Origin of the sequence: Polynucleobacter difficilis (assembly GCF_003065365.1) — a bacterium.
Taxonomy (GTDB): Bacteria; Pseudomonadota; Gammaproteobacteria; order Burkholderiales; family Burkholderiaceae; genus Polynucleobacter; species Polynucleobacter difficilis.
Window position 1 is genome coordinate 1,602,571 of the sequence record NZ_CP023276.1, and the last position, 57,137, is coordinate 1,659,707.

General features: G+C 50.8%; 54 protein-coding genes (2 of these 54 only partly in view). 28 read left to right on the top strand and 26 right to left on the bottom strand.

Translation table 11 applies throughout. The features are described from left to right. The 3 genes in view from AOC34_RS08170 to AOC34_RS08180 are tightly spaced (at most 31 nt apart) and all read left to right on the top strand, a layout consistent with a single transcriptional unit that may run on beyond the window. Positions 1-8 carry the final stretch of a carbon-nitrogen hydrolase family protein gene (locus tag AOC34_RS08170; RefSeq protein ID WP_108469599.1) on the top strand. Its footprint begins 1,036 nt before the window's first position, so the window shows 8 of its 1,044 coding nt (coding positions 1,037-1,044); the start codon falls outside the window, past its left edge; it ends in the stop codon at positions 6-8. A gap of 6 nt (positions 9-14) precedes the next feature. After that, positions 15-650 carry a glutathione S-transferase family protein gene (locus AOC34_RS08175; RefSeq protein ID WP_108469600.1) on the top strand — a complete coding sequence of 212 codons (636 nt, stop codon included), beginning with the start codon at positions 15-17 and terminating at the stop codon, positions 648-650. Between the two features lie 31 nt (positions 651-681). Further along, a complete protein-coding gene (locus AOC34_RS08180) occupies positions 682-1,986 on the top strand; it encodes a malonyl-CoA decarboxylase domain-containing protein (protein ID WP_108469601.1) in 1,305 nt (434 codons plus the stop codon). A gap of 5 nt (positions 1,987-1,991) precedes the next feature. Here AOC34_RS08180 and AOC34_RS08185 read toward each other — a convergent pair whose 3' ends face one another. After that, entirely contained in the window at positions 1,992-2,918 is a 927-nt protein-coding gene (locus AOC34_RS08185) for a LysR family transcriptional regulator (protein WP_108469602.1), read from the bottom strand. A gap of 223 nt (positions 2,919-3,141) precedes the next feature. Between AOC34_RS08185 and AOC34_RS08190 the strand changes: the two genes are divergently transcribed. Continuing rightward, on the top strand, positions 3,142-3,837 hold the full coding sequence (locus AOC34_RS08190; RefSeq protein WP_108469603.1) for a DJ-1/PfpI family protein: 696 nt from the start codon (positions 3,142-3,144) through the stop codon (positions 3,835-3,837). A gap of 88 nt (positions 3,838-3,925) precedes the next feature. On the opposite strand, the gene AOC34_RS10410 is transcribed toward AOC34_RS08190, so the two are convergent. From AOC34_RS10410 to rpsU, 6 genes are all read right to left on the bottom strand, one after another. Continuing rightward, positions 3,926-4,060, bottom strand: coding sequence for a zinc-ribbon domain-containing protein (locus tag AOC34_RS10410; protein WP_456107125.1), 135 nt, complete (start codon positions 4,058-4,060; stop codon positions 3,926-3,928). A gap of 207 nt (positions 4,061-4,267) precedes the next feature. Beyond that, the gene (locus AOC34_RS10405; protein ID WP_108469604.1) at positions 4,268-4,528 is read right to left on the bottom strand and encodes a zinc-ribbon domain-containing protein; all 261 of its coding nucleotides are present in this window, start codon (positions 4,526-4,528) and stop codon (positions 4,268-4,270) included. A 677-nt stretch (positions 4,529-5,205) separates the two neighbouring features. Continuing rightward, positions 5,206-7,836, bottom strand: coding sequence for an RNA polymerase sigma factor RpoD (gene rpoD / locus AOC34_RS08200; protein WP_234408085.1), 2,631 nt, complete (start codon positions 7,834-7,836; stop codon positions 5,206-5,208). A gap of 230 nt (positions 7,837-8,066) precedes the next feature. Further along, the gene (gene dnaG / locus AOC34_RS08205) at positions 8,067-9,995 is read right to left on the bottom strand and encodes a DNA primase (RefSeq protein ID WP_108470127.1); all 1,929 of its coding nucleotides are present in this window, start codon (positions 9,993-9,995) and stop codon (positions 8,067-8,069) included. A 25-nt stretch (positions 9,996-10,020) separates the two neighbouring features. Further along, a complete protein-coding gene (locus tag AOC34_RS08210) occupies positions 10,021-10,467 on the bottom strand; it encodes a GatB/YqeY domain-containing protein (protein ID WP_108469605.1) in 447 nt (148 codons plus the stop codon). Positions 10,468-10,602: 135 nt separating this feature from the next. Beyond that, positions 10,603-10,815, bottom strand: a complete 213-nt coding sequence (gene rpsU, locus AOC34_RS08215; RefSeq protein WP_011903537.1) for a 30S ribosomal protein S21 — start codon at positions 10,813-10,815, stop codon at positions 10,603-10,605. A gap of 73 nt (positions 10,816-10,888) precedes the next feature. Between rpsU and tsaD the strand changes: the two genes are divergently transcribed. Next, positions 10,889-11,941: a tRNA (adenosine(37)-N6)-threonylcarbamoyltransferase complex transferase subunit TsaD gene (tsaD, locus tag AOC34_RS08220; protein WP_108469606.1), complete on the top strand. Its 1,053-nt coding sequence runs from the start codon at positions 10,889-10,891 to the stop codon at positions 11,939-11,941. Here tsaD and dxs read toward each other — a convergent pair. The 3 genes from dxs to xseB are packed head-to-tail and all read right to left on the bottom strand — an operon-like array spanning position 11,927 to position 14,958. Further along, positions 11,927-13,816, bottom strand: a complete 1,890-nt coding sequence (gene dxs / locus AOC34_RS08225) for a 1-deoxy-D-xylulose-5-phosphate synthase (protein ID WP_108469607.1) — start codon at positions 13,814-13,816, stop codon at positions 11,927-11,929. The two genes, tsaD and dxs, sit on opposite strands and share 15 nt — an antisense overlap. A 19-nt stretch (positions 13,817-13,835) precedes the next feature. Next, the gene (locus tag AOC34_RS08230; RefSeq protein ID WP_108469608.1) at positions 13,836-14,720 is read right to left on the bottom strand and encodes a polyprenyl synthetase family protein; all 885 of its coding nucleotides are present in this window, start codon (positions 14,718-14,720) and stop codon (positions 13,836-13,838) included. A gap of 4 nt (positions 14,721-14,724) precedes the next feature. Beyond that, entirely contained in the window at positions 14,725-14,958 is a 234-nt protein-coding gene (gene xseB, locus AOC34_RS08235) for an exodeoxyribonuclease VII small subunit (RefSeq protein WP_108469609.1), read from the bottom strand. A 203-nt stretch (positions 14,959-15,161) separates the two neighbouring features. Between xseB and AOC34_RS08240 the strand changes: the two genes are divergently transcribed. After that, positions 15,162-16,259, top strand: a complete 1,098-nt coding sequence (locus tag AOC34_RS08240; RefSeq protein WP_108469610.1) for an aromatic ring-hydroxylating oxygenase subunit alpha — start codon at positions 15,162-15,164, stop codon at positions 16,257-16,259. A 64-nt stretch (positions 16,260-16,323) separates the two neighbouring features. Then, positions 16,324-17,166: a sulfurtransferase gene (locus tag AOC34_RS08245; RefSeq protein ID WP_108469611.1), complete on the top strand. Its 843-nt coding sequence runs from the start codon at positions 16,324-16,326 to the stop codon at positions 17,164-17,166. Between the two features lie 23 nt (positions 17,167-17,189). Here AOC34_RS08245 and AOC34_RS08250 read toward each other — a convergent pair whose 3' ends face one another. From AOC34_RS08250 to polA, 3 genes are read right to left on the bottom strand one after another with little or no spacing between them, the layout of a single operon-like run. Next, on the bottom strand, positions 17,190-17,963 hold the full coding sequence (locus tag AOC34_RS08250; protein ID WP_108469612.1) for a ZIP family metal transporter: 774 nt from the start codon (positions 17,961-17,963) through the stop codon (positions 17,190-17,192). Further along, on the bottom strand, positions 17,960-18,823 hold the full coding sequence (locus tag AOC34_RS08255) for a dienelactone hydrolase family protein (protein ID WP_234408086.1): 864 nt from the start codon (positions 18,821-18,823) through the stop codon (positions 17,960-17,962). Before AOC34_RS08255 ends, AOC34_RS08250 begins: the two co-directional genes overlap by 4 nt. A 23-nt stretch (positions 18,824-18,846) precedes the next feature. Next, the gene (gene polA, locus AOC34_RS08260) at positions 18,847-21,681 is read right to left on the bottom strand and encodes a DNA polymerase I (protein ID WP_108469614.1); all 2,835 of its coding nucleotides are present in this window, start codon (positions 21,679-21,681) and stop codon (positions 18,847-18,849) included. Positions 21,682-21,777: 96 nt separating this feature from the next. Here polA and AOC34_RS08265 point away from each other — a divergent pair, with 96 nt between their 5' ends. Genes AOC34_RS08265 through AOC34_RS08275 form a run of 3 tightly spaced genes read left to right on the top strand, consistent with a single transcriptional unit; the run spans position 21,778 to position 23,969 of the window. Beyond that, positions 21,778-22,161: a hypothetical protein gene (locus AOC34_RS08265; protein WP_108469615.1), complete on the top strand. Its 384-nt coding sequence runs from the start codon at positions 21,778-21,780 to the stop codon at positions 22,159-22,161. A 12-nt stretch (positions 22,162-22,173) separates the two neighbouring features. Further along, the gene (locus AOC34_RS08270) at positions 22,174-23,154 is read left to right on the top strand and encodes a homoserine kinase (RefSeq protein ID WP_108469616.1); all 981 of its coding nucleotides are present in this window, start codon (positions 22,174-22,176) and stop codon (positions 23,152-23,154) included. Between the two features lie 23 nt (positions 23,155-23,177). Beyond that, positions 23,178-23,969, top strand: a complete 792-nt coding sequence (locus AOC34_RS08275; RefSeq protein WP_108469617.1) for a BPSS1780 family membrane protein — start codon at positions 23,178-23,180, stop codon at positions 23,967-23,969. Positions 23,970-23,975: 6 nt separating this feature from the next. Here AOC34_RS08275 and AOC34_RS08280 read toward each other — a convergent pair whose 3' ends face one another. Then, positions 23,976-26,327 carry a UvrD-helicase domain-containing protein gene (locus tag AOC34_RS08280; protein WP_108469618.1) on the bottom strand — a complete coding sequence of 784 codons (2,352 nt, stop codon included), beginning with the start codon at positions 26,325-26,327 and terminating at the stop codon, positions 23,976-23,978. Between the two features lie 24 nt (positions 26,328-26,351). On the opposite strand from AOC34_RS08280, the gene AOC34_RS08285 reads away from it, so the two are divergent. Together AOC34_RS08285 and galU are read left to right on the top strand one after the other, a co-directional pair. Beyond that, positions 26,352-29,267, top strand: a complete 2,916-nt coding sequence (locus AOC34_RS08285) for a valine--tRNA ligase (protein WP_108469619.1) — start codon at positions 26,352-26,354, stop codon at positions 29,265-29,267. 58 nt (positions 29,268-29,325) lie between these two features. Continuing rightward, a complete protein-coding gene (galU, locus tag AOC34_RS08290) occupies positions 29,326-30,207 on the top strand; it encodes a UTP--glucose-1-phosphate uridylyltransferase GalU (RefSeq protein WP_108469620.1) in 882 nt (293 codons plus the stop codon). 10 nt (positions 30,208-30,217) lie between these two features. On the opposite strand, the gene AOC34_RS08295 is transcribed toward galU, so the two are convergent. Both AOC34_RS08295 and alaS read right to left on the bottom strand, forming a co-directional pair. Continuing rightward, positions 30,218-30,463, bottom strand: a complete 246-nt coding sequence (locus tag AOC34_RS08295; protein WP_108469621.1) for a sulfurtransferase TusA family protein — start codon at positions 30,461-30,463, stop codon at positions 30,218-30,220. Positions 30,464-30,478: 15 nt separating this feature from the next. Further along, on the bottom strand, positions 30,479-33,112 hold the full coding sequence (alaS, locus tag AOC34_RS08300; RefSeq protein WP_108469622.1) for an alanine--tRNA ligase: 2,634 nt from the start codon (positions 33,110-33,112) through the stop codon (positions 30,479-30,481). Between the two features lie 126 nt (positions 33,113-33,238). Here alaS and AOC34_RS08305 point away from each other — a divergent pair, with 126 nt between their 5' ends. From AOC34_RS08305 to AOC34_RS08315, 3 genes are all read left to right on the top strand, one after another. Beyond that, complete coding sequence (locus AOC34_RS08305) at positions 33,239-33,697, top strand: tripartite tricarboxylate transporter TctB family protein (protein ID WP_108469623.1); 459 nt, start codon at positions 33,239-33,241, stop codon at positions 33,695-33,697. A gap of 18 nt (positions 33,698-33,715) precedes the next feature. Next, entirely contained in the window at positions 33,716-35,218 is a 1,503-nt protein-coding gene (locus AOC34_RS08310; RefSeq protein ID WP_108469624.1) for a tripartite tricarboxylate transporter permease, read from the top strand. Between the two features lie 91 nt (positions 35,219-35,309). After that, positions 35,310-37,091 carry a glutamine--tRNA ligase/YqeY domain fusion protein gene (locus tag AOC34_RS08315; protein ID WP_108469625.1) on the top strand — a complete coding sequence of 594 codons (1,782 nt, stop codon included), beginning with the start codon at positions 35,310-35,312 and terminating at the stop codon, positions 37,089-37,091. On the opposite strand, the gene AOC34_RS08320 is transcribed toward AOC34_RS08315, so the two are convergent. Further along, the gene (locus AOC34_RS08320) at positions 37,054-37,992 is read right to left on the bottom strand and encodes an NAD-dependent epimerase/dehydratase family protein (RefSeq protein ID WP_108469626.1); all 939 of its coding nucleotides are present in this window, start codon (positions 37,990-37,992) and stop codon (positions 37,054-37,056) included. The two genes, AOC34_RS08315 and AOC34_RS08320, sit on opposite strands and share 38 nt — an antisense overlap. A 30-nt stretch (positions 37,993-38,022) precedes the next feature. Here AOC34_RS08320 and AOC34_RS08325 point away from each other — a divergent pair, with 30 nt between their 5' ends. Further along, positions 38,023-39,078, top strand: a complete 1,056-nt coding sequence (locus tag AOC34_RS08325) for a CDP-6-deoxy-delta-3,4-glucoseen reductase (protein WP_407675560.1) — start codon at positions 38,023-38,025, stop codon at positions 39,076-39,078. Between the two features lie 47 nt (positions 39,079-39,125). Continuing rightward, positions 39,126-40,346, top strand: a complete 1,221-nt coding sequence (locus AOC34_RS08330; RefSeq protein ID WP_108469627.1) for an acetylornithine transaminase — start codon at positions 39,126-39,128, stop codon at positions 40,344-40,346. A gap of 5 nt (positions 40,347-40,351) precedes the next feature. Here AOC34_RS08330 and ispH read toward each other — a convergent pair whose 3' ends face one another. Beyond that, positions 40,352-41,293, bottom strand: coding sequence for a 4-hydroxy-3-methylbut-2-enyl diphosphate reductase (ispH, locus tag AOC34_RS08335; RefSeq protein WP_108469628.1), 942 nt, complete (start codon positions 41,291-41,293; stop codon positions 40,352-40,354). Positions 41,294-41,299: 6 nt separating this feature from the next. Further along, positions 41,300-41,746: an FKBP-type peptidyl-prolyl cis-trans isomerase gene (locus AOC34_RS08340; RefSeq protein ID WP_108469629.1), complete on the bottom strand. Its 447-nt coding sequence runs from the start codon at positions 41,744-41,746 to the stop codon at positions 41,300-41,302. Here AOC34_RS08340 and radC point away from each other — a divergent pair. From radC to rpmG, 3 genes are all read left to right on the top strand, one after another. Further along, complete coding sequence (radC, locus tag AOC34_RS08345) at positions 41,726-42,472, top strand: RadC family protein (protein WP_234408087.1); 747 nt, start codon at positions 41,726-41,728, stop codon at positions 42,470-42,472. The genes AOC34_RS08340 and radC overlap by 21 nt on opposite strands. Before the next feature lie 130 nt (positions 42,473-42,602). Continuing rightward, positions 42,603-42,836 carry a 50S ribosomal protein L28 gene (gene rpmB / locus AOC34_RS08350; protein ID WP_108469630.1) on the top strand — a complete coding sequence of 78 codons (234 nt, stop codon included), beginning with the start codon at positions 42,603-42,605 and terminating at the stop codon, positions 42,834-42,836. A gap of 12 nt (positions 42,837-42,848) precedes the next feature. After that, positions 42,849-43,016, top strand: coding sequence for a 50S ribosomal protein L33 (rpmG, locus tag AOC34_RS08355; RefSeq protein ID WP_108469631.1), 168 nt, complete (start codon positions 42,849-42,851; stop codon positions 43,014-43,016). A gap of 68 nt (positions 43,017-43,084) precedes the next feature. On the opposite strand, the gene AOC34_RS08360 is transcribed toward rpmG, so the two are convergent. The 3 genes from AOC34_RS08360 to purN form a co-directional block, all read right to left on the bottom strand. Then, a complete protein-coding gene (locus AOC34_RS08360; RefSeq protein ID WP_108470130.1) occupies positions 43,085-44,263 on the bottom strand; it encodes a DesA family fatty acid desaturase in 1,179 nt (392 codons plus the stop codon). A gap of 61 nt (positions 44,264-44,324) precedes the next feature. Further along, positions 44,325-45,800 carry an RsmB/NOP family class I SAM-dependent RNA methyltransferase gene (locus tag AOC34_RS08365; protein ID WP_108470131.1) on the bottom strand — a complete coding sequence of 492 codons (1,476 nt, stop codon included), beginning with the start codon at positions 45,798-45,800 and terminating at the stop codon, positions 44,325-44,327. After that, positions 45,793-46,425: a phosphoribosylglycinamide formyltransferase gene (gene purN, locus AOC34_RS08370; protein WP_108469632.1), complete on the bottom strand. Its 633-nt coding sequence runs from the start codon at positions 46,423-46,425 to the stop codon at positions 45,793-45,795. The genes AOC34_RS08365 and purN overlap by 8 nt, the downstream gene beginning before the upstream one ends. 38 nt (positions 46,426-46,463) lie before the next feature. Here purN and AOC34_RS08375 point away from each other — a divergent pair, with 38 nt between their 5' ends. Genes AOC34_RS08375 through AOC34_RS08400 form a run of 6 tightly spaced genes read left to right on the top strand, consistent with a single transcriptional unit; the run spans position 46,464 to position 52,819 of the window. Further along, positions 46,464-47,414 (top strand): bifunctional riboflavin kinase/FAD synthetase, encoded by a 951-nt coding sequence (locus AOC34_RS08375; RefSeq protein ID WP_108469633.1) that lies wholly within the window; start codon positions 46,464-46,466, stop codon positions 47,412-47,414. Then, on the top strand, positions 47,389-50,268 hold the full coding sequence (gene ileS / locus AOC34_RS08380; RefSeq protein ID WP_407675577.1) for an isoleucine--tRNA ligase: 2,880 nt from the start codon (positions 47,389-47,391) through the stop codon (positions 50,266-50,268). The genes AOC34_RS08375 and ileS overlap by 26 nt, the downstream gene beginning before the upstream one ends. 15 nt (positions 50,269-50,283) lie before the next feature. After that, a complete protein-coding gene (lspA, locus tag AOC34_RS08385; RefSeq protein ID WP_199908287.1) occupies positions 50,284-50,790 on the top strand; it encodes a signal peptidase II in 507 nt (168 codons plus the stop codon). A gap of 37 nt (positions 50,791-50,827) precedes the next feature. Then, the gene (coaBC, locus tag AOC34_RS08390; RefSeq protein WP_108469636.1) at positions 50,828-52,045 is read left to right on the top strand and encodes a bifunctional phosphopantothenoylcysteine decarboxylase/phosphopantothenate--cysteine ligase CoaBC; all 1,218 of its coding nucleotides are present in this window, start codon (positions 50,828-50,830) and stop codon (positions 52,043-52,045) included. A 7-nt stretch (positions 52,046-52,052) separates the two neighbouring features. Next, positions 52,053-52,502, top strand: coding sequence for a dUTP diphosphatase (dut, locus tag AOC34_RS08395; protein ID WP_108469637.1), 450 nt, complete (start codon positions 52,053-52,055; stop codon positions 52,500-52,502). A 17-nt stretch (positions 52,503-52,519) separates the two neighbouring features. Further along, positions 52,520-52,819 carry a HigA family addiction module antitoxin gene (locus AOC34_RS08400; protein WP_108469638.1) on the top strand — a complete coding sequence of 100 codons (300 nt, stop codon included), beginning with the start codon at positions 52,520-52,522 and terminating at the stop codon, positions 52,817-52,819. Positions 52,820-52,895: 76 nt separating this feature from the next. Here the strand turns inward: AOC34_RS08400 and clpA are convergent, their stop codons facing one another. Together clpA and clpS are read right to left on the bottom strand one after the other, a co-directional pair. Then, positions 52,896-55,202 (bottom strand): ATP-dependent Clp protease ATP-binding subunit ClpA, encoded by a 2,307-nt coding sequence (clpA, locus tag AOC34_RS08405; protein ID WP_108469639.1) that lies wholly within the window; start codon positions 55,200-55,202, stop codon positions 52,896-52,898. Beyond that, a complete protein-coding gene (clpS, locus tag AOC34_RS08410; RefSeq protein WP_371131770.1) occupies positions 55,199-55,555 on the bottom strand; it encodes an ATP-dependent Clp protease adapter ClpS in 357 nt (118 codons plus the stop codon). The genes clpA and clpS overlap by 4 nt, the downstream gene beginning before the upstream one ends. Positions 55,556-55,833: 278 nt before the next feature. Here clpS and AOC34_RS08415 point away from each other — a divergent pair, with 278 nt between their 5' ends. Then, positions 55,834-56,037, top strand: a complete 204-nt coding sequence (locus AOC34_RS08415) for a cold-shock protein (RefSeq protein WP_108469641.1) — start codon at positions 55,834-55,836, stop codon at positions 56,035-56,037. 96 nt (positions 56,038-56,133) lie between these two features. Next, positions 56,134-56,583 (top strand): DUF192 domain-containing protein, encoded by a 450-nt coding sequence (locus tag AOC34_RS08420; RefSeq protein WP_108469642.1) that lies wholly within the window; start codon positions 56,134-56,136, stop codon positions 56,581-56,583. 1 nt (position 56,584) lies between these two features. On the opposite strand, the gene ppnP is transcribed toward AOC34_RS08420, so the two are convergent. After that, positions 56,585-56,890: a pyrimidine/purine nucleoside phosphorylase gene (gene ppnP / locus AOC34_RS08425; RefSeq protein ID WP_108469643.1), complete on the bottom strand. Its 306-nt coding sequence runs from the start codon at positions 56,888-56,890 to the stop codon at positions 56,585-56,587. 52 nt (positions 56,891-56,942) lie between these two features. Further along, positions 56,943-57,137 carry the 3' portion of an argininosuccinate synthase gene (locus AOC34_RS08430; RefSeq protein WP_108469644.1) on the bottom strand. The gene runs 1,038 nt beyond the window's last position, so only the last 195 of its 1,233 coding nucleotides appear in the window; the start codon falls outside the window, past its right edge; its stop codon occupies positions 56,943-56,945.

Consider the following 57,137-nt stretch of genomic DNA (forward strand, 5'->3'; position numbering starts at 1 on the left):
CTGGATAACTCAATATGCTGAATACGGTTGCGGTAAATTCTGAGCAATTAATTAAGCTTTATGATTTTGAACTTTCTGGTCATTGCCATAAAGTAAGGCTATTTTTATCATTACTAGATATCCCCTTTGAATCTATCAATATCAATCTCCCCAAAGGTGAGCACAAATCCGATTTTTTCTTAGATTTAAATAGCTTTGGTCAAGTCCCTGTAATGCAAGATGGCGATTTAGTTATTGCAGATAGCAACGCAATACTGGTTTACCTTGCCCTCAAATATGACCCCTTATCAGTGTGGCTTCCTATCAATCCCTTAATACAGGCTCAAATTCAAAGATGGCTAAGCGCAGCTGCCGGTCCACTTGCTTTTGGGGTTGCAAACTTAAGGGCTGCGAGAGTCTTCAAGCGCACTGCAGATTTGCGTGCACAGGAGATAAGCGACAAATTGCTATCCGCTATGAATTACGAGTTATCTAAATCGAAATTTTTATGTACAGTTAAAAATCCGACTATTGCTGACATAGCTATGTATTCATATACAGCACACTCCCCTGAGGGCGGAATTAACTTAGCGCAATACGAAAATATAGTGAACTGGATAAAAGACATTGAGTCATTACCTCGCTTCCAGGCTATGAAAAAATCCCTTTAGCCTAAGCTCCTGCTAATTACTAAATAAATCTATGCTGGAGTTAATCACCAAAACCCGCCATTTATCCAAAGCACTGAGTGCGGTACAGCGTTTAACCTCCGAGCGCGGGGAATCCAATGCGGTGAGCATGGCCAACGACGTGATCGATAACTACCGCAAGCTCACCAAAGACCAGCACCTTAAATTCTTTACTGCCTGGATTGAAAAGCTCAGCCCCAATCCAGCGGAGGTCATGGCGGCATCACAAGCCTTTGCGGCAGAGGCCAATGCCCGCAATTACATTCGCTTACAAAAAGTTTCCGAGTCACCTCGGCAAGAATTTATGCGCCGCTTGAATCGGGGCCTAAATGGCACGGCCGCCGTTGTCGAAATGCGCCGCGATTTATTGCAACTCTTGGACAAAAAACCGGAACTGGCTGCGGTGGATTTTGATATGCGCCATCTGCTGTCCTCTTGGTTTAATCCTGGTTTTTTAAAAATGCACCGGGTCGACTGGAAGTCGCCTGCCGAGATTTTAGAAAAGCTAATCCAGCATGAGGCAGTCCATGCGATTGATGGCTGGGATGACTTGCGCCGCCGTTTGCAGCCTGACCGGCGCTGCTTCGCATTCTTTCATCCCCAATTGCCCAATGAACCATTGATCTTTGTGGAGGTGGCGCTGCTGCCAGAAGTACCACTGGCGATTGCCCCATTGGTAGATAAAAAAGCCGAGACGGTGACCCAAGTACAGCAGTACAAGGTGGCTGTTTTTTATTCCATCAGTAACTGCGAGCCTGGTCTGCGCGGTGTGTCGATGGGTAACTTTTTGATCAAGCGAGTCGCCGAGCAGTTGCACCAGGAGTTCCCTGGTCTAAAAACCTTCATTACGCTCTCACCCGTTCCTGGATTAATCGAATGGATTGCTGCGGGCGCTAATTTAGGCGATGGCGTGCCGCCTGATCGCCTCAAGCCCGCCTTAAAGATGAAGCGAGATCAGGCTTTACAGGCTTTGGGCCTGGATGCGCAATCGTGGGCCGAGCGCTTAAGCAACGGCTGGCATCCGGACAATGCCTCATCAAAGGAGAAGGACGCGCTTCTTTGCCTTACGGCCATTTACTTGGGTCTCGCATCAACTGGGCGCCAAGGTAATCCCGTTGCCAAGTTCCATTTGGGCAATGGCGCCAAGCTGCACCTGATTAATTGGGCCGGGGATTTATCGCGCAAGGGCTTACGTCAATCTGCCGGCATTATGGTTAATTACCTGTATGACCTCTCCAGCGTGGAAGAGAATCATGAGCGCTTTGTGAACGGGGAAATCATGCATTCCAGAGCGGTAGCCAAGCTCATGAGTGTTTAACGTAATTAATTATTCCTACTTAAAAAGACTTGTTCTGCCGAAATACGGTCTTTTAGATAATTAAATACTGCATTAATACGAGTTGAATACCTCAAATCGGCGTGAACGCTAAGCCAAAGTTGTCGCGTTACACAAATCTGATTTGTAAGTATAGGTAGTAATTTCGGCTCGTTTGCAACAGCAAATCGAGGTAGAAGTACTAAACCCAAACCTGAGGAGGCAGCTGCCATTTGAGCCAACATACTATTAGATGAAAATATAATATTAGGATTGGGCAGCACCTCGTCTAACCACCGTACCGTATCAACTTGAATCAAATCATCTATATAGCTTAAAAATTTATGGTTAACCAATTCCTCCAAGGACTTTGGTTTGCCATGCGCAGCGAAATATTCCTCCGAGCCATACAAAGACAATGCAAATAAACCAATATTCTCACTTTCCATACCCCTTCCCTCAGGCTTAAAAAAGCTTAAGAAAATATCGGCCTCACGTCGGTTTACATTAACCAATTGGGGGGATGTGACCAATTCAATGCGTAATAAGGGATATGCAGAAGACAGTCCCACGAGCCTGCGAGCTATATACAAAGAGCCTATACCCTCCATCATGGCGACACGCACTATTCCAGCTGGTTCACGCCCACCGCATCCGCTTAAACTCTCACGTAGAGCGACTGCACCACCCTCCATTGCCTCAACTTGAGGCAAGATTTGCTCTGCTAAAAGGGTTTTTTGAAGGCCGTCTTTTCGACGCTCAAATAAAGCACCTCCCAAACACAGCTCCAGTCTAGAGATGCGGCGGCTAATGGTGGAATGATCTACGTGGACGGTCTTTGCCGCTTGAGTTAAATTCCCAGAGCGTATTACTGCCAAAAATATTCTTAGATCATCCCAATCTAATTCTTCAATAGGAATTCTTTTAACGCCCATTACACCTGTCTCCAAACAAAATTAACTCAAACAAATACAGCTCAGCTAATCTCAAAAAGCGTCAAAAGAATTTAATAATTTAATTTTCTATTTTGACGGACTTTATTATCACACTATTACATTTTTTGAATTGATCTTTCACCCATACTGGTATAAATTGAACGGAGAGATGGGCTGACAGGTTAATTGGCTAAGCCCCTAACCAACAGGGAGAAGGGTTAAAGTGAGCACACAAATTAATATTGGTTTTTTACTATTTCCAGGCCTTACACAGCTTGATTTAACGGGGCCCGCTCAAGTATTAAGTCGTGTGCCAAATGCCAAAATTCATTTAGCGTGGAAAAATACAGATCCTGTTATCACCGACGTTGGCTTTTGTATTACTCCAACAACATCATTTGCAGACTGCCCTCAACTAGATGTGCTATGTGTTCCAGGTGGATTTGGTATCGGCGACCAAATGATTGATCAGGATACGCTAAAGTTTCTTCGAGATCAGGGTAGTAAGGCAAAGTACATTACCTCCGTATGTAATGGTTCATTAATTCTTGGTGCCGCTGGCTTACTCAAAGGCAGAAAAAGTGCTTGTCACTGGATATGGAAAAAATATCTTGCTAAATTTGGAGCGGAGGCAGTCGATGCTCGCGTAGTACGAGATGGTAATCATATTTCAGGGGGCGGAGTCACGGCTGGTATTGATTTTGCTTACGTGCTCGCTGCGGAGCTGGCAGGTGAGGAAACTGCAAAAATGCTGCAACTTGGTCTAGAGTATGATCCTCAGCCACCCTATGATTGCGGCACCCCAGACAAAGCAGGTTTAGCACTTGTTGATAAAGTAATGGCCTTACAAATAGAACGAATAAAAAAAATTGAACCTAACATCGAGAAAGCTTCATCAAGCTTATTAAATCGTAGTTAGGTTTAATTTGAGCTGCTTATCTTGAGTTTGACTCGCTGAGTTTGTGCTGCGTGCGCCCAGATTTGAGATATTTTCTTAGGGTATTTTTTTACATAGTATCTATCACTATCATTTCAGTAACCTTGCCGCCGCATCGGGAAGCGCATTCTGGGCACCAACCACCTTGAATGATAGAGTCAGGATTTGCTAACCACTCATGTCTGTTAGCGCAGCGCCAAAGCAATGGGCTTTTTTAGATACTCGCTAGATAATCATTTGCCACCACGCTCAATAGCCAATTTCTTCATTGCATCTAATTGAGCTGGTCTTAGAGATTTGATGCACTCGTCATTTCGCTCCTTGCCGCACTCTTGACACCAATTTTTGTACCTAAAACACTTTGTGGTGTGGCACTCTAAACATGTCCTTTATTGCATTGCCACTCTACTTTTTAAACGGCTGTGGGCAATTCATCCGATAAACATAGGCCGCCCATCTTGATCGCATAATTCTTTATATCAATGATTGTTCTTCGTTTCCCGCCATTCACCTTCCCTTTTGAGCATATTGGACACCAAGTTCCATTTGAGACATTATTTGGTTTTACATCCCATGTATGTCCTTGCGAACACTCCCAGGTTAACTTGGTTTGTGAATCAACATAAACTTTAGATAAACACTTTCCACCCTTACTTGCAGCAAGTTCTTGCATTTTGATTAGCCATGATTGAGCTCGTGATAGTTGAGCTAGGCTGTTGGTGTGTTTAGTCACAAATCTCCAAATGCAATATGTAGTTCGTTCATGTTACATAAAAGACAAAACCCCAGCTATCTCTAACTGGGGTTTGCTTTTCTGGTGGGCCCACCAGGACTTGAACCTGGGACCAAAGGATTCCGGTTTGTGTAGCTTTCGCCACTCCCTGGACTATGCCTTCATCATATTGATTGCTCAACTTAGATGGGTGCCGTCTAGTCTCTACACGTTCAAAGTATTTCTACTAAGCTTCGCTCGGCGTTAGCTTGTGCAGCTTTTGGCTACATTTAGCTTTCTCCGAATTTGACACCATCCCTTATGCAGTTTCCACGCATAAGGCACAACTTTCGCTATGAGTCCTCTGCTCTAACCAACTGAGCTATGGGCCCTAAATCGTTACATTTACTACACACCTTACTGCTGGTGTTTACCACTGCAAAACCACACTAAAACCCTATTTACTACACACCACGAAAAATGCTCTGGTGTGTAAGCGGTGTGTAAGCAATTTTGACCACCTAATCGACCACTAACCTCTTGAATCTATTGAGGTCTTTGTTACAAGACCCCTAGGGCTTCTTTCTTATGAGTCCTCTGCTCTAACCAACTGAGCTATGGGCCCGTTAGTCTTTCGATCAATCCTCTTCGAGGAAAGTCTTGAGTTTGTCGCTGCGGCTTGGGTGACGCATTTTTCTCAAGGCCTTGGCTTCAATCTGACGAATGCGCTCACGCGTAACATCAAACTGCTTACCGACTTCTTCGAGGGTATGGTCTGTGCTCATTTCTACACCGAAACGCATACGCAATACTTTGGCTTCGCGCGGCGTTAATGAATCGAGAACATCCTTAACAACATCGCGCATGGATTCATGCAATGCCGCTTCGGCTGGAGCCAAGGTGTTGCCGTCTTCAATGAAGTCGCCTAAATGGGAGTCTTCGTCATCGCCAATCGGTGTTTCCATCGAAATAGGCTCTTTGGCGATCTTCATGATCTTACGGATCTTGTCTTCTGGAATCTCCATCTTCAATGCCAAGGTGGCCGCATCTGGCTCATGCCCAGTCTCTTGCAAGATCTGACGGCTAATACGGTTCATCTTGTTGATGGTTTCAATCATATGAACCGGAATACGAATCGTACGGGCTTGATCCGCAATCGAACGGGTAATAGCCTGACGAATCCACCAGGTTGCATAAGTAGAGAACTTATAGCCACGGCGATACTCAAACTTATCCACCGCCTTCATGAGGCCAATGTTGCCCTCTTGAATCAAATCGAGGAACTGCAAGCCGCGGTTGGTGTATTTCTTGGCAATCGAAATCACCAAACGCAAGTTAGCAACAGTCATTTCCCGTTTAGCTTCACGTGCGCGCTTCTCGCCTGCAATCATTTGCTTATTTACTTCTTTCAATTCAGGCAAAGGCAAAACAACCCTGGTCTGAATATCAATCAGTTTTTGTTGCAGTTCTTGAATGGCAGGAACATTACGCTCTAAGAGTGCGCTGTAGGACTTATTGTCTTTCAGCAAATTGGCAGTCCACTTCAAATTCATGGACATCTTAGGGAAATCTTTTAATACTTCACCGCGCGGTACTCCAATTTTGTCGACCAACAAGCTAACAATGCCGCGCTCTAGCTTCCATACCTGATCCACCTGGGAGCGCATGGTGTCGCAGAGTTTTTCAACGCTCTTTGCTGTCAAACGGAAACCGAGTAATTCATTACGAATGGCTTCTTGTGCCTTGATGTATCCAGGGCAGTTGTATCCATCGCGATCATAGGCACGGCGCATCTTATCCGCCTGAGTACGGATGATGGCAAATTTCTCTAAAGAAATCTGCTTGAGTTCTTCGAGTTGCTTGGCGCTCGCTGTGCTTGCACCGCCACCGCCGCCACCAGAATCTTCTTCACCACCCTCTTCATCGCCCTCTACTGCCTCGAGGTCTTCTTCTGGCTCATCCGGTCCAAGCTGAATATCTTCTGCATTGGGATCAACTAAACCATCGACAAACTGGTCAATCTCCATTTCGCCTGAAACAATTTTGTCCGCATTGCCAATGATTTCAGCAATCGTTACTGGGCATGCTGAAAGCGCCATCACCATGTCTTTGAGGCCTGCCTCAATTTTCTTGGCAATGACGATCTCGCCTTCACGGGTCAGCAGGTCTACTGTTCCCATCTCGCGCATGTACATGCGCACAGGATCAGTGGTGCGGCCAAACTCGGAATCAACGGTTGATAGCGCAGCTTCAGCCTCTTCTTCCGCCTCTTCATCGGATGCACCAGAAATACCATTCTCATTGAGAAGAAGGGTTTCTGCATCAGGGGCCTGCTCGTATACGGTAATGCCAATGTCATTGAGCAAACCAATTAAGGTTTCGAGCGCGTCCGCATCCGACAATTCATCGGACATCACGTCATTCATTTCGCCGTGGGTTAGGTAGCCCTTGGACTTACCCATCTTAATTAGGGTTTTCAGACGTGCGCGGCGTAATTCTTGCTGCTCTTCGGAACCTAACTGCTGTGCTGCAAATTCTTTTAAAAGGGCCTTCTCTTTGGCCTTGCGATCGCGGGCTTTTTGGCGATCGGTGCGATTGTCTTCGCCGGACTCAGCCGCAGGGACTTCCGCTTTGGCTTTACGTCCTTTGGTTTTTTTGCCCTCTTCCGCTAACCCTCCGCCTTGCAATGCCTCAGCAGGTGTAGCCGTTTTGGACTTACCCTTGCCTTTTGCTGGAACTGCCTCGGGCTCAGCTGCTTTACCTTTTTTGGCTGGAACGTCTTTGCTTGTTTTTGCAGCGGCAACGGCTTTCTTTGTTTCCTTGCTTGGCTTGGCTGCTGACTTAACTTCGGGCCTTGCTTTTGCAGCTGCCTTCGCTGGCACCTTTGCTACTGGTTTGGCTGGCGCAGCTGATTTCTTGACTGCCTTCGCTGGAACTTTTGCCGCCGCTTTAGCTACTGGCTTTGCTACCTTCTTTGCTACTGGCTTTGCACTTGGCTTAGCCGATTTAGCAATCGGCTTTTTTACTGCCTTCGCAGGTGCCGCTGCTTTTTTAGGGGCTACTTTAGATACTGGCTTTGACTTAACCACTACTGCCTTTTTGGCAGGTGCCTTGGCTTTGCTTGTCGGAGCGGCTTTCTTTACGGGTGCCTTAGCAGCGACTTTGCTTTTTGCTGGCGCGGCCGCCTTCTTGGCAAGGGGTTTGGACTTGCTTGCTGCTGAAGTATTTTTCACGGGTTTCGCGCTTTTCTTGATCTTGCTGCTTGGCATAGGTTTACGCTCACTTACTTAAATAATGGTTGGTTTCAATGGGTCAGACCAATTGCCTGGGCCACTACCGTCAATAAATGCAAATTAATGACGCAAGTGACTGAATTAAATCGTATTTTTTCTCTGAACAGAGGATTATAGTCGATTCAGTGTTTTCTGACGCTGGAATCAGCAATAAACGGGCTTAAACCGCTAATTTTTACAGGCCTAAGGAGCTTAAGGGGCTTTTTTTAGGAAAACTTCAGCCGTTCGCCGAGCTCGCGATACCGCGCCCGATCCGCATCGGAGGCTTCACCACTGGAAATGCGCTGGGTAATGGCGGTCATTTCATTTTTCAGTTGCAGCAAATGGAGCTTTTTCAGGGCTCCGTCCAGGTCAGCAGCAGCGCCGGCTGCATCCAAATCGGATTCCATCACGCGTTTACGCAGCACCTCATACATCGATGCCAGCTCACTCCGGGAAAGTTGCTCCTGAAACAATGCAAATGCACCGGTACCTGGAGTTGATTCTGCGCTCGATGGATTGGGCAAATAATCCAATTGATCGCACTGCTTGATCAAATCGGTCATGAGCATCAATGCATTAGCTGAGCGCTGCTCCGCTGCTGCCAAGACTAATTGACGTTGATCGCTATTGAGGCCCTTACCCAAATGTGGAAACTGAATCAGCACGCGCAAAATTTGCTCGGCTAAATCCATTGGCGCATTGGGTGGTGGAATCACCGGTGCAGCTGGTTTTTTACTGTAGCCTTTACCGGGCTGCCACGTACTGGATTGGGTTCGTACTCCAGTGCCACTTTGCACTGCCGTTGTTCCCTGCGCTGGATTACTGCTGCGCACTGCTGGCGCAATCGTTAACCCACAAAATGCTTCTAACTCAGCCGCGGTGGAGGATGTTCGAATGGCTACTTCGCGCAGCATTTGGGAGCGCAAGGCAATCGGTGCCATCGATAAAAACAGAGGCTTAGCAGCATGGTGGGTTTGCGCGCGGCCTTCAGGCGAGGTTAAGTCATGGCCCTCGCTCACGATCTTAAAAAAGAATCCTGAAAATGACGTCGCTTCTTTAATGGCTTTTTCAAATGCGGGTGCACCATATGCCCGAACGTAACTATCGGGATCGTGTTCAGTTGGTAAAAATAAGAATCGGATTTCTTTATCGTCTGACATTAATGGCAAGCACGCCTCAAGCGCCCGCTGCGCTGCGCGTTGGCCGGCGGCATCCCCATCAAACGCAAACACAATCCGATCGGTTTGGCGCAATAACATGCGCACGTGATTGGCGGTGCATGCAGTACCTAAAGTTGCTACAGCATTTGGAAAGCCCAATTGCGCTAAGGCCACCACGTCCATATAGCCTTCGCAAACCAAGACGTACTCTTGCGCCCGAATCGCTTGGCGCGCCTCAAACAAACCATACAAGGTATTGCCTTTAGAAAAGAGTGGCGTCTCAGGTGAGTTCAAATACTTTGGCTCGCCTTGGTCCAGGATGCGTCCACCAAAACCGATTACCTGTCCCTTGTGATTCCGAATCGGAAACATCACGCGATCGCGAAAGCGGTCATAGCGCCGCGCCGTTTGGCTCGACTCACTGGTTTCACTTTGTATTAACAAACCACCTTCAAGTAAGGGCTTAGCAGTAGCGTCGTCAGCATAGCTTCCAAACACAGCTTCTAGACCTTGCCAACCATCGGGCGCGTACCCGAGTGAGTAGCGCTTCGCAACTTCACCGGTAAGGCCGCGGCTTTTTAAATAATCGATTGCGCGCGGCGCGGCTTTTAATTGATTTTTGTACCAATCAGCTGCTAAGCCCATAACCTCACTTAAAGCGAGGGCCTGCTGTTGCCTGGCCACATCATTGGCGGTGCGCTCTTCACGCGGTACCGTGAGTCCGGCAGATCGTGCGAGCTCTTCAATCGTTTCAACGTAACCAAGTCCGGAGTACTCCATTAAAAAGCCGATGGCAGAACCGTGCGCACCACAACCAAAGCAGTGGTAGAACTGCTTTGTCGCCGATACGGAAAATGACGGGGACTTTTCTTGATGGAATGGGCACAGGCCTTGGTAGTTGGCGCCTGCTTTTTTTAACTTAACGTGCTGCCCAACGACGTCGACGATATCAACTCGATTTAATAAATCCGCAATAAACGATTGAGGGATCATGCCCATGATGCTCTTTGCTTTGGGCTTACTGAGCGAGCGCCGCTTTCACGAGGCCAGATACCGCGCCCATATCGGCTTTGCCTGCTAGTTGTGGCTTAAGCGCACCAATCACCTTACCCATGTCCTGCGGTCCACTTGCGCCAAGTTGTTTGATGGTTGCGGTCACAATGGCAGCGACCTCGGCATCGGATAACTGCGCCGGTAAGTAGGCTTGCATGATGGCCATCTCAGCCGCTTCGATCGCCACTAAATCTGCACGGCCTGCTTTTTCAAACTGACTGATGGAATCTTTGCGCTGCTTGATTAACTTTTCAACAATCGCAATTACGCCAGCGTCATCCACTACCACGCGCTCGTCAACCTCACGCTGTTTGATGGCTGCCAGCAAAAGGCGAATTGCACCTAAACGCTCGGCCTCTTTAGCGCGCATGGCGTTTTTCATATCCTCGGTGATTTGGTCTTTCAGGCTCATTGCATTTCCTTGCGTGTATTGAATCTCTTGGTGTCTATTAGTACCACAACAAAAAAACAAAAACCCGCTGCGTTTTACCGTCAGCGGGCTTGTTGGCAACTCTATAAATTGAGTGCCTGTATTCGGGCTGCCCTCTTAGTAGAGCTTTTTAGGCAACATCTGGCTGCGAATACGCTTGTAATGGCGTTTTGCGGCAGCAGCTTTTTTGCGCTTGCGCTCTGCAGTTGGCTTTTCGTAAAACTCGCGGGCACGCAAGTCAGTCAAAAGACCGTTTTTTTCAATGGTGCGCTTGAAACGGCGTAATGCCACTTCAAAAGGCTCGTTTTCGCGAAGGCGGACTGTAGTCATGCTGGTTTAACTCGTATATGCTCGAATAATCGAAATTAACTGAATCACGGATTCTAGCACGGCTTAACTAAAAATGATCGTTTTGGGCATAGAAACTTCCTGTGACGAGACCGGAATCGCGGTTTATGACACAAAAAACTGGGAAGCAGGCCAAGCGGCCGGCCTAGGCATATTAGGCCAGGCCCTCCACTCTCAGGTTGCCATGCACCGTGAGTATGGGGGCGTTGTCCCCGAATTAGCCTCCAGAGACCATATTCGGCGGGTTTTACCCCTGCTTGAGCAGGCTTTAGACGAGGCCAGCCTGCCCCTGGAGTCGATTGATGCCATTGCCTATACCCAAGGCCCGGGACTTGCTGGGGCCCTTTTGGTGGGGACCGCCTTTGGCCGGTCCCTGGCACTGGCTTTAAACAAACCTTCGATTGGCGTGCACCACCTTGAGGGCCACCTACTCTCCCCCCTTTTGGGTGAATCCGCCCCCCGTTTTCCATTTATTGCCCTCTTGGTATCGGGTGGCCACACCCAACTGATGGCAGTGGAAGGGGTCGGGCAATACGAACTTCTTGGGGAAACCGTCGATGATGCCGCCGGTGAGGCATTCGATAAAACGGCCAAATTATTGGGCTTGGACTACCCCGGCGGCGCTGCGGTATCGCTCTTGGCGGAACGTGGCAAACCAGGGCGCTTTGATTTACCCCGGCCAATGCTCCATTCAGGTGACTTAGATTTTTCATTTTCAGGACTCAAAACAGCCGTCCTCAATCAAGTCAATCGCTTTAGCCCTGACAGCCCGGACGATAAAGCGCAGTTTGATGCCGATCTAGCCCATGCCTTTGTTGAGTCTCTAGTGGATGTATTGGTACAGAAGTCGGCCAAAGTTATAAAACAAACGGGCTACCGTGATTTGGTCTTGGCTGGCGGAGTGGGTGCTAACAAACAACTTAGAGCGGCGCTCAATGCACGTGCACAACGCGATCAGTTTCAGGTGCACTACCCGCCGCTGCAGCTTTGCACCGACAACGGCGTCATGATTGCTTTTGCGGGGGCCTTGCGTTTGCTTGCAGGGCACCAGGACGGTGGTACTGCCGCCTTTGACGTTAAACCGCGTTGGGATTTAACTGCCGCTTAACGATGAGAAGCGAGCGGTAATTGAAGTCTTAATGCCATCCGCATCCAGACCGCAACGCGACATTAATAAGTTGTAATCACCATGCTCAATGAATTCATCCTTCAGGCCCAATTGCAATACTGGCTTATTGATATTCAATTGGATGAGCGCCTCTAAGCAAGCACTACCAGCGCCCCCCATAATTGCGCCGTCCTCAATCGTCACGAGGTAGTCATGGTTGGCAGCAACCGCTTTCAGCAAATCGACGTCCAAGGGTTTTACAAAACGCATATTCACTACGGTTGCATTAAGTAGCTCACCCACATCAAGCGCAGGGTACAGCAATGTTCCAAACGCCAAAATGGCAAGCCGTTTGCCAGCAGCTGCAGTTGACTCACGCCGTACCTCGCCCTTGCCCAAAGGCACACTACGCAATTCAGCTGAAGGCTTGACGCCAGCCCCGGAGCCCCGCGGGTAACGCACAGCACTTGGGTGCGGCTGACGATAGGCTGTAGTGAGTAAATCGCGGCACTCGGATTCATCTGCCGGAGTCATCACCAGCATGTTCGGTATGCAGCGCAAGAAGGGAATGTCATACGCGCCAGCATGGGTCGCACCATCGGCACCCACTAAACCAGCGCGATCGAGCGCAAACACCACTGGCAAATCCTGAATCGCTACATCATGAATCAGTTGGTCGTAGGCGCGTTGCAAAAAGGTGGAATAAATCGCCACCACTGGCTTCATGCCTTCACAGGCCATGCCTGCAGCAAAGGTAACGGCATGCTGTTCTGCAATGCCAACGTCGTAATAGCGATCAGGGAAGCGCTTTTCAAACTCGACGAGGCCCGATCCCTCGCGCATAGCAGGCGTGATGCCAACTAGCAGCGGATCGGCATGCGCCATATTGCACAGCCACTCACCAAATACCTGCGTAAAGGTTTGCTTGGTATTACTTGCTTTTTGAATGCCCTCGGAGGGATTAAATTTACCGGGGCCGTGATACAGAACCGGATCGGCTTCTGCCAACATGTACCCTTGGCCCTTACGCGTGACCACATGCAAAAACTGTGGGCCGCCGCCTTCCAGAGCTAGTCGTCGAACGTTTTGCAGCATGGGCAGCAAAGCATCTAAATCGTGGCCATCGATCGGACCAAAATAGTTAAAACCAAATTCTTGAAAAATCGTCGATGGCGATACCATGCCCTTCGCATGGTCCTCTAAGCGCTTAGCAAACTCGCGCAATGGTGGCGCAATCGATAAAACGCTATCGATGCCTTTTTTGGTTGCTGAATAAATGTTGCCGCTGAGTAGGCGCGCGAGATAGCGATTGAGCGCCCCCACTGCGGGCGAAATCGACATGTCGTTGTCATTCAAAATCACGATCAAGGGCAAGTCATCGTAGACACCAGCGTTATTCATGGCTTCAAACGGCATGCCGGCGCTCATGGCGCCATCACCTATGACCGCAACTGCAACCCGCTGCTCGCCTTTGGTTTGCGCTGCCCTAGCCATGCCCATGGCCGCAGAAATACTTGTCGAAGAATGGCCAGTGCCGAAGGTATCGTATTCACTTTCTGCGCGGCGCGGAAATCCAGAGAGGCCATTAAATTGGCGCAGGGTACTCATGCGCTCACGGCGACCCGTCAAAATTTTATGGGGGTAACTTTGATGCCCGACGTCCCACACAATGCGATCACGTGGCGTATCAAATACGTAATGGAGCGCAATCGATAACTCGACCGTACCTAAGTTAGACGATAAGTGTCCGCCGGTTTTGGATACCGAATCAATGACAAACTGACGTAGCTCATCGGCAAGGGCTGGCAGCGCCTCGCGTTCCAATTTACGCAAATCAGCAGGATCATTAATCGTATTCAACATCATCGTAGTCAGAACGTAGTTAAAAAAATAATTAGTGTGTGCGCTCTACTACAAGCCGCGCCAGTGCGCGCAGTGCATCTGCTTTGGGACCAAACGATGCAAGACTATCTAAAGCATGGGCTTGTAATTCTTTCGCTTGGTTTTGAGCATACTCTAAGCCCATCAGCGTGACGTAGGTTGGTTTATCGTCTGCCGCATCTTTGCCGGCAGTCTTACCCAAAGTTTGGCTATCGGCAGTTGCATCCAGCACATCATCCACCACCTGAAAAGCCAGCCCGAGCGCAGTCGAGTATTGCGTCAATTGAGTCAGCGCAGTTGCATCCAGCTCGGCAGCAATCGCGCCCATGCGAACGGCACAGCTCAGCAAAGCACCGGTTTTCATGGCGTGCATTTGCTTGAGGGCAGTGAGATCAATTTTTTGGCCCACGCTCTCCAAGTCAATCGCCTGCCCACCAGCCATACCAAGGGAGCCTGAGGCTTTACTTAACTCACCAATCAGAGATAAGCGCATCTCCGCCGTGCCTTTAGTGGCCACTAATACCTCAAACGCTTTCGTTTGCAGGGCGTCGCCAACCAAAAGTGCCGTTGCCTCATCAAATGCTTTGTGTACGGTAGGGCGCCCGCGACGTAAATCATCGTCATCCATGCACGGTAGATCATCGTGCACCAAGGAATAGGCATGAATCATCTCAATGGCGGCTGCAGCAGCATCGAGTACCTCAGGCTTGGACTTACCCAGCTCACCCGCAGCAAACACCAATAAAGGACGAATCCGTTTACCGCCCCCTTGGGCGGCATAGCGCATGGCCTCATGCAAGCGTTGCGGCAGTAACTGGGCTGAATCAAGACGAAGATCCAAAGCTGTTTCGGCGCGCGCCGAGCCGGCCTGTAACCACACTCCAAAATCAAATGTCATGGGATTAGGCCTCGAATACCCGAACCTGTTGCTCGACTTGCGCTAAGACACCCTGGCAATGGCGCAATAAAGCGGCACCGCGCTGATAAGCGGCCAAGGTTTCTTCAAGGGAATATTGACCTGACTCCATATCGGCAATCAGTTTTTCAAGTTCTTTGACTGCCTGCTCATAGCGCAGGGCTGGGTCAATTTGCACCTCTATGCCATTGGCAATGGCATCGGATTTTTTTGCTGGCATGTGCAGTTTCCGGAAAATAAGGGGGTTATATGGCTCGTATGCCTAAATCATGCCTGATTTTCCACCAAAGCAGCGTCTTCCTATAAAAGCGAGCCCCAGTCATCGGTGGGTATAATCCCCTCCTTCCTTTCCAATATCGATCTTTCGATGGTTGGATTGGTTGTTCCGCTTAGCTTCGGCTGACTTTTTCGGGGGTGGGGAGAATGACTAATCTGGCTACCGCGCAGCAACTTGCGCCGTCCAATCTGCAGTTGCCGGTCTCGGCCTACTTTGACGTTGATCTATATCAGCGCGAAATGGCTCTGCTTTTTAAGCAGGGCCCGGGCTATGTTGGTCATCAACTCATGGTTCCAGATCAAGGCTCCTACCGCACCCTTTCCGCCGAGAACGAAGGTCGCTTACTGGTTCGAAATAGCACAGGCGTTGAACTCCTCTCCAATGTATGCCGCCATCGTCAGGCGCTCATGCTCAATGGCTCAGGTCAAGTCGATACCATCGTTTGCCCTTTGCACCGCTGGACCTATGACTTAGAGGGGCAGTTGCTGGGAGCGCCTCATTTTGGCGATAAGCCCTGCTTGCATTTAGGTAAATCGCCTTTGCAAAATTGGCAAGGCATGCTGTTTGAAGGTCCACGCGATGTTGTAAAAGACCTGGGCAAATTAGGTGTTGCCGACGATTTGGATTTTACGGGCTACATGCTCGACCACGTTGAGGTGCATGAGTGCAACTACAACTGGAAAACCTTCATTGAGGTTTACCTCGAGGATTACCATGTGGTGCCGTTTCATCCGGGGCTTGGTCAATTTGTCTCCTGTGAAGACTTGCATTGGGAATTCGGTGATTGGCATAGCGTACAAACCGTGGGCATCCATAAAAACCTCGCCAATCCGGGCTCTCCCGTGTATCGCCAATGGCATGACGCAGTGCTGCGCCACCATGGCAATAAGCCCCCGCGGCATGGTGCTATTTGGTTGACCTACTACCCCAATGTAATGGTCGAGTGGTATCCGAGCGTGCTGTGCATCTCCACACTGCATCCCCTGGGACCCAATAAAACCCGCAATATTGTGGAGTTTTACTACCCCGAAGAAATCGCCCTATTTGAGCGTGAGTTCGTCGAGGCTGAGCGCGCCGCATATATGGAAACCTGCACCGAGGATGATGAGATTGCAGAGCGCATGGATGCGGGTCGCGCCGCGCTCCTCGCACGGGGCGTAAACGAAGTTGGCCCCTATCAAAGTCCGATGGAAGACGGCATGCAGCATTTCCATGAATGGTATCGCCGGGAGATGCAGTTTTAACTAGGCCGGCAGATGTATTCACGGTAGACTATTTTTTACCGACGACCCATAAGGAGCTTGCGCTATGCACCCACTCATCACGCCCAATCAATTAGAAGAGCTCGTTAATACCGGCGCAGATATTCTGATCTGCGACTGCCGCTTTGATTTAACCAATCCGCAAGCGGGTCGTGAAGCCTATAACGCAGGGCATATATTGGGTGCCATTTACGTCGATCTGGATCGCGATCTCTCTGCTGCAAAAACCGGGAGCAACGGTCGTCATCCACTTCCGAGCCCCCAAGCGTGGGCAGATACAAAGCAGCGCCTTGGTATTGATCCAAAAACAACCGTCATTGCCTACGATAATCACGGCTCGGTCTATGCAAGCCGTTTGTGGTGGATGCTCAAAGCCAGTGGGCATGCGCATGTCCAAGTCTTGGATGGTGGCCTCTCGGCATGGAATGGCTCGATTGGCACCATTCCACCAGTGATTGAGCCTTTAAAAGTAACTCCGGCTCCGCAGGATTGGGCGGGCGCAGTCACAGTAGACGCCATTGAAGAATGCATTGCAGATCCGAATTTACTGGGTCATTGCATGATCGATGCGCGTGCTGAGGATCGCTTTCGCGGGGAAAATGAAACCTTGGATCCCATCGGCGGCCATATTCCAGGGGCGCTGAATCGATTCTTTAAACACAATCTGAGCGCAGGGCAATTTAAATCACCTGAGGTCTTGCGCACTGAATTTAAAGCCTTGCTGGGCAGCACTCCTGCAAGCAAGGTGATCAATCAGTGCGGCTCTGGCGTGAGTGCTTGCCATAATCTACTGGCGATGGAAGTGGCCGGCTTATCTGGAGCGCGTTTATACGCTGGCAGCTGGAGTGAGTGGTGCGCCGATCCAAAACGGCCGATTGCTACCACCTAGATCGCCCGTTCTTGTGGGGCTGCTTAGTGTCCGCGCGAGAGCAATACAACGAGGCCAACACCACAGCCAATCAGGGCGATTTGACGCAGAGACTCCCGCCAATGGGATCTGCGGTGCATTTGCGGAATTAAATCACTCACGGCAATATAAATAAATCCACTCGAGGCAATCACGAGCAAGTACGGCATAGCCGCATTGGCTTTTTCTAAAAAGTAAAAGCCAAGTACGCCGCCCAAAACCGATAGAGCGCCACTAATGATGTTGTAAAGAAGCGCCCGCATGCGTGAGAAGCCGGCATTAATCAGCACAATGAAGTCACCAATCTCCTGTGGAATTTCATGTGCCACGATCGCAATTGCCGTAAACATGCCCACCTCAAAATCAACCATGAATGCGGCGGCAATCAATACACCATCCACGAAGTTATGCAGACCATCGCCAATCAAAATCATCCAACCGCTTTGACCGGCCTCTTCTGCATCATGTCCATGGTGGTGGTCGTGGCCATCGCCCTCGTGATGATGACTATGGCGCAGTAGTGCGACTTTCTCAAGCAAAAAGAAACCCAGCAAGCCAGCAAGCAGAACGCCAAAGAGTACATGGGCATCTACCCCGGGCATCTCAAATGCTTCAGGCAATGAATGCAGCAAGGCAGTAGCCAGCAAAATGCCAACTGAAATACTCACCATGCGGTCAACGAGCTTCGCCAAAACACCCAGCGATAGGCTAGCTGCAATCAGAACACTGGAGAGACCTGCGCCTGCTGTTACTAAAACGATGAGCTGCAGAGCGGTCATGCCACTCCGTTCCGTTTAAACCAATCGAGGCACTTCACCCAGCCATCGGCTGCAGGACCAGCACGGTAGGTCTCACGATAATCGGCATGAAACGCATGGGGCGCATCAAGGTAAATCTCAAAACGCGATGCTTTGGCTGCGAGATTTTTTGATCCTGCAGCAGCCAATGCTTGACGCATCTTATCGACGCTTTCCAGTGGAATGCCGGTATCAGCTGAACCATACAAGCCAAGTACAGGGGCCTTCAGTTCTGCCGCAATGTCGACGGGATGGCGTGGGTTGCCGACTGTTTTTTCACCGACCAAACGGCCATACCAGGCAACGCCTGCCCGAACTTCAGGCATGGTGGCGGAAAGCCACGTAATGCGCCCACCCCAGCAAAAACCGGTAACGCCGACGCGCTTCACATCGCCGCCATTGGCGCCGGCCCATGCAATCGCTGCTTTAATATCACCCAAAACCTGTACATCCGGTGTTTTCGCAACAATATTGCTAAAAATTTCGGCTACGGTTCCATAGGTATTGGGATCGCCCGCACGCACAAAAAATTCGGGGGCAATCGCCAGGTAACCCAACTTCGCAAAACGGCGGGTGACATCCGCAATGTATTCATGAACGCCAAAAATCTCGCTGCACACAATCACGATCGGTAGCGGTCCCTTCGCCTTTTCAGGGCGAGATACGTAAGCAGGCATCTGAATGCTGCCCGATGGAATGGATAATTCGCCGGCTTTGATACCGGCAAAGTCGGTTTTAATTGCCTGCGCTAAAACGGGTTGGGATGCTGCAACAAAACCGACGCCCAGGCCAGTTGCTGTTACAGCCGACGCCTTCATGAAGTCTCTTCGATTAGTACTCATATTCATCTCCTCATTTCATTTGATTAATGCGCTTCTTCCCAATTATCACCGACACCGATACTAACCAGCAAAGGTACCTTCAGTGTTGCCACCGAGCACATCAGTCCCGGCAGGGCCTTTTGTACGTAATCCAGCTCGTCTAAAGGCACATCAAAGACCAGTTCATCGTGCACTTGCAGCAACATCCGTGTTTTCAGGTTTTCGGTCTCGAGCCAATTCTGTACCGCTACCATCGCCAATTTAATTAAATCCGCAGCAGTGCCTTGCATCGGCGCATTAATAGCAGCGCGTTCGGCGCCCTGCCGGCGGGGGCCATTAGACCCCTTAATCTCGGGCAACCAAAGCCGCCGACCAAAGACCGTTTCGACATAGCCCTGCTCTCGTGCCTGCAGTTTGGTTTCCTCCATGTAGTGGGCTACGCTGGGGTAACGCTCAAAGTAAGTGGCAATGTATTTTTGTGCAGCGGCGCGCTCAATACCTAAATTGCCAGCAAGGCCATACGCACTCATGCCATAAATCAAACCAAAGTTAATCACCTTGGCATAGCGACGTTGTTCTGACGATACTTGCTCGAGCGGAATGCCGAAAATTTCAGCGGCAGTTGCCTGATGAATGTCTTTACCCGCTGCAAATGCGGTTAACAAACTGTCATCTTCCGCAATGTGCGCCATGATGCGCAGTTCAATTTGCGAATAATCGGCAGACAGTAACTTACAACCTGCCGCTGGCACAAACGCTTCGCGTATCCGCCGACCCTCCTCGGTACGAACCGGAATGTTCTGCATATTGGGCTCGCTTGATGCCAAGCGCCCAGTCACTGCAACGGCCTGCGAGAAATTGGTATGCACGCGCCCAGTTTTGGGGTTGACCATGCGTGGCAATTTCTCAATGTAGGTCGACATCAGTTTTGCCAGGCCGCGGTAATCCAAAATCCTCGCAGGCAAGGGAAAGTCCTCCGCCAGTTTTTGCAATACCTCTTCATCGGTCGACGGGGCGCCTGATGGTGTTTTCTTAATCACCGGTAACTGCAATTGCCCAAACAGAATCTCGGCAATTTGTTTAGGCGACTGAATATTAAATGGCTGCCCTGCAAGCGCATGAATCTCGCCCTCTAAGGCCAACAGTCGCTTACCTACTTCGAGTCCTTGGGCCGCTAAACGCGCCGAGTCAATCCGAATGCCATTGCGCTCCATCACTCCCAGGACGCGCATGGCGGGCATTTCGATCTGTTCGTATACGTAGCGCAAGCCAGGGCTATTTTCAATCTGCGGCCATAAAAAATGATGCAGGCGCAAAGTAATATCGGCATCTTCTGCTGCATAGTTGGTTGCTGTTGCCAGGTCGACTTGATCAAAGCCAATTTGATGTGCACCCTTACCGCACACTTCTTCGTAGCGAATGGTCTTCACACCCAAGTGGCGCTCCGCCAAGCTATCCATATTGTGGGCCAAATGGGATTCCAAAACATAGGACTCCAACAAGGTGTCGTGCTGTATCCCGCGCAAGGTAATACCGTAGTTCGCAAAAATGTGGGCGTCGTACTTGAGATTCTGTCCGACTTTGTGGCGCTTGGGGTCCTCTAGCCACGGGCGTATTTGATCCAAGACCGATTGGCGATCGAGTTGATCCTCGCCGGTGCGGTGTGCCAATGGGATGTAACAGGCAACGCCCTCTTCCGCACTAAGTGAAATGCCAACGAGTTCGGCTACCAATGCGTCAAGCCCAGTAGTTTCCGTATCAACGCATACCAAATCAGCAGCGGCTATTTTGGCGAGCCATGCATCGAGTCTTGTCTGATCAACCACGCATTCGTATCGACGCTCAATCGCGTTTTGCTGCGTAGCGTCTTTTGCTGGAATCGTTGGCGTGAGCGCTGGCGCTTGCATTGATTTTGATGGGCTTGCTTTGGATGGCGAATCAACATTGCCAACCAAATCGAATGTGGGAGCTTCGCTTGATGAAGTAGTAGTTACTGCGCCACTACCTTCTTCACTCAAACGCTTCTCCACATCACGTAACCAGGTTTTAAATGCAAAGCGCTCGAAGAACTCTTTTAATGCGGGTAAATTTTCTGGCTTGGCATGCAAATCATCGAGGCCAGGGATATGCTCATTGAGATCGCAGTCCAATTTAACGGTGAGTAGTTCACGCGCGCGCAATAACCATGGCAGGCTGGCGCGGAGGTTATCACCCACTACGCCTTTGATTTCATCCGCACATGCCATTAACTGATCTAAGTCACCGTATTCGGCGAGCCACTTATTTGCGGTCTTCGGCCCAGCCTTAGGTACTCCAGGTACGTTATCCACCGCATCGCCAACGATGGTGAGGTAGTCGACAATGCGCTCGGGCGGTACCCCGAACTTTTGTATCACCCCATCCACATCGAGCTTTTCATCGGTCATCGTATTAATCAGCGATACCGATGGATTAACCAGTTGCGCCAAATCCTTATCCCCAGTCGAGATGATGGTGTCCCAGCCTGCCTCAGTAGCTTGTCTGGCCAGCGTACCAATGACGTCGTCCGCTTCCACCCCTGAAACCACCAAAACGGGCCAGCCTAAGGCCTTGACCAGTTCATGAATCGGCTCAATTTGCGCGACCAGGTCTTCCGGCATGGAACTGCGATTTGCCTTGTATTCGGGGTACATTTCATCCCGGAAGGTCTTGCCTTTGGCATCAAAAACGCAGGCTAAGTGGTCTGCCTGGATCTCGGCCCTAGCACGCCGCATCATATTAACCATGCCATAGACCGCTCCAGTAGGCTCTCCAGCCGCATTTCGGAGGTCTGGCATGCCATGAAAGGCCCGATACAGGTAACTGGAGCCGTCTACCAACAAGAGTCTATGTTTAGTCATACCGCAATCGTACAATCTAGTTACTTACTTGTTGCCAATTCCTTGCCATCTCGGCTGAGGAGCTGGCTTGAGATAACCTAAAACCAAGATCACTTTATGCGCCCAACCCTGCACCTGCTTGCAACTTCGCTGATTTCAAGCCTCATGGCCGTTTGCGCCTCTGCCCAAGCTCAAGGGGGAAATTCCCAGGCCCTGAGCCCAGCAGAGCTTAATCGCATTAATAATCAACCGATTGCAGCCCCCGTTGGCAACCCCGGCGCACTCGGTAATGCCGATGCGCGTAAGCCCACTTTCGAGTACACCGATCCAGGCGGCACTCAAGTCAAAGAATTTCGTGATGCCAATGCACCGACCGAGGTTCAAGTCAAAGGCCCCTTAGGCACCTATGAAATGTCGCCCCCTACATCCGTCATGCCCGGACCAAGCAACCAAAGCAATGACAATTTGCTGAGCGTTCCCAGTATCAGCATTCCGTTTTAAGTCGCGTCTCGTATGGCTGTATTTACCCCCGTTCAATTAAGCGATATCGCGAAATGGATTTCTACCGACTTTGATATTGGGGTAGCGTCGGCTGTTCGTGGCATTCAGGGTGGGATTGAGAACTCCAATTTTTTTCTCGACACAAAGAACGAGCGCGGTCCAAACGAATACGTTCTTACTATTTTTGAGCGTTTATCTGCGGCCCAGCTTCCCTACTATCTTGAGCTCATGCGCCACTTGGCCGACAAGGGCATTCCTGTGCCTAAGCCGATTGCGAATCACGCAGGCGCAATTTTATTTACACTCAAAAGCAAGCCAGCCGCAATCGTCAGTAAGTTAGCCGGCGCATCCTGTATGCAGCCCACCTCCGACCACTGCGCGATGGTTGGCGCAATGCTAGCCAAGATGCATCTCGCTGGCGCTGACTTTTCAGGCCACCAACCGAATCTGCGTAGCCTTGGCTGGTGGCGCGAAACAGTTCCAGCGATATTGCCCCACCTAAGCACCGATCAAAGTGCCTTGCTGGTTGATGAGATGGCTTTTCAAGAAGCATTTTTTGCATCGGCCGCATACCGCGCACTTCCAGAAGGCGCTAGCCATTGCGATCTCTTTCGCGACAACGTCCTATTTGAAGGTCAAGGCTCAGCGATGCGTCTTGGTGGATTTTTTGATTTCTATTTTGCCGGTACCGATAAATGGTTATTTGATCTTGCGGTCACCATCAATGATTGGTGCTTCTTAGAAGGCGGCGCGCTGGATTCTGGTCGCATGCAAGCTTTAGTTGATGCCTATCAATCCGTACGTCCCCTCAGCCCAGATGAACTAGCTAGTGTTGCAGCCATGCTGCGAGCTGCAGCCCTGCGTTTTTGGATCTCGCGTTTGTGGGATTTTTATTTGCCCCGGGATGCGCAGATGTTGACGCCCCATGATCCAAGTCACTTCGAGCGAATATTACGTAGCCGCCGCCAATCTGCTGCAGGTTCTGTTTTTTAAAATCGATCCCACAAAGCGCCTAGATGAAACTCAATCATGTAAACCACAAAGAAGGCATCACCTGGATACGCCAGGGATTTTGGCTTTTTAAAAAAAATCCGCTCGGGTTTTTAATGCTGGTCTTCATGTACATTTTCTTTGCACAACTGTCTATCTTGATTCCAGTGATTGGCGTCTTTGCTGTGCTCTTGTTAACACCCGCCCTCTCGGTTGGTTTTATGACCGCATGCCGGCAAGCCATCCAAGAGGAACGGATTCTACCTACGGCGTATTTGGCTGCATTTCGATTGCCATCGACACTGGCGCGTAAGCGCATTTTGCAACTCGGTCTGATTTACACCGCCTGCATCTTAATCCTCAGCTTTTTGGTCAGTCTTATTGTTGACTTTGAGGCGCTTCTGCCACTTTTGACTAGTGACCAAGCCCCTAGTGCGGAGGCGATGCAACAGCTGTACAAATTAGCGTTTATTGGCGGCTTACTCTACATTCCAGTTGCAATGCTGATGTGGTTTGCGCCCCTTTTGGTTGCCTGGGCTGAAATGCCGGTGATGCAAGCCATCTTTTCGAGCTGGATGGCATGCTGGTCCAATCGCGCTGCCTTTGCTTATTACCTGGTGATTTGGGGCATTGTTCTCGTAGCGCTGCCCATGATGATTGGGGGTTTGCTCGATGCCATTGATTTAGGGAGCATCGCTTCCTACATTGTTGCACCCATATCGATGGCCGGACTCACGATTATGTATTGCTCTTTCTTTGCCACCTGGAAGGGCTGCTTCACTGACAACAACATTGAGCAGCTATCGACCGAAGGGTAGCCTGACCTAGCTGTCAATTGCCGTGAGTTTGGCGATGCTGAGTTGCAACCACTTCACACCATGGCGCTTGAAGTTCACTTGAGCACGTGCTTCAAGGTCGAGGCCTTCTAAGCCGACAACACGGCCCTCACCAAACTTCGTATGAAAGACGGCTTGCCCAATTGCAAAGGGGTATCCTGAGCGCGGCGGCGCGGCCATACGCTTAACAGTCTCAGTGGCTTTATTACGACTTCCTAAGCGCGGGGTATCCATATCAAACGTGTCTGCGCTATCGTTATCGCGCTGACGGGTATAGCCACCGCTCTGCCAACTGGAGCCCGTATTACGACTACCGCCCCAGCGCGCATCCTTTGCTTTGGGTGTCAGCCATTTCAGGGAATCGGATGGCAACTCTTCCAAGAAACGCGATGGCATGTTGTAGCGCACTTGGCCATGCAACATGCGGGATTGCGTATGCGATAGGTAAAGGCGCTCTTTTGCGCGAGTAATTGCCACATACATTAATCGGCGCTCTTCTTCTAGGCCATTGGCTTCATTGACGCTGTTCTCATGCGGAAACAAGCCTTCTTCCAGGCCTGTGATGAACACGGCAGTGAACTCAAGCCCCTTGGCAGAATGCACCGTCATCAACTGAATCGCATCCTGTCCGGCTTGCGCTTGGTTATCGCCTGCCTCAAGCGAGGCGTGAGATAAAAAGCCAGCAAGCGGCGATGCTTCGAGCGTACCTGGGTCGTTTTCTCCGGGCAATAATGCGGCTTCGGCATTTTGCCCATAGCCCTCTTCGGCTATAAACGCCGTAGCTGCATTCACGAGTTCTTGTAAGTTTTCGACGCGATCTTGGCCTTCGCGCTCGGTCAAGTAGTGCTGGATTAAGCCGCTGTGCTGAATCACAAACTCAACCGTTTCTGGCAGGGTGTTGCGGCGGGTTGCCTCGCGCATGTGGTCAACCAGGCGCACAAAGCTGCCTAAGGCCGCACCGGCCTTTCCTTCTAAGCTGGAGGCGGCCAAATACAGTGAGCATTGCTGCTGCCGTGCTGCGTCTTGCAATGCCTCGATCGAGCGCGCACCAATGCCGCGCGTTGGAAAATTAACCACTCTAGAGAATGACGTATCGTCATTAGGGTTCTCTAATAAGCGCAAGTATGCGAGGGCGTGTTTAATTTCAGCGCGCTCAAAAAAGCGCAGACCGCCATACACGCGGTATGGAATCCCTGACGAAAATAGACCGTGCTCAATAATGCGTGACTGGGCATTGCTGCGATAAAGAAGCGCAATATCGCTGCGCCGCAAGCCCCCATTGACGAGCGCTTTAATCTCATCAATCAGCCAACTGGCCTCCATGCCATCACTCGCTGCTTCATAGATACGAACTGGCTCGCCATGGCCCGCATCGGTTCGCAGATTCTTTCCGAGGCGACCCGTGTTGTTCGCAATCAAGTGATTTGCCGAATCCAGAATATGGCCATGCGAGCGGTAGTTTTGCTCTAACTTAACCATGATCGGCTGAAATTGGTTTTCATAGAGGCGCATGTTGGCAACATCTGCGCCGCGGAAAGCATAAATACTTTGATCATCATCGCCTACAGCAAAGACAGCGCTCGCATCTGCTTTGGCGCGGCCGCCATCGTGACCAGATAGGAGCTTTAACCAGGCGTACTGCAGTGCATTGGTGTCTTGGAACTCATCGATCAAGATGTGCCTAAAACGCTCTTGATAATGGTTACGAATGGCTTCGTTGTGCTTTAAGAGTTCGTAGCTACGTAATAAGAGTTCAGCAAAATCAACCACGCCCTCCCGCTGGCACTGCTGGTCATAAGCATCGTAGAGCTGCGCCATGCGCGCCTGAAAATCATCGCCGCTTTCCAAATCGCGCGCCCGCATACCGCGCTCCTTGGCGTGCGCAATGAAATACTGCAACTGCTTGGGTGGATACTTTTCATCATCAACTTTGAGACCTTTGAGGAGTCGCTTGATTGCCGACAACTGGTCTTGGGTATCTAAAATTTGAAAGGTAGAGGGGAGACCCGCGTCGCGGTGGTGCGCTCGCAGTAAGCGGTTACAGAGACCATGAAACGTGCCAATCCACATCCCGCGGGTATTGATCGGCAGCATCGAGCTCAGCCGCATCATCATCTCTTTGGCCGCTTTATTGGTGAATGTCACTGCCAAGACCCCAATAGGCGAAACCTGGCCTGTTTGGATCAGCCAAGCAATGCGGGTGGTGAGTACCCGCGTCTTGCCACTACCGGCGCCGGCCAAGATCAGGGCGGACTGGGCATGGCCATTTTCTGCAACCGGAGGTAGGGTCACCGCCTCGCGTTGTTCTGGGTTTAGGTTCGCGAGTAGGTCTGAATACATTACGCCAATTATAATTTGACTCTTATGCCAATCTCCCCGAATACCCCTGAATCAAGCCCAGCCCAGTCCACAGCAGAATCGCCTGCTGGAGCGGAGCTAGCCAAATCATACGAACCCGCCCCAATCGAAGCATTTTGGGGTCCGGAATGGGAAAAGCGCGGCATCGCAAGTGCCACCCTTGACGACGATAAGGCGGACTTCAGCATTCAGCTGCCGCCACCCAATGTCACAGGCACTTTGCATATGGGTCATGCGTTTAATCAAACCATCATGGATGGATTGATCCGTCATGCCCGCATGTCTGGCAAAAACACCTTGTGGGTTCCAGGAACCGACCACGCTGGTATTGCCACGCAAATCGTGGTTGAGCGCCAACTCGATGCGCAAAAAGTATCCCGCCATGATTTAGGCCGCGATGCGTTTTTAGAAAAAGTATGGGAATGGAAAGAAAGCTCTGGCTCAACCATTACTCGGCAAATTCGGCGCCTAGGTGCGTCGATTGATTGGGGTCGGGAGTATTTCACGATGGACGACAAAATGTCGGCCTCGGTTGTAGAAGTCTTCGTTCGTCTGCATGAACAAGGTTTAATTTACCGCGGTAAGCGCCTGGTGAATTGGGATCCACAGTTGGGCACAGCCGTTTCTGATCTCGAGGTGGTGAGCGAAGAGGAAGACGGTAGCATGTGGCATATCCGCTATCCCTTAAGCGATGGCTCCGGCTCCCTCGTGGTAGCAACGACTCGCCCAGAAACCCTCCTGGGTGACGTTGCCGTGATGGTCAATCCCAATGATGAGCGCTACCGCCATCTGATTGGTCAATCGGTCAGCCTGCCACTGTGTGATCGCACCATCCCCATCATCGCCGACGATTATGTTGATCTTGAATTTGGGACTGGCGTTGTGAAGGTAACTCCAGCACATGACTTTAATGACTATGCCGTTGGTCAACGCCATCAACTCCCCCTCATCAATGTTCTAACGCTCGATGCCAAGATCAATGAGAACGCGCCGAGCGCATACCAAGGTCTAGATCGCTTTGAGGCTCGCAAGCAAGTGGTTGCTGATTTAGAGGCGAGTGGTTTTTTAGAAAAGGTACAGCCCCATAAATTGATGGTGCCGCGCGGCGATCGCACGCAAGTGATTATTGAGCCGATGCTGACCGACCAATGGTTTGTGGCAGTGTCCAAGCCATCGCAAGACAACGCGTACAAACCGGGCGCATCCATTGCAGAAGCCGCATTGCATGCAGTCACCAGCGGTGACATTAAATTGGTTCCCGAAAACTGGAACAGTACGTATAACCAGTGGTTAGAGAACATTCAGGATTGGTGTATTTCACGCCAATTGTGGTGGGGTCATCAGATTCCAGCATGGTATGGCGATGCTGGGCAAATTTTTGTAGCGCGATCCGAAGCGGATGCAAAAGCAAAAGCACTGGCTGCCGGCTATACCGGTACCCTGACGCGCGACCCCGACGTACTCGATACCTGGTTTAGTTCTGCCCTAGTGCCGTTTAGTGCGCTGGGCTGGCCCAAAGAAACCCCAGAGCTCAAGCATTTCTTGCCCTCCTCAGTATTGGTTACTGGCTTTGACATCATTTTCTTTTGGGTAGCGCGCATGGTCATGATGACCTGCCATTTCACAGGTAAGGTGCCGTTTCATACGGTCTATGTCCATGGTCTCGTACGGGATGCAGAAGGCCAGAAGATGAGCAAATCCAAAGGCAATACCTTGGACCCCATCGACCTGATTGATGGCATCACGCTTGACACCCTCATCGAGAAACGCACTACTGGCCTGATGAATCCAAAGCAGGCGGACAGCATTGGCAAAAAAACACGAAAAGAGTTTCCGGAAGGCATACCCGCTTTTGGTACCGATGCGCTGCGCTTTACCTTTGCCTCGCTTGCTTCATTGGGTCGCAATATTAATTTCGATCAGAAGCGCTGCGAGGGTTACCGCAACTTTTGCAACAAACTCTGGAATGCCACCCGCTTTGTCTTGATGAATTGCCCTGGATCGGATGAAGATAATGGCTTTGCCCCATGCAACGAACAATGTGGCACCGATGGCCACCTTGATTTTTCAGCAGCCGATCGCTGGATTGTGTCGGCCTTGCAGCGGACTGAGCTTGAGGTTGAAAAAGGCTTTACGCAATACCGCTTTGACAATATTGCGAGCGCCATTTATCAGTTTGTCTGGGACGAATACTGCGATTGGTATTTAGAGCTCGCTAAGGTACAGCTGCAAACGGGCACGCCAGCACAGCAACGCGCAACGCGCCGCACTCTTTTACGTGTGCTCGAAACCATTTTGCGCATGGCCCATCCACTCATTCCATTTATTACCGAGACCCTGTGGCAAACGGTTGGGCCAAAAACCGGCAAGATCCTTGCTGAACAAGCAGGGCAGTCGATTGCATTGCAGCCCTACCCGGTTGCACAACTCTCAAAGCTCGATGAGCAAAGCGAGGCGTGGGTCAATCAAGTGAAGGCGATTGTGGATGCCTGCCGTAATCTGCGAGGGGAGATGCAAATTTCTCCAGCACAAAAAGTACCGCTATGGATTTATGGGCCTGCAGCCTTTTTAGAAAAGGCGAGTCCTTATTTGCAAGCACTGGCAAAACTATCGGAAGTCAAGATTTACAGTGATGAAGCCTTGCTTGAGCGCGATGCCCCTGGGGCGCCAATTGCTTTGGTGGGTGATCTCAAGTTACTACTGAAGATTGAAGTCGATGTTGATGCTGAACGCATACGCCTGCGTAAAGAAATTGACCGACTTGCCAATGAAATCAGCAAAGCCCGCAGCAAATTAGATAATGAGAGCTTTGTTGCGCGCGCCCCTGTTGAGGTGGTCGCGCAGGAGAAGCTGCGTTTGGCTGGATTTGAGCAAAACCACGAAAAATTGCTTGCCCAGCTGGATCGCCTCGGCAAAGCCTAGTTGGCTAACTTGATCTCCGCTAGAATCAGCTCATTCTTTTTGTTTGATTGGATTTGCAATGACCGCCCCTTTCTCTAAGCCAGTAAGCAAAGCCGTATTCCCTGTTGCTGGCTTAGGCACTCGTTTTTTGCCTGCGACGAAAGCCAGTCCAAAGGAAATGCTGAATGTGGTGGACAAGCCCTTAATTCAGTATGCGGTAGAAGAGGCAATTGCGGCGGGCATTACTGAAATGATTTTTGTAACCGGTCGTAGCAAGCGCGCAATTGAAGATCATTTTGATAAAGCGTATGAACTGGAAGCCGAGCTTGAGGCAAAAAACAAGCACGCTTTATTAGAAATCGTCCGCAGCATTAAACCAAGTCATGTGAATTGCGTCTATGTACGTCAACCGGAGGCCTTAGGCTTAGGTCATGCAGTCCTCTGCGCTGAAAAGCTAGTGCGCGATGAGCCCTTTGCCATCATTTTGGCCGACGACTTATTGGATGGCCAACCGCCAGTGTTGCAACAGATGCTCAAGGTGCATGAGGCACAACATGGCTCTGTGATTGCAGTTGAAAAAATTGATCCTGCAAAAAGCAGTTCCTACGGTATTGTGGATGGCGCTGAAGTATCTAAAGGCATCTATCGCTTAAATGGGATCGTGGAAAAGCCGCAGCCCAAAGATGCGCCATCAAATTTAGCAGTGGTTGGACGCTATGTTTTATCGTCCTCGATCTTTACTCACATTCGGAACCTCAAACCTGGCGCTGGCGGCGAAATTCAATTGACCGATGCGATTGCCGCACTCCTGAAGGAAGAGCCTGTGTTTGCTTATGAATATGATGGTGTGCGCTATGACTGCGGTAGCAAGCTCGGCTATATGAAAGCCTCAGTTGAATTTGCCTTGCGCCACTCCGAGCTGGGCGCTGATTTCGCTGCCTACCTAAAAAACAGATCGTAGACCGAAGCGCTTATCGGCGCTTGAGATAAAAAATCAGGGTATCGCCTTCGCTTGCGGTGGCAATGAGTTCATTTCCGGTCTGCTTGGCAAAAACCGGAAAGTCATGAGCAGCGCCGGCGTCGGTTGCCTTCACCATCAAAATCTGGCCTGACTCCATATCCGCTAAGGCCTTTTTAGTGCGCAGAATGGGCAAAGGGCAATTCATGCCAATCGCATCGATTTCACGATTGACTTCGGGGATGATGACTTCACTCATGTCCTACTCCTCTTTTTACGCCTTACTTGCCTGAATAACCCACTCTTTAACACCTGCCAATGCAGCAGGCAAGGCCGATGGATTGGTGCCCCCGGCCATTGCCATCTCTGGCTTACCGCCACCCTTACCGCCCACTTGCTGCGCGACAAAATTAACCAGATCGCCCGCTTTTACACGCCCAGTAGCATCTGCAGTAACGCCCGCAATCAAACTGACTTTATCGCCCTGTACCGAGGCCAATACAATCGCCGCCGTTTTCAGCTTGCCTTTGAGGGCATCCATGGTCTCACGCAGTACCTGCGCATCAGCGCCATCCATACGAGCCGCTAAGACCATTAAGCCACCAATATCGATTGCTTGCGCTGCTAACTCATCGCCCTGGCTCGCAGCCAATTTGGAATTCATTTTTTCCAGTTCACGCTCTGCTTGACGCAAACTGTCTTGTAACTGCGTTACCCGCTGGGTTAATTCATGGGGATTGGTTTTCAGCACTGCGGCGGCAGCATTAATGCGATCTTCTAAGGTCTGTAAAAAGTGAAGCGCATGGCGACCGGTTACCGCCTCGACACGCCTTATGCCAGCAGCAACACCGCTCTCCGACACAATCTTTAAGCTGCCAATGTCACCCGTGCGCGACACATGGGTGCCCCCACACAATTCTTTTGATGTGCCAATTTCTAAAACGCGCACCGAATCGCCGTACTTTTCACCAAAGAGCATCATGGCGCCGGTTTTTTGCGCATCTTCTAAAGCCATTACCTGAGCAGACGTCGCCTGGTTATGCAAAATCTCGTCATTAACAATGGTTTCAATACGGCGAATCTGTTCCTGGCTTACCGGCGCATTATGGGTAAAGTCAAATCGGGTTTTGTTGGCATCCACCAACGACCCTTTTTGCTGCACATGATCCCCCAATACTTCGCGCAAGGCTTTGTGCATGATGTGGGTAGCGCTGTGATTACGCATCGTGTCAAAACGTTGCTGCGTATCTACTACGGCATTCAAGTGATCACCAATACTTAATTTACCCTCGAGTAATTCACCTTGGTGACCAAAAACATCTGCCTGAATTTTGAATGTATCGGCAACTTCAAATCGGGCTGCATCATTGCGTAACTCGCCTTGATCGCCCACTTGCCCACCCGACTCAGCATAAAACGGGGTATTGTCCAAAACGACGACGGCAGCATCGCCCGCCTGAATCGATTGCACCGCGGCGCCATCAAGGTACAAGGCAAGCACGGCGGCTTTCTCATGACGTATTCCGTCGTAACCATGAAATTGGGTTGGCGCGCCCTTGTATTCCAATCCCTGCGCTACTTTGAATTTACCTGCTGCGCGGGCTTGATCGCGCTGCTGTTGCATCGCCGCTTCAAAACCAGCTGCATCGACAGAGACATTCCGTTCGCGGCATACATCCGCCGTTAAATCGAGCGGAAATCCAAAGGTGTCATGTAATCGAAATGCGGTTTCGCCATCGAGCGTTTTGCTGCCGCCGGCCAAAGCACCTTCTAGAATTTCCATGCCATTGGCAATCGTCTGGAAAAAACGTTCCTCTTCTTGCTTGAGTACCGCAGCGACTTTTTCTTGGGCAAGGCGCAACTCAGGGTAAGCGTCGCCCATCTGCGCCACCAAAGCTGGAACCAATTGATAGAAAAATGGTTTGCGCGCGCCCAATTTGTAACCATGGCGAATTGCTCTACGCGCAATACGGCGCAGCACATAACCACGACCCGCATTACCTGGAATCACGCCATCCACAATCACAAAACTGCAAGCACGAATATGGTCTGCAATTACCTTTAGGGATGGGCTCGTCGCATCGCAATTACCACCGCCGGCATTATCGACGGCTGTTTTAGCAGCCTGTAATAAATGTACAAACAAATCAATCTCATAATTGGAATGCACATGCTGCAATACTGCAGCAATTCGCTCAAGACCCATGCCGGTATCGACGCTTGGCTTAGGTAGTGGATGCATCACGCCCGCTTCATCGCGGTTGTACTGCATAAATACGTTATTCCAAATTTCAATGTAGCGGTCACCGTCCTCATCAGGACTGCCAGGAGGGCCGCCTGCTATTTCCGGGCCGTGATCATAGAAAATCTCCGTGCATGGACCGCAAGGTCCGGTATCGCCCATCATCCAAAAATTATCGGAAGCGTAACGAGCGCCCTTGTTGTCACCAATCCGAATAATGCGATCCGCTGGAACGCCAATCACTTTGTTCCAAATCTCGTAGGCTTCGTCATCTTCGGCATAAACCGTGACCAGCAACTTTTCTTTTGGTAACTTCAATACATCGGTGAGTAATTCCCATGCAAATGCAATGGCGTCTTTTTTGAAGTAATCGCCAAACGAAAAATTACCCAGCATCTCAAAAAAAGTATGGTGCCTGGCGGTATAGCCTACGTTATCGAGGTCGTTGTGTTTGCCGCCAGCACGAATGCATTTTTGGGCGGAGGTGGCACGCTGGTACGGGCGCTTATCAAACCCCAGAAAGACATCCTTAAACTGATTCATGCCTGCATTGGTAAACAGCAAAGTCGGATCATCCCCAGGAACAACGGCGCTCGAGGGCACAATTTGGTGCCCTTTGGCGTCAAAAAAATCGAGGTAGGCTTGGCGAATTTCGGTAACTTTCATACCCTCAATTATGGCATTGACCGAATATTAGGGTAAACCCTTTTCTCTGCCCCGATTCTCTGCCTTACAATCGCACAACATTAAAAAAAATTACAGTGGCTAGTTTGTAGCCCAAAGGAGCGTGTTTTGAAGATTCGCAACCAAAGAGACTTTGGTGCCGGCATCATGTTTATTGTTGTGGGCATCTTTTTTGCCGTTATTGCATCCCAATACCGTATGGGTACCGCAGCCAAAATGGGCCCAGGCTATTTTCCATTCTGGCTAGGCGTCTTAATGGCAGTGATCGGCCTGATTGTTTTACTCAGTTCGCTATCCAAAAAATCCATTGAAGAAAAAATGCCCAAGTGGGATTTTAAAATCGTGTTGTGGATCACCGGTTCGGTGGTGCTCTATGGCCTTTTATTGCCCACTATGGGATTCATTGTTGCGATTTTTGCCCTGGTATTCGTCTCCGCCTCGGTCAGCCATGATTTTGGCTGGAAGGGTACTGCACTCAATGCGGTCTTCCTGGTTGGGTTTACCTATTTGGCGTTTGTAAAAGGACTGGGGCTTTCTTTCCCGCTTTTTCCCGCTTTCATGAACTAAGTTGACGAGACAAGAAAAATGGAATTATTAGCTAACCTGTCACTTGGTTTTGACACTGCATTCACATTGCAGAATTTGATGTATTGCTTTATTGGTTGTGTGCTGGGCACTTTGATTGGTGTATTGCCAGGCTTGGGACCAGTAGCAACGATTGCGATGCTCTTGCCTGCAACCTATGCATTGCCTCCGATTGCTGCTCTGATTATGCTGGCCGGTATTTACTACGGCTCACAGTACGGCGGCTCAACCACGGCGATTCTGCTGAATATCCCTGGTGAAACTGCTTCGGTGGTTACCGCGATTGATGGCTACCAAATGGCGCGACGCGGCCGTGGCGGCGTGGCGCTCTTTACCGCTGGTATGGGCTCATTTTTTGCAGGCTGCGTAGCCACGCTGATTTTGGCTGGCTTTGCTGCACCCTTAGCAGAGGTGGCTTTCAAATTCGGTCCAGCAGAGTACTTTTCTCTGATGGTGCTCGGCTTGATCGGTGCGGTTGTATTGGCATCGGGCTCGCTCCTGAAGGCTGTCGGCATGATCATTTTGGGCCTCTTAATGGGGCTGATTGGTACCGACGTGAATTCCGGCGTGGCGCGCTACACCTTTGACATTCCTCAATTAAGTGATGGCATTGGTTTCGTTTCCGTCGCCATGGGCGTCTTTGGTTTTGCCGAGATCATGATGAATTTGGAAAAGAAAGGGACCGGCGAGTCATTCTTGAATAAAGTAACTACGCTGATCCCAACGTGGACTGACGTCAAGCGCATGACTCCAGCGATTCTGCGCGGCACTACGATTGGTTCCATTTTGGGTATTTTGCCTGGCGGCGGCGCTGCTTTGGCGGCCTTTGGTGCCTACTCCGTTGAAAAGAAATCATCGAAGTACAGCCATGAGTTCGGCAAGGGTGCGATTGAAGGTGTTGCTGGTCCAGAATCTGCCAATAACGCGGCGGCGCAAACCTCATTCATTCCCCTCCTGACCCTCGGTATTCCACCCAATGCTGTGATGGCGCTAATGGTGGGCGCAATGACCATTCATAACATTCAGCCAGGTCCTCAGGTGATGACGAGCAATCCAACCCTGTTCTGGGGCTTGATTGCATCGATGTGGATCGGTAACGTGATGTTGATCTTGTTGAATTTGCCGCTGATTGGCATTTGGGTGAAATTACTGCAGATTCCATACCGCTTTTTGTATCCAGCGATTTTGGTGTTCTGCTGTATTGGTGTGTATACCGTTAATAACTCAATTATGGACGTTTACATAACTGCATCATTCGGCATTATTGGCTACCTGTTCTTTAAGCTGGGTTGCGAGCCCGCGCCACTGCTTTTAGGATTTGTACTCGGGCCAATGATGGAAGAAAATTTCCGCCGCGCCCTGCTACTCTCGCGCGGCGATTTCACCACCTTTGTTACCCGCCCACTGTCGCTTGGTTTGTTAATTGCGGCGGCCTTATTGGTAATTGTGGTTATGTTGCCTGCCGTGAAGAAGAGCCGCGAAGAGGTTTTCGTCGAAGAGTAGCCCGCTCTACCGCATGCAGTGATAAGGCCCGCACTCACCCTGCGGGCTTTGTCTTTCTAGGGAGAGGCATTTTCTTCTCTACAATAGGGATATGGCTATTGATAGCAAACTCCCTAAAGCGACGACTCCGCCCGCAGAGCCATCCAACTTTCTGCGCCAAATCATTGATTCCGATTTAGCCAGCGGTCGCTACCAAGGCAGAACCAATCGGGCTGGCGCAAACATTCCCGCCATCATTACGCGCTTTCCACCCGAGCCCAATGGCTACCTGCACATCGGCCATGCGAAAAGCATCTGCCTTAATTTTGGTTTAGCCGCCGACTACAGCCTCCTGCCTGGCGGTGCTCGCTGCAATATGCGCCTAGACGATACTAATCCGACTAAAGAAGATGTGGAGTATGCCGATAGCATTTTGGATGCGGTGCAGTGGCTTGGCTTTAACTGGAACGCCCAAGGTAAGGAGCACCTGTATCACGCCAGTGATTACTTTGATCGCCTCTATGAATTTGCTGAACTCTTAATCGAGAGCGGCAAAGCGTATGTGGACAGCCAAAGTGCAGATGCCATTCATACCAATCGCGGTAACTTCAATCAAGCTGGCACACCCAGTCCATTTCGCGATCGCAGTCCCGCAGAAAATCTGCAACTCTTTCGCGAGATGCGGGACGGAAAGTTTGCCGATGGCATGCATGTGCTGCGCCTGAAGATTGATATGGCTCACCCCAATATCGTGATGCGCGATCCGGTGATTTACCGGATTCGGCACGTGGAGCACCACCGAACCGGTAACACCTGGTGTATCTATCCCCTTTACGATTTCACGCACTGCATTTCGGATGCGCTTGAAAATGTCTCGCACTCGATCTGTACGCTGGAGTTTGAAAACAACCGCCCCCTCTATGACTGGATTCTGAATGCACTCAAAGAGCTCGGTGTCTTTACAGAGCCCTTGCCCCACCAGCATGAATTTGCCCGCCTCAATCTAACGCACACCCTGACCAGCAAACGCAAGCTCTTGCAATTAGTCGAAGAAAAGAAAGTGGATGGCTGGGACGATCCGCGCATGCCAACGATTGTGGGCATTCGTCGCCGGGGCTACACCCCTGAAAGCATTCGTTTGTTTTGCGAGCGCATTGGCGTAGCCAAGGCTGACAGCTGGATTGATATGAGTACGCTGGAAGGCGCGCTACGGGATGACTTGGATGCAAAAGCACCGCGTGCGATTGCAGTCCTAAAGCCCCTCAAATTGGTGATTGAAAACATGGATCCGGGCGCCAGTGAAATCTGCTCGGCGCCACGCCATCCACATCACCCCGACTGGGGACGCCGTGAATTTCCGTTTACGCGCGAACTTTGGATCGAAGCAGATGACTTTATGGTCGAGCCGGTCAAAGGCTTTTTCCGGCTTTATCCACCGATCGGCGATCAGCCAGGTAGTCGCGTGCGCTTGCGTTATGGCTTTGTGATTGAATGCACTGGCTTTGAACTCGATGCGAACGGCGAAGTGAAGCAAGTGCATGCGCGTTATTTTCCGGATAGCAAGAGTGGTACGCCCGGCTCCGATAATTACAAAGTCAAAGGCAATATTCATTGGGTCAGTGCGCAGCATGCGCTGGCAGCCGAAGTGCGTTTGTATGAGCACCTCTTCACCGACCCCCATCCCGACAGTGGCGAAAAGAATTTCTTAGATTACCTCAATCCCCACTCTAAAGAAGTGATCACTGCCTATTTAGAGCCTTCGATGGTAGATGCGCTCGCAGAGTCCCGCTTTCAGTTTGAGCGCCACGGCTATTTTGTAGTGGATACAGTCGACTCCAAGCCTGGCAAACCAATCTTTAATCGCGCGGTTGGCCTGAAGGATTCTTGGAAGTAAGTTCGCTCAGAAAATCCTGCGTGCTGGCATAGCGCAACTGTACTTTTAATTCTCTCAGGCGATCATTACCGACGCGCCGTGATTCACGCATAAAAGACCACAGCATCGGGCTGACCAACTGTTGTACTTGATCTGCTGGCAAACGCGGTGGGCGCTCCAAGCCAAATGCATCGGCAACTTGATCAAAGTAGTCACCCATTTTGGTTTGCGCACCATCACAGGCGTTCACCACGCGCTGCGGCTTGCCGTGGTAAATGGCGGCCCTAACAATCCGCGCCAAATCGTCGGCCTGAATGTGATTCGAATAAGCGTCTACCTCGGGCAACAAAGCAGGTGTACCTGCTTTAATCCGCTCTGTAGGCAATCGATTCGCATCATAAATTCCAGGCACCCTCAAAATACTGAGGCGCACGTGGTGCAATAAGGCCCACTGACGCAATTGCCATTCAGCATCCCAGCGTCGCATTGCCCGTTCACTTTGTGGGTTTGCCGTGGTCGTTTCAATCGCATCACCACCGCCACAGTCACCATAGACACCGGTCGTGCTGACATAGACCAGTCGCCTGACAGTGACTGCGCCTTGCGATAAAATCCGTAATAGGTTGTGGGTGCGCAGGTCGCTTGCGCCGGTTTGTTGTGGCGGCGCTAAATGGACTACCGTGCTGGCTAAACCACGCAGACGCCAAAGCGTGTCTATCTGGTCTAAGTTGCCCAGCATCGGAATAGCGCCCATTGCCCTGATTTCTGGAAAACGGCTGCTTTGTGAGGTCAATGCAAAAACGCGGTATGCCTGAAAGCGAGTGAGCTGTTGCAGTACCCGCATACCGATATCGCCGCACCCCACGATTAAAACGCGGGGGCGCTGAAATGGTACTGCTAGAGCATGATGTGACGATGGCATACCTACTATCGTACCGATTTATTTAAAGGAATGAGATTGCCTTACCAAGTGACCCTCAAATCCAGCGGCAAACAGTTTGATGCCAGCCCGGATGAAACCATTTTGCAAGCCGCCTTGCGGCAAGGTATCACCCTGCCTTATGGTTGCAAAAATGGCGCCTGTGGCTCCTGCAAAGGTCAGGTAACTGAGGGTTCTGTAAGTCATGGCAACCATAATGAAGGTGCCCTCACTGCCGCCGAAAAAACGGCGGGCAATGCCCTGTTTTGCTGTGCCCACGCGCAAAGCGATTTGGTGATTGCAGTGCGTGAGGTGCAGGGTGCTGGCGATCTATCGATTCGGAAAGTCCCCTGCCGCGTTAATGAAATGGAACGCCCCAGTCCTGACGTTGCCATTCTGAAGTTGCAACTACCGGCCGCGGAGCGCTTTCAGTTTTTGGCAGGCCAATACCTTGAATTTTTACTTAAAGACGGGCAACGGCGGGCTTACTCGATTGCCTCTGCGCCAGAGGCAGAGGGGCCACTGGAGCTCCATATTCGCCATACCCCTGGCGGCCTATTTACCGATTTTGTCTTTGGGGTGCCCGACAAACCCGCACTCAAATTAAAAGATATTTTGCGCTTTGAGGGGCCCATGGGCAGCTTCTTTTTACGCGAGGACAGCAGCAGTCCCATTATTTTTGTCGCTGCGGGAACCGGTTTTGCTCCGATCAAATCGATCATCGAACACATGCAAGCCAAAAAAATAGAGCGTCCGATTACCCTGTTTTGGGGTGGACGCCGGCCGCATGACCTGTATTTAGATGCCCTTTGTCGCAGTTGGGCCAATAGCATGCCGCACTTTAAGTACGTTCCAGTTGTTTCCCATGCACTCCCAGAAGATCAGTGGACTGGGCGTGACGGCTTTGTTCACCAGGCGGCCATGGCTGATTTCCCCGACATGCGCAGTGTTGAGGTTTATGCCTGCGGCGCCCCCGTCGTGGTCAATGCAGCGCGCGCTGATTTTGTTGCGGCATGCCAATTGCCCAGCGATGCCTTCTTTGCTGATTCCTTTACTACCGCTGCCGATTTGCTTCCTGTAAGCGCCTAATCCGAAAAACCCCTGCAGCAATCCCTGCCTTTTTGTATGATTGAGCCATGAATAAGCCGCACGACATCCCTTCTACTCCGCTGAGCCCAACTGCGGTTGACAGTCACTCCGTGATGTTCATCACCCAGCGCCCTGAGCTCGTGATGACCGAAGGTCTTGGCTCGTGGTTGGTGGATCACAATGGCAAACGCTACCTCGACTTTTTACAAGGCTGGGCTGTCAATTGCTTAGGTCATAGCAATCCTGGGATGATTGCCGCGATGAATGCTCAGGCGCGTAAATTAATTAATCCAAGCCCCGCCTTTTACAACGAGCCGATGATTCGCTTATCGAATCTACTCACTGAACAGAGCTGCTTTAATCGCGTCTTCTTCGCCAACAGCGGTGCCGAAGCCAATGAGGGTGCAATTAAGTTGGCCCGCAAATGGGGTCAACTCCACAAGTCAGGCGCGCACGAAATCATTACCTTTGAGCATTCCTTTCATGGCAGAACCTTAGCCACCATGAGCGCCTCTGGCAAGCCGGGCTGGGACACCATGTTTGCACCGCAGGTTCCTGGCTTTTTAAAAGCAGAATTGAATGACCTCGAGTCCGTCAAAAAATTAATTGGCCCTAAAACCGTAGCAGTGATGGTCGAGCCAGTGCAAGGTGAGGGCGGCGTGATACCCACCACGACTGCGTTTATGGAAGGTTTGCGCGCATTGACACAAGAGCACAAGGTGCTACTCATCGTCGATGAAGTCCAAGCAGGCTGTGGTCGCACCGGCAAACTATTTGCCTATCAGCACTACAACATCAAACCCGACATCATGACCTTAGGCAAAGGTATTGGTGGTGGCGTTCCTCTGGCCGCATTACTGGCGACTGAGTCAGTCTCGTGTTTTGTTCCGGGCGATCAAGGCGGTACGTACAACGGCAATGCACTCATGACTGCGGTTGGTATCAGCGTGATCGAGCAACTGCTAGCCCCAGGCTTTTTAGATGAGGTGGTTCGTAAGGGTGAATTACTGAGCCGTGAGCTGCAAACCCTTGCAACTGAATTTAATCTCGAAGGTGAACGCGGTAAAGGCTTATTGCGGGCCTTGATGCTGGGCAAGGATGTAGGGCCTAAGCTGGTTGAGATGGCCCGCGATCAGGGCCCTGAAGGCTTGCTGATTAATTCCCCAAGACCCAATTTACTGCGCTTTATGCCATCGCTGGCGGTAACGGATGCTGAGATTGCGCAGATGTGCGGTATGCTGCGCGGCCTCTTACAGCAGGTCCATTAAAAAACTCAGTTTGTTAAGTTTTTGGGCAGTGAAAAAGTAACGTCTTCCACTATGCCAGGCAAGGACCGAATTTGCCGCGGTCCAAATTCTTGAATGCGCGCAACAATCGACTGCGCTAGGCTTTCTGGCGCAGATGCACCTGCAGTTAAGCCGATGCGCTTTTTTCCTTCAAACCATTTTTCTTCGAGCTGCTCCGGTGCGTCCACCATGTAGGAAGGCACACCTAACTTTTCAGACAATTCCCGCAAGCGATTGGAGTTCGAGCTTGCCTTACTTCCCACCACAATAACGAGATCAACTTGCGGCGCCATGAACTTGACGGCGTCTTGGCGATTTTGCGTTGCATAACAAATGTCTTGTTTGCGTGGTTTTGAAATATCGGGGAACTTTTTGGTTAGGGCATCGACAATTTCTTTTGTTTCATCGACTGATAAGGTGGTTTGTGTAACAAAGGCTACCTTTTCATCGGCGGGCAGATTGAGCTTGGCTACGTCTTCCAAGTCCTCTATCAAGATAATGCCTTCGCCCACTTGGCCCATCGTGCCCTCTACTTCCGGATGGCCGGCATGACCAATCATCAAGACGGTAAAACCCTCTTTGCACATCTTGACTACTTCCAAGTGCACTTTGGTAACCAGTGGGCAAGTTGCATCGTATACCTGCAAGCCGCGGGCTTCGGCATCGCGCCTAACTTCTTGCGAAACGCCGTGAGCACTAAACACCACAATCCCGCCGCGCGGCACTTCAGCCAATTCTTCTACAAAGACCGCGCCCTTGGTGCGCAACTCATCCACCACGTACTTGTTATGCACAATCTCATGGCGCACATAAATGGGCTTACCAAAGCGGCTCAAGGCCTCGTTCACAATATTGATCGCGCGATCAACGCCCGCGCAAAACCCCCGGGGCTGGGCGAGCAAAATTTCGGGTTGATCGGTTTGGCTCATAGTGGTCTACAGAATGGCTACGATTTCTGCTTCAAATGTAATGGGCTTGCCTGCCAAGGGATGGTTGAAATCAAACCACGCCCCTTCGTCGGTCATCGATTGCAAGACACCAGCATATTGAGCGCCGCTTGGGGCATTGAACTCAATCACATCGCCAGGCGAAAAGCTTGGAGTTTCATCGGTGTTCTCTTTCAAGGTCTCCATCGTGACCCACTGCACTAATTCTGGCTTGTGCAATCCAAAGCCCTCCTCGGGAGGAATCACCACCGTCCTGCGCTCGCCGGTCGTCATGCCGAACAGCGCCTTTTCAAAACAGGGGGCAAATTGACCAGTACCAAACATCACCGTCGCCGGGTTGTCCTCAAAGGTGTTGATGTAGTCCTCCCCGCCAGGCAAAACCAAGCGGTAGTTGAGGGTCAAGTAGGAGTCGGATTGAACAGTCTGCGTAGTCATCGGAATATTGTAGCTAGGACAACGGGCGGAGTACATTCTCCGATTTCCGAATGGCCCAAAGGCCAGCAGCCGCGAGAGAAACTGCGCTTGGCCGGCCCTGAGGCGCTCTCAGACGCCGAATTGCTGGCAATCTTCCTGCGGGTTGGTGTCAGGGGGAAAACCGCTGTAACCCTTGCTCAAGACCTTTTAGGGACTTTTGGCAGCCTTCCCAGGTTACTCAACTCCAGCGCCGAGGAAATTACCCGTTGCTATGGCATGGGAATATCCAAATGGGCACAAATTCAGGCTGCCTATGAGCTAGTCAAACGCAGCTTAGAGTATGAGCTGATGCACGACTCCGTTTTAGGCTCGCCAGCCCAAATGCGCGAGCTGATTCAGGCCAAAATCGGGCAACTGCCCCATGAGGTCTTTCTCTGCCTTCACTTAGACTCTAAAAATCGCTTAATTGAGTGCCAGGAGCTGTTTCGGGGTTCCGTGGCACAGACCGCCATCTACCCCCGCGAAATCGTCAAAGAGGCCCTGATACGCAACTCCAGCGCCCTAATCGTGGCCCATAACCACCCCAGCGGTGAACCCTACCCCAGCAAAAAGGATATTGAATTAACCCGCACCCTCCAGCAAGCATTGCAATGGGTTGCGATTGGCCTTTTGGACCATTGCATCGTCAGCCAGAGCAGTTTCTTCTCTTTTGTGGAGGCTGGCATTATGGATATTGATCCAAATTAGTAGTAAATACTAACTTAGCCATTAAATTACAAGGAATAATCGAGTCGCATCTAGCAATCTACAAAAGGGCTGGCTCATTTAGCCATTCGCCTGCTACAATCTTCTTTTTTCGCAATTAAGGAGTCGTGTCATGGCAAAAGTTTGCCAAGTCACTGGGAAAAAGCCGATGGTTGGCAATAATGTTTCCCATGCAAACAATAAAACTAAGCGTCGCTTTTTGCCTAATCTGCAAAATCGCCGTTTCTGGGTTGAATCAGAAAATCGCTGGATCAGCCTTCGCTTAACCAACGCAGGTTTGCGTGTAATCGACAAGAATGGCATCGATGCCGTTTTAGTTGACTTGCGCGCACGCGGCCAAATCTAAAGGAATATTTAAATGGCTAAGGGCGGCAGAGAAAAGATTAAGTTAGAGTCATCAGCAGGTACTGGTCACTTCTACACAACCACCAAAAACAAGCGTACCAAGCCTGAGAAGTTAGAGATCATGAAGTTTGATCCTACCGTTCGCAAGCACGTTGCTTACAAAGAGACCAAGCTGAAGTAAATCAGTTTTATCTCAATAAAAAAACCCGCTACATGCGGGTTTTTTTATTACCTCATTTATACGGATGTCTAACTATAGCGACGCAAGCGAATCGAGAAGTCGCGCAGGTTCGATACACCGCTCTCCTCAGCCTGCTGGCACCAAGTACGCAGTTGGGTTAAGAGTTGCTCGCCAGTCGCATTAGAGCGGCTCCACAGGGCCTGCAAATCACGGCGCATCTCAATCATCTTGCGCAGTTGTGCATTTTGCTGCGTGAGCTCTTCCAGCTTGCGTTTCTCGATGGTCGTCAGCTGCGCTTCATCTTTACAAAGCCAGGTTCGCGCATCATTCAAATGGGCGGCCAACTCTTGCATGTGCTGCACTTCGCTCGTGAAGAACTTCTTTAAGGATTTACTGTAGCGCGCCATTACTTCATAGCGATTAGCGATGATGGCCTCCAAGGTGCTTTGATCTGCAGGGCGCACATCTAGCAACACTGGCTTGGGTGGCACCTTTTTTACGGTAGCCAAACCCACTGCGCTCATCATCTGAATGTAGAGCCAGCCGATATCAAACTCATACCACTTGTTCGATAGCTTCGCGCTAGTGGCATAGGTGTGGTGATTATTGTGTAACTCTTCGCCGCCAATCAAAATACCCCAGGGCACGATATTGCGGGAAGCGTCTTCATTGTTGAAATTGCGATAGCCCCAAAAGTGGCCAATGCCATTAATGACACCGGCAGCAGTGATTGGTATCCACAGCATTTGCACTGCCCATACGGTTGCTCCAATCGCACCAAACAAGAACAGGTCGATGATCATCATGAGGGCAACGCCCTGCCAAGAAAACCTAGAATAGATATTGCGTTCAATCCAGTCATCGGGAGTGCCATGACCAAACTTTTGCAGAGTCTCTGGATTATTGGCTTCGGATTTATAGAGCTCAGCACCGCGTGACAATACGGTATTGATACCTAAAACCTGCGGGCTATGGGGGTCGTCAATGGTTTCGCATTTAGCGTGGTGCTTGCGGTGAACTGCGGCCCACTCTTTAGTGACCATGCCGGTAGTAAGCCAAAGCCAGAAACGGAAAAAATGGGATGCAATCGGATGCAAATCCAGCGCACGGTGTGCTTGGCAGCGGTGCAGAAAAATAGTGACGCCGGCGATGGTGATGTGCGTTAACGCCAAGGTAAACAGCACAATTTGCCACCAAGCCCAATCAAGGTAGCCATGGGCCAACCACTGGATCAAACCATCGTGCAAAGCAGTTATATCAAAGCTGGAATTCAAGGCATCCCCTAAGCGGAATCAGTAACCTTGTATTTTAAGCTTTTCGCCTAAAAATTGCCCCGAAGAAGCCGTCGGTGCCGTGTAAATGCGGCCATAGTTGCCACCAGGGGTTATCTGGACTCGTCCCAATCGGCTGTACACCATCTAAAAAGTGGTCTTTGAGCACTTCAGCCGCAGGAATTAACTCAAACTCAGGGTGTTTTTCTAAAAACTGTAAGGCAATGGCCTGATTTTCTTGAGGTAATAAGCTGCACGTGGCATAAACCAAGCGGCCGCCAGGTTTCAGTAAGCGGCTGGCTGAGGCCAAAATGCTGGCCTGCTTTACATTGAGCTCGGCTACTGCAGCCGGCGTTTGGCGCCACTTCAGATCAGGGTTACGGCGCAAGGTGCCAATACCGCTGCAAGGGGCATCCACTAAAACGCGATCAATTTTGCCGGCCAAGCGCTTCACCTTCGAATCATTCTCACTATCAATCCATACTGGGTGCACATTGGATAGTCCGCTACGCGCTTGGCGCGGCTTCAAATTGGCCAACCTACGCTCCGACGTATCAAAGGCATAGAGGCGCCCAGTCGAGCGCATTAATGCGCCCAAGGCTAAGGTCTTGCCTCCAGCGCCCGCACAAAAATCAACCACCATCTCGCCGCGCTTGGGGCCCAATAAATGGCAAAGCAATTGGCTGCCTTCGTCCTGCACTTCAAAAAGGCCTTCCTTAAACCAGCTGGAATTCTGTAATGCAGGCTTACCCATAATCCGAATGCCATCCGGCGAAAAAGGTGTTGCTACTGCTTGATAACGGCCACCCAAAGCATTCATTTCTTCGAGTAAGGTATCGCGATTGGCCTTAATGGTGTTGACGCGCAAATCCAGCAGGGCTGGGCGCATCAAAGCAATCGCGAGGTCTTGGCGCTGAGCCTCGCCGGGCGATGATTCAAATGCATTCCAAAGCCATTCGGGCAAGTTGTTGCGCACCATCGGCGCTAAGGTATCGCGATCGAGTTCAGAGTAGCGTTTGAGCCAGTCATATTCGCTCGGCTGAATAACGTGGGCCAAGTCAGCCAGTGCGCTCTCTGGGCGATTGGCTGAGCCAAGGCCGCCCTCCGATAATGCGGACATCATGCCAAGCAGAGCAAGGCGCCTCGCCTGGGTTCCGCTCCCACTCGAAGCAAATTGCGACATCTCATTTTTACGGCGCAGGATAGCAAAGGCACTCTCGGCAATTAAGGCCCGATCACGATTACCGAGTTGGGGCTCAGCGCGAAAGTAACGACTGACCACTCGATCCGAAGGCTGATCAAAACTTAAGAGCTCGGGAAGCAGACGCTCCAAATGGGCGGCATGCTGGGGCAAGGCTTTGGCATGGGAGAAATTCTTCTGCCCACTCACAGGAGCAGTCTCAGGTCCGCGTCGCTGGGGACGGCTTTGCGTCCTCGCGCCAGAGGATGGGGATCGATCGGATGCTCTACTGCGGGTCGGCTTGGCGCCGCGCTCGGGTCTGGCTTTACTCATGGGCAAACAACTGCGACTCTGGGGGGTACACCTTCACTTGATTTCCTTCTATTCGCAATCGACCGTCAAGGTACCATTTTACGGCCCGCGGGTAGATTTGATGCTCCATTTGCAAAACCCGTGCAGCCAATTGCGCTGCCGAATCACCTGGAAGCACAGGAACACTGGCTTGGCAGATGATGGGACCCTCATCGACACCCTCGCTGACAAAGTGCACGCTGGCACCATGCGTCTCTACTCCTGCCTCCAAAGCCCGTTCATGGGTGTGTAAACCGGGGAAGCTGGGCAGCAGGGATGGGTGGATATTGATCAACTTTCCGGCGTAATGCCGAATAAACTCCGGCGTCAAGATGCGCATAAAGCCAGCCAAAACCACTAAATCGGGCTTGAGAAGGTCGATTTGCTGCATTAATGCCCGATCAAATGCAGCGCGGTCTGGGTAGGCTTTGTGATCCAGAGCAAGTGCAGGAATGCCATGAGAGCGAGCAAAATCAAGGCCCTTGGCTTCAGGGCGATTGGCTATCACCCCACTAAATTGGACTGCCCAATTCTCTTTTTGGGCTGTTTTGACGATGGCTTCGAAATTCGATCCGCGCCCGGAGATTAAGGTAACGATGGAGTGCATGCCCACAATATAATTCAAGGCTACCCTGAAAGCGACTAGTGAACGTATTCCGAGGCTCTGCCCACCTTCGTGCCGCACCCCCTTGTGCCCTGACCATCGGTAATTTTGATGGCGTGCATCGGGGTCATCACGCCTTGCTCCAGGCATTGACGGAAGGTGCGCGCGCAAGAGGTCTTGCCTCCTGCGTGATGACGTTTGAGCCGCACCCCAAAGAATTTTTTTCACCGGCCGAGGCACCGCCCCGCATCTTAAATTTGCGTGATAAGTTAACTGCCTTTGCGGACATTGGCATTGACCGCGTGGTGATCGAGCGCTTTAATGCCGCCTATGCCAAATTAACCCCCGAGCAATTTGTTGCTGAAATTCTGCTGCGGCGCCTCAATACCAAATGGATTTTGATTGGCGATGACTTCTGTTACGGCGCAAAACGTGCAGGGGACTTTGCTAGCTTAAAGCGTGCTGGTGAACAATTTGGTTTTGAGGTTTCGAATATCAATACTGTTTTAGAGAATCAAGAGCGGATCTCTAGCTCCGCACTGCGTAATGCACTAGCAGCTGGTGATATGGCCAAGGCAGCTCTTCTACTGGGCAGGCCTTACATGATTTCTGGGCACGTGATTTATGGTCGTCAACTCGGCAGAACACTCGGCTTTCCTACCTTGAACCTGGCTGTAGCAAATCACCTGAACGAACGAAAGCCTGCAATGACCGGTATTTTTACCGTCCTCATTCATGGCCTTGGAGATACTCCATTGCCAGGGGTTGCCAGCCTAGGAGTTAGGCCAACGGTAGAAGATGCGGGGCGTGTTTTACTTGAAGTGCATTTATTTGATTTCAACGCCGACCTGTATGGCCGCATTATTCGCGTTGAACTCTTAGAAAAAATTCGGGACGAGGCAAAATACCCTGATCTCGAAACACTGCAGTCCGCTATCCAAAACGATGCGCAATGTGCGCGTGATTATTTCCAGAAAAAAGTCCATGTCTGATAAATCCAATTCTTATCCCGTTAACCTTCTGGAAACTGCTTTTCCAATGCGGGGCGACTTACCCAAGCGCGAGCCGCAATGGGTAGCTCAGTGGCAAAAAAATAAACTCTACGAAGCCATTCGGGCAGCGCATGCCGGGCAACCCAAATTCATCTTGCACGATGGCCCCCCTTATGCCAATGGCGATATTCACATTGGTCATGCGGTCAATAAGATTCTCAAAGACATGATCGTTAAATCCCGTTGGCTGATGGGCTTTGATGCTGCCTACGTTCCTGGCTGGGACTGCCATGGCATGCCAATTGAAATCCAAATTGAAAAACAGTTTGGTAAAAATTTACCAACCGCAGAAGTACAGGCAAAAGCTCGCCAGTACGCCAGCGAGCAAATTGCGAAACAGAAAACCGACTTTGAGCGCTTGGGCGTTCTGGGCGACTGGAACAACCCCTACCTCACCATGAACTACCGCAATGAGGCGGATGAGATTCGTGCGCTCGGCTCCATTTGGAAAAAGGGTTACGTCTTCCGTGGTCTAAAACCGGTTAATTGGTGTTTTGATTGCGGCTCTGCGCTTGCTGAAGCCGAGGTCGAGTACCAAGATAAAACCGATCCTGCAGTCGATGTTGGTTTTGCTTTTGATGATGCGCAGCGAAGTAATTTAGCGAAGGCGTTTGGCATCCCGCACTTGCCAGAGAAAAAAGGCATGGTCGTAATCTGGACTACGACGCCATGGACGCTTCCCGCCAACCAAGCGCTCAATGTTCACCCCGAGCTGGAATACGCTTTGGTCGAGACCGATCAAGCCCTGCTTATTCTGGCAAAAGACCGTGTTGAAATTTGCCTGCAAGAGTATGGCCTCGAAGGCAAGGTCATCGCGACGTGCAAGGGTCAGCAATTAGCCGGCATCTCCTTTTGGCATCCACTCGCATCCCTAGATGAAGGCTACCGTCGCCTCTCCCCGATCTATCCAGCAGAGTACGTCACGCTCGATACGGGTACTGGTCTAGTGCACTGCTCGCCCGCCTATGGCGAGGAGGACTTTAAGTCGTGTAAAGCGAATGACTTAGTCGATAAGGATATTCTGAATCCAGTGATGGGCAATGGGGTCTATGCATCCTGGCTGCCCCTGTTTGCCAATGAATTTGTCTGGAAAGCCAACCCAAAAATTGTGGAAGCGCTGCGCAGTGCCGGTAGTCTTTTAAAAGACAAATCGTATAGCCACTCCTATATGCATTGCTGGCGCCATAAAACACCGATCATTTATCGTGCTACTTCACAGTGGTTCGCTAGCATGGATAAAAAGCCGGCCGATGGAAAAGCGAGTTTGCGTGAAGCAGCACTAGAAGGCATCAACAATACGGAGTTCTATCCTGCTTGGGGTAAGCAGCGCCTGCACAGCATGATTGCCAATCGCCCAGACTGGACCTTATCGCGCCAGCGTCAATGGGGCGTCCCGATGGCCTTCTTGGTGCATAAAGAAACGGGTGAGCCACATCCCCGCACAGCCGAACTCTTGGAAGAAGTTGCCAAGCGGGTTGAGCAAGGCGGTATTGAGGCTTGGCAAAAACTCGATGTGGCTGAGTTGCTCGGCGACGATGCATCCCAATATGAAAAGAACCGCGACACCTTAGACGTGTGGTTTGATTCAGGGACAACTCACTGGCATGTCATTCGTGGCTCACACCGTAATGAGCTCTATCGTCCCGAAGCTGAGAATGCTGATGGCCGTTTGGCTGATTTGTATTTAGAGGGCTCAGACCAACACCGCGGCTGGTTTCACTCCTCGTTACTCACTGGCGCCATGCTCGATGGCAAGCCGCCTTACAAGGCATTGTTGACCCACGGTTTCACGGTCGATGGTCAAGGTCGGAAAATGAGTAAATCCGTCGGCAACGTTATCGCACCCCAACAGGTAGCCGATAAGTTAGGCGCTGAAATCATTCGTCTCTGGGTTGCCTCTACTGACTACTCAGGCGAGATGACCATCTCCGATGAGATCCTGAAACGGGTAGTTGAAAGCTATCGCCGCATGCGCAATACCTTGCGTTTCTTACTGGCGAACTTGGCTGACTTTGATCCAACCCAGCACAGCATGCCGAGCACAGAGTGGCTGGAAATCGATCGCTATGCGGTTGCACTCGCGAAGCAGTTGCAGGAAGAGATTCAGGCGCACTACCAGGCTTATGAGTTCCAGCCCGCAGTGGCGCGCATGTTGACCTTCTGCTCAGAAGACCTCGGCGGCTTCTACTTGGATATTCTCAAAGATCGCCTGTATACCAGCGCGCCCAATTCAAAAGAGCGACGCGCGGCGCAAAACGCCTTATTCCACATCACCCGTAATCTCTTGAAATGGCTTGCTCCCTTCCTCTCCTTTACCGCAGAAGAAGCGTGGGCATCCTTCCCCCATGGATCTGAGAACAAAAGCAAGGGCTCTATCTTTATCGAAGAGTTCGGCACATTCCCCGATATCACCAAGGGCACTGAGTTGCTCGCCAAATGGAATCGCATTCGGGAGATTCGCTCTGAGGTGACCAAGGCGATTGAGATTGAGCGCGAAGCAGGTCATGTTGGCTCCTCACTGCAAGCAGAGCTGACCATCAAAGTCGATAACGTCGACTTTGCCATCCTGCACTCACTGGAAGACGATCTACGCTTTGTCACCATCACGTCCAGCGCCAATATTGAACTCAGCAGTGCGGGGCTAGAGGTTCTAGTGCGCGCAAGCCAATATAAAAAATGCGGTCGCTGCTGGCACCATACTGCAGACGTGGGCGCGGATCCTGCGCACCCTGAACTTTGCGGTCGCTGCATCAGCAATTTATTTGGCGCTGGTGAACAGCGTGCCTTTGCATAATCAAATCAGATCGCTGTGAGCGCCAAGGCCGACCCCCACAATCAGCGCCGTTTTTATGGCTGGCTCAGCTTGGCCTGTCTTGTCCTCGTTTTAGATCAAGCAAGCAAATTATGGGCGCAAACATCGCTGCAATATGCCGTGCCTGCGCCAGTCACCGGTTTTTTAAACTGGTTCTTGATTTACAACCCAGGCGCCGCGTTTTCTTTTTTGGCTAGTAGTGGTGGTTGGCAACGCTGGCTCTTTACCGTGCTGGGAACGGCCGCTGCTATTTTTATGATTTGGTATTTGCGCCGACACCAAAACGATACGCTGCTTTCCTTGGCAATTAGCTTTATTTTGGGCGGCGCAGTCGGCAACGTGATTGATCGCCTTGTCTATGGCGCTGTCGTGGACTTTATTGATCTGTACTATGGGCAATGGCATTGGCCCGCCTTCAATCTGGCCGATAGCGCCATTGTGCTTGGCGCAGCCCTAATAATCTGGGGTGAAATCCGTCCCAAAAGAGCATCAACCCCCACCTAATCTAGCCATTCTGCTCAAACCCGTTTAATCTTCGACTATGCAGTCACTTCTCAATAAAAAAATTGTTCTCGGCATCTCGGGTGGCATTGCCGCCTATAAGTCTGCCGAATTAGCTCGCCTACTGATGCAAGAGGGGGCAAGCGTTCAAGTCGTCATGACCGAGGCTGCAACCCAGTTCATCACACCCGTAACCATGCAAGCATTAACTGGTAATCCTGTGTTCACGAATCAATGGGATGCGCGCATCAATAATAATATGGCGCACATTGAGTTATCGCGCGCCGCAGATGCGATTTTGATTGCGCCTGCTAGCGCTGATTTGATGGCCAAGCTATCCCTTGGTCTCGCCGATGATCTCCTCACCACCCTTTGCCTCGCGCGCGATTGCCCTTTGCTCTTGGCGCCCGCGATGAACTTGCAGATGTGGCAACACCCCGCAACTGTGCGCAGTGCGGAGCGCTTGCGCAGTGATCACGCTGAATTACTCGGACCCGCCAGTGGCGCCCAAGCTTGCGGTGAAGTGGGTATGGGCAGAATGCTCGAGCCCGCTGAAATCACCGAGCAATTGATTGCCTTCTTTCAGAAAAAAGTACTGGCAGGAAAACGGGTATTAATTACTGCAGGCCCTACGTTTGAGGCAATTGATCCGGTACGTGGCATTACCAACCGCAGTTCCGGCAAGATGGGCTTTGCCATAGCCAGAGCCGCTCTGGAGGCTGGCGCAGAAGTGCACCTAATCGCGGGTCCATGTGAGTTAGATACCCCCCTTCTTGCTGCAGGAAAAATCCAGCGGACCGATGTGGTTTCGGCCAAAGACATGTATGAGGCAGTGATGGCCTCGCCCACTTGCGATCTATTTTTTGGTGTTGCCGCAGTAGCGGACTGGGCCATTGCCAACCCCTCCAAAGAAAAGATCAAACGTCAGGGCGGCGGCAAATCGACGCCGAATATTGAGTTCGCCCCCAACCCTGATATTTTGCTTACTATGGCGCAGTCTGCCAAAAAGGCTAAAGGTAAGCCATATCCCTACTGTGTTGGTTTTGCTGCCGAGTCAACCAAACTCGAAGAGCATGCAGATGACAAGCGCAAGCGCAAAGGCATCCCGCTGATTATTGGCAATATCGGCCCCGATACCTTTGGTAGCGACCAAAATCAACTGCTTCTGATTCATGAGCGTGGCAGTAAGAAATTAGCAAAAGCTCCAAAGCTGCAGCTCGCACGCCAACTCATTCAATTTGTTGCAACCCAACTCTAAAAACACCATGCAAACACTGCAAGTCAAAATTCTCGATGAACGCATGCGCGATCAAATGCCGAGCTACGGCACTCCGGGTAGTGCCGGCCTAGACCTGCGTGCCTGTATCGATGCCGCCATGGTGATTGCTCCAGGTCAAACGGTATTGGTACCGACTGGCTTGTCCATCTACGTAGAAGATCCACGCTACGCAGCCCTCATCCTGCCGCGCTCAGGCCTCGGTCATAAGCATGGCATTGTGCTGGGTAACCTTGTCGGCCTGATTGATTCCGATTACCAGGGGCAACTCATGGTGAGCACGTGGAATCGCAGCAGCACGCCCTTCACCCTTGAGCCCATGGAGCGCTTAGCGCAGCTCGTGATCGTGCCCATACAGCAAGTGGAACTCAAGATCGTCGATGAGTTCGCTGAAAGCAGTCGCGGGACGGGCGGGTTTGGAAGTACGGGGAGAGGATAAATCGAATCATGCGGGTTATGAGAACGATTGCACCTGTCTCGCCCGGCGAGATGTTAGAAGAAGAATTTTTAAAGCCACTGGGTCTTACCAAATATCGTCTGGCTAAAGATATCGGAGTGCCTCCGCAACGTATTGGTGACATTGTTGCAGGAAAACGCTCCATTACCGCCGATACCGATCTGCGCCTCTGTAAATACTTTGGACTGAGTGATGGCTGGTGGCTAAGAGGGCAGGCAAGCTACGACACCGCAGTTGCAAAGAGTAATTTAGCCGATGTTTTGAAACGGATTGAGCCCTGCCAGTTACTTGCTGCCTAAGGCAGAAAAGATACGGGCCAAAAAAATACCAACCGAAAGGTTGGTATTTTTCATTACAAGCTAGTTTACTGAGAAGTTAGATTTCCTCAGCAGGCGCCACATCGGTCTTGCTGGCCTTCGTTGGTGGGGTAGCCTGATGAATGTCCAGCAGCACTTTGCCGTCCGCATCAATCCCAACCGCAACCGTACCGCCTTGCGCCAGGCGACCAAAGAGCAATTCATCCGCAAGGGCTTTGCGGACGGTGTCCTGAATAATGCGTTGCATTGGCCTTGCGCCCATTAAAGGATCAAAACCGTGTTTCGCTAAATGTGCCCGTAACTCAGGACTGAAGGTAGCGTCGACTTTCTTCTCATGCAACTGCTCTTCAAGCTGCATTAAGAACTTGTCAACTACCCGCATGATGATGGTCTCATCGAGCGCCTTAAAGGACACAATCGCATCTAAGCGGTTACGGAACTCTGGCGTAAAGAACTTCTTGATATCGGCCATCTCATCGCCAGACTCACGTGCATTGGTAAAGCCAATAACCGACTTCTGCATGGCTTCAGCACCGGCGTTCGTGGTCATGATGATGATGACGTTGCGGAAATCCGTCTTACGGCCATTGTTGTCGGTGAGCGTGCCGTGATCCATCACCTGCAAGAGAATGTTAAAAATGTCCGGATGGGCTTTTTCAACCTCGTCGAGCAACAACACGCAATGGGGCTTCTTATTGACCGCCTCAGTTAACAAACCGCCCTGATCAAAACCAACATAGCCTGGAGGCGCGCCGATTAAACGGCTCACCGCATGGCGCTCCATGTACTCCGACATGTCAAAGCGCAATAACTCAATGCCGAGAATGTAAGCCAGTTGTTTTGCAACCTCCGTCTTACCAACACCGGTTGGGCCCGAGAACAAGAAGGAACCAATGGGACGATCAATCTTGCCAAGACCGGCACGCGTCATCTTAATCGCGCTTGCCAACGCTTCGATCGCTGGATCCTGACCAAAGACGACGCTCTTAATGTCGCGGTCCAAGGTTTGCAATTTACTGCGGTCATCAACCGTGACCGATTGCGGTGGTATACGTGCAATCTTAGCTACAATCTCCTCAATCTCAGGGCGGCCAATGGTTTTCTTCTGTTTTGATTTAGGCAAGATACGCTGGGCAGCGCCTGCTTCATCAATCACATCAATTGCTTTATCCGGCAAATGGCGATCATTGATGTAGCGTGAGGACAATTCAGCAGCAGCAACCAAGGCAGCAGAAGCGTATTTCACGCTGTGGTGCTCTTCAAAGCGGGACTTCAGGCCGCGCAAGATTTGCACCGTCTGATCAACCGTAGGCTCAACCACATCAACCTTTTGGAAGCGACGCGCCAGTGCAGCATCCTTTTCAAAAATACTGCGGTATTCGGTAAAGGTGGTGGCGCCAATGCACTTGAGCTGGCCGTTCGATAAAGCAGGCTTAAGTAAATTACTGGCATCCAAGGTGCCGCCCGAAGCAGCGCCAGCACCAATCAAAGTGTGAATCTCATCGATAAACAAAATACCGTTGGAATTATCTTTCAGGGCTTTGAGCACACCCTTCAAGCGCTGCTCAAAATCACCGCGGTATTTAGTGCCAGCAAGCAGTGCGCCCATGTCCAGCGAATAGACCGTGGCATTGGCCAAAATATCAGGCACTTCGCCCTTGGTTATGCGCCATGCTAAGCCTTCCGCAATCGCGGTTTTACCTACGCCGGCCTCACCTACTAAGAGTGGATTATTTTTACGACGACGGCAGAGCACTTGCACTACGCGCTCGACTTCACTGTCGCGCCCAATTAGGGGGTCAATCTTGCCTTGGCGGGCCATGGCATTGAGGTTTTGCGTGAACTGATCAAGCGGGCTTTCTTTGCCGCTGGCCGCTGACTCTTCAGTCTCTTGGCTTGGATCCGCCGCCTTTGCTGGCTCAACTTGATCCTTGCGAATGCCGTGGCTAATAAAGTTGACTACATCTAAGCGAGTAACGCCTTGCTGCTGCAAGAAATACACCGCGTGCGAATCCTTCTCACCAAAAATGGCGACCAGCACATTAGCGCCAGTTACTTCCTTCTTGCCGTTGGAAGTGGATTGCACGTGCATGATCGAGCGCTGAATCACCCGCTGAAATCCCAGCGTCGGTTGTGTATCCACTTCCTCGGTGCCAGGCACAACTGGGGTGTTGTCATTGATAAAGTTTTTAAGCTGAGCACGCAGCTCAGCAATGTTCACTGAACACGCTTTCAGGACCTCCACTGCAGTCGCGTTATCGAGGAGCGCAGCCAGAAGATGTTCGACGGTGATGAACTCGTGCCGCGCGGCCCGCGCATCAACAAACGCCATGTGCAAGCTCACTTCTAATTCTTGGGCAATCATGCTTCCTCCATAGTGCACTGTAGTGGGTGACCCGCTTCACGGGATAGCTCAACAACCTGGTGCACTTTGGTGGCAGCCACGTCACGGGTAAAGATTCCGCAAACGCCTTTGCCAGCCAAATGAACCTGGAGCATGATCCGGGTGGCCGTCTCATGATCCTTATTAAAGTATTCCTGAATCACCATCACCACGAACTCCATGGGGGTGTAATCATCATTAAGGAGCATCACTTTGAACATGGCAGGGGCTTTGAGCTTCTCTGCCTGCTTTTCGAGTAATGCGGTGTCGCCAATACCCGGAATTAATGGGTTGGTATTACCAGGAATTTTGATTGCGCGACTCATATGAACCATTCTAAACACAAGGCAGAAACCTTGACTCAAACCACGTTATGTTGCAAAAAAACGGCAAAAACTGGGGTTAAAGATCATATGGGGACGATTTTGGAGATAAAAAGGGGTTTCTCCTAGTACGAATAACACCATAACTCCTTGACACCCCTGCCAAAAGGGCAAACAATCAGGGTAGTGCTTCAAGTTGAGGTTCTATTAGGCGTGTTTTGGAGTGAGACTGATTAAAAGGTATTCCCCCCATTTTCACGGTTGTTTCAAGTTTATGTAATGGAGTTCGCATGGCGACCGGAGTTGTTAAGTGGTTTAATGATGCAAAAGGTTTCGGGTTTATTAAACCTGATGATGGTGAAGAAGAGCTGTTCGCGCATTTCAGCGCGATTACTATGGGCGGTTTTAAAACCCTCAAAGAAGGCCAAAAGGTAACGTTTGACATTACCCAAGGTCCTAAAGGCAAACAAGCGACCAATATTCAAGGCGCTTAATCACTGTCCTTGATCAAATTAAAAACCCAGGGTGATCTCTGGGTTTTTTTTCGTCCTGATTTTATGTTGTCTCACTTCTTTATTTAGAATGCAGTCATGCTGACCTTCATTCGCCATACGCTTTTCGCTGGATTGCTCGCACTAACAACAGGCCTGAGCCTGGCGCAAAGTATTAATACCAGTCTCCCCATTATTGAGCTAAAGACGAGCATCTATCGTATACAGGCTGAGGTAGCGAGTACCCCGCAAGCACGGCAAGTGGGACTCATGAATCGCACCTCCATGCCAACCGACTCGGGCATGCTGTTTATCTTCGATCAAAAAGCCACGCACTGCTTCTGGATGAGCAATACCAAGATCCCCTTGGCGATTGCCTTTATTGCCGATGATGGCAAGATCGTTAACATTGAAGAGATGCAGGCAGAGACCTTGAATAATCACTGCCCTAAAGCGCCGGTTCGCTACGCCTTAGAGATGAACCGGCAATGGTTTAGCCAGCGGGCAATTGGCCCTGGTAGCGTGATCCAGGGCTTACCGCGCCAATAAATTAGTCGAAGTGGCAAACGTAATGCACAGGTGATTCCGCACGAATCACAAAGTAACCCCCTGCGGCGACCTCCCAACTTTGGCCTGCGGCGAAGGTTTGCTCAGGCGCTCCGTTGATACTCACATAAGCCGTACCATCAACCACTTCCATGACTTCGCGGGTGCTCAAGTCAAAACGTAGGGTGCTCGGCAATACGACACCCACCGATTTGCGCGTGCCATCAGCCAACGTAACGGTATGCGATACGCACTTCCCATCAAAGTAGACATTGGCTTTTTTTCCTACGGAGGCGTGATCGAATTGCATGGTGATGTTCTTTATCTGAATTTAAATACGTATTTAGGGAAGGATTAACTTACTACTTGGAGGCGCGTTTGCGTTTTGCAATTTCAGCAATGCGCATGCGTAAGGCGTTGAGCTTAATGAATCCACCTGCATCGGCTTGGTTGTATGCGCCACCATCGTCATCAAATGTGGCAATGTTCTGATCAAACAAGGTGTTGGCAGAGTCCCTTGAAATCACCGAGACGGATCCTTTGTAGAGCTTCAAACG

Excerpts from the sequence above, each read along its gene's own strand:
- alaS (WP_108469622.1), bottom strand. The coding sequence starts at position 33,112 with ATGAAAGTTACCGAAATTCGCCAAGCCTACCTCGATTTTTTTGACGCC.
- AOC34_RS08325 (WP_407675560.1), top strand. The coding sequence starts at position 38,023 with ATGAGATTGCCTTACCAAGTGACCCTCAAATCCAGCGGCAAACAGTTT.
- AOC34_RS08330 (WP_108469627.1), top strand. The coding sequence starts at position 39,126 with ATGAATAAGCCGCACGACATCCCTTCTACTCCGCTGAGCCCAACTGCG.
- xseB (WP_108469609.1), bottom strand. The coding sequence starts at position 14,958 with ATGCCAGCAAAAAAATCCGATGCCATTGCCAATGGCATAGAGGTGCAA.
- rpsU (WP_011903537.1), bottom strand. The coding sequence starts at position 10,815 with ATGACTACAGTCCGCCTTCGCGAAAACGAGCCTTTTGAAGTGGCATTA.
- clpS (WP_371131770.1), bottom strand. The coding sequence starts at position 55,555 with ATGGTTCATATGAGTCGCGCAATCAAAATTCCTGGTAATACCAACCCA.
- AOC34_RS08240 (WP_108469610.1), top strand. The coding sequence starts at position 15,162 with ATGACTAATCTGGCTACCGCGCAGCAACTTGCGCCGTCCAATCTGCAG.
- AOC34_RS08245 (WP_108469611.1), top strand. The coding sequence starts at position 16,324 with ATGCACCCACTCATCACGCCCAATCAATTAGAAGAGCTCGTTAATACC.
- AOC34_RS08185 (WP_108469602.1), bottom strand. The coding sequence starts at position 2,918 with ATGGGCGTTAAAAGAATTCCTATTGAAGAATTAGATTGGGATGATCTA.
- AOC34_RS08315 (WP_108469625.1), top strand. The coding sequence starts at position 35,310 with ATGGCTATTGATAGCAAACTCCCTAAAGCGACGACTCCGCCCGCAGAG.
- tsaD (WP_108469606.1), top strand. The coding sequence starts at position 10,889 with ATGATCGTTTTGGGCATAGAAACTTCCTGTGACGAGACCGGAATCGCG.
- AOC34_RS08420 (WP_108469642.1), top strand. The coding sequence starts at position 56,134 with ATGCTGACCTTCATTCGCCATACGCTTTTCGCTGGATTGCTCGCACTA.
- AOC34_RS08415 (WP_108469641.1), top strand. The coding sequence starts at position 55,834 with ATGGCGACCGGAGTTGTTAAGTGGTTTAATGATGCAAAAGGTTTCGGG.
- AOC34_RS08280 (WP_108469618.1), bottom strand. The coding sequence starts at position 26,327 with ATGTATTCAGACCTACTCGCGAACCTAAACCCAGAACAACGCGAGGCG.
- AOC34_RS08255 (WP_234408086.1), bottom strand. The coding sequence starts at position 18,823 with ATGAGTACTAATCGAAGAGACTTCATGAAGGCGTCGGCTGTAACAGCA.
- rpoD (WP_234408085.1), bottom strand. The coding sequence starts at position 7,836 with ATGCCAAGCAGCAAGATCAAGAAAAGCGCGAAACCCGTGAAAAATACT.
- polA (WP_108469614.1), bottom strand. The coding sequence starts at position 21,681 with ATGACTAAACATAGACTCTTGTTGGTAGACGGCTCCAGTTACCTGTAT.
- AOC34_RS08365 (WP_108470131.1), bottom strand. The coding sequence starts at position 45,800 with ATGAGTAAAGCCAGACCCGAGCGCGGCGCCAAGCCGACCCGCAGTAGA.
- rpmB (WP_108469630.1), top strand. The coding sequence starts at position 42,603 with ATGGCAAAAGTTTGCCAAGTCACTGGGAAAAAGCCGATGGTTGGCAAT.
- galU (WP_108469620.1), top strand. The coding sequence starts at position 29,326 with ATGACCGCCCCTTTCTCTAAGCCAGTAAGCAAAGCCGTATTCCCTGTT.
- dnaG (WP_108470127.1), bottom strand. The coding sequence starts at position 9,995 with ATGATCCCTCAATCGTTTATTGCGGATTTATTAAATCGAGTTGATATC.
- clpA (WP_108469639.1), bottom strand. The coding sequence starts at position 55,202 with ATGATTGCCCAAGAATTAGAAGTGAGCTTGCACATGGCGTTTGTTGAT.
- ispH (WP_108469628.1), bottom strand. The coding sequence starts at position 41,293 with ATGAGCCAAACCGATCAACCCGAAATTTTGCTCGCCCAGCCCCGGGGG.
- AOC34_RS08230 (WP_108469608.1), bottom strand. The coding sequence starts at position 14,720 with ATGACATTTGATTTTGGAGTGTGGTTACAGGCCGGCTCGGCGCGCGCC.
- AOC34_RS08210 (WP_108469605.1), bottom strand. The coding sequence starts at position 10,467 with ATGAGCCTGAAAGACCAAATCACCGAGGATATGAAAAACGCCATGCGC.
- AOC34_RS08270 (WP_108469616.1), top strand. The coding sequence starts at position 22,174 with ATGGCTGTATTTACCCCCGTTCAATTAAGCGATATCGCGAAATGGATT.
- AOC34_RS08180 (WP_108469601.1), top strand. The coding sequence starts at position 682 with ATGCTGGAGTTAATCACCAAAACCCGCCATTTATCCAAAGCACTGAGT.
- purN (WP_108469632.1), bottom strand. The coding sequence starts at position 46,425 with ATGCACTCCATCGTTACCTTAATCTCCGGGCGCGGATCGAATTTCGAA.
- AOC34_RS08250 (WP_108469612.1), bottom strand. The coding sequence starts at position 17,963 with ATGACCGCTCTGCAGCTCATCGTTTTAGTAACAGCAGGCGCAGGTCTC.
- AOC34_RS08340 (WP_108469629.1), bottom strand. The coding sequence starts at position 41,746 with ATGACTACGCAGACTGTTCAATCCGACTCCTACTTGACCCTCAACTAC.
- AOC34_RS08320 (WP_108469626.1), bottom strand. The coding sequence starts at position 37,992 with ATGCCATCGTCACATCATGCTCTAGCAGTACCATTTCAGCGCCCCCGC.
- rpmG (WP_108469631.1), top strand. The coding sequence starts at position 42,849 with ATGGCTAAGGGCGGCAGAGAAAAGATTAAGTTAGAGTCATCAGCAGGT.
- AOC34_RS08175 (WP_108469600.1), top strand. The coding sequence starts at position 15 with ATGCTGAATACGGTTGCGGTAAATTCTGAGCAATTAATTAAGCTTTAT.
- AOC34_RS08310 (WP_108469624.1), top strand. The coding sequence starts at position 33,716 with ATGGAATTATTAGCTAACCTGTCACTTGGTTTTGACACTGCATTCACA.
- AOC34_RS08285 (WP_108469619.1), top strand. The coding sequence starts at position 26,352 with ATGCCAATCTCCCCGAATACCCCTGAATCAAGCCCAGCCCAGTCCACA.
- AOC34_RS08275 (WP_108469617.1), top strand. The coding sequence starts at position 23,178 with ATGAAACTCAATCATGTAAACCACAAAGAAGGCATCACCTGGATACGC.
- AOC34_RS08295 (WP_108469621.1), bottom strand. The coding sequence starts at position 30,463 with ATGAGTGAAGTCATCATCCCCGAAGTCAATCGTGAAATCGATGCGATT.
- dut (WP_108469637.1), top strand. The coding sequence starts at position 52,053 with ATGCAAACACTGCAAGTCAAAATTCTCGATGAACGCATGCGCGATCAA.
- AOC34_RS10405 (WP_108469604.1), bottom strand. The coding sequence starts at position 4,528 with ATGCAAGAACTTGCTGCAAGTAAGGGTGGAAAGTGTTTATCTAAAGTT.
- coaBC (WP_108469636.1), top strand. The coding sequence starts at position 50,828 with ATGCAGTCACTTCTCAATAAAAAAATTGTTCTCGGCATCTCGGGTGGC.
- AOC34_RS08400 (WP_108469638.1), top strand. The coding sequence starts at position 52,520 with ATGAGAACGATTGCACCTGTCTCGCCCGGCGAGATGTTAGAAGAAGAA.
- ppnP (WP_108469643.1), bottom strand. The coding sequence starts at position 56,890 with ATGCAATTCGATCACGCCTCCGTAGGAAAAAAAGCCAATGTCTACTTT.
- AOC34_RS08265 (WP_108469615.1), top strand. The coding sequence starts at position 21,778 with ATGCGCCCAACCCTGCACCTGCTTGCAACTTCGCTGATTTCAAGCCTC.